The sequence below is a fragment of the Aquirufa beregesia genome (assembly GCF_011090385.1).
GTDB lineage: Bacteria > Bacteroidota > Bacteroidia > Cytophagales > Spirosomataceae > Aquirufa > Aquirufa beregesia.
Genome location: NZ_SEWW01000007.1, coordinates 57,672 through 115,342, shown reverse-complemented (window position 1 = coordinate 115,342; position 57,671 = coordinate 57,672). Strand labels below are relative to the sequence as shown.

Genomic DNA, 57,671 nt, shown 5'->3' with positions numbered 1-57,671 from the left:
TGTTGTGATCATCACAACAAAGCGTGGTGGTGAAGGTGAGCCAAAAATCAACTTTGATATGTACACAGGTACACAAGATGTTGGTAAAACGTTGGACTTATTGAACACAAAAGAATTAGGTCAGTATTACTATCAGTCTGAAATCGGTGCAGGTAAGGCTGCTGGAACTTCTCCTTCGGCTCAATACCGTTTCGGTGCTGATGGTACTCAAACTATCGCTGATTATATATATCCTAACGTATATGGTACATTACCAGCTAACTATACGTATACCAATGATATCAATGATCCAAACTTAGGTAAAACGGCTTGGAACATTACTAAAGCAAATAAAGAAGGTACTGATTGGCAACATGTTATTTTTGGACCAGCTAAAATCTCTAATTACCAAATTGGAGCTACAGGTGGATCAAAAAATGGTAAATATGCGATCTCAGGTTCTTACTTCAGCCAAGATGGTATTTTGAAATATACTAGCTACCAACGTTACTCTGTTCGTGCTAACACCGAGTTCAAAAAAGGAGGCTTGACTTTCGGTGAGAACTTTACTGTATCTTATGATGAAAAAGTAGGTGTGCCTTCAGGTAACAACAACGAATCCAACCCAATTATGTTTGCGATTCGTATCCAACCAATCATCCCAGTATATGATATCACGGGTGGTCCAGTAGGTTTAGGTGGTACTAACTCATCTGACTTAAATGGATTTGCTGGTTCTCGTGGATCTAACTTAGGTAATGCTCCTAACCCATTTGCTCGTCAGTGGAGAGAGAAAGATAACCCTACAAAAGGTAGCCATATTTTTGGTAACGTATTCTTAGAATATGAAATCATCAAAGATTTGAAAGCTCGTACTAGTTTAGGTTTTGAATACAATAACTACAACCAGTCGGCTTATTTCAACCGTGATATCGAAGCTGCTGAGCCAAGATCATCCAACAGTTTAACTGTTTCTAACTCATACGATCGTGCTGTAACTTGGTATAACACCTTGAATTATGCTAAAACGATTGGCGATCATACGTTCAACGTATTAGTAGGTACTGAAGCAGTTTCTACCTATTCATTTGGTTTCAATGCTGCTCGTTCAAACTTTGCTTTCGATGATTTATCTTACCGTTACTTGAACAATGGTTCTGCTGCTGGTTTATCCAATGCTGGATCAGGTGCGACTCAAACAGCTTTGTTCTCTCAATTCGGAAAAGTAAACTACTCATATAAGGATTTCTTATTGGCTGACTTTACTTTACGTCGTGATGGTTCATCTCGTTTCTCTTCTGCTTACCGTTATGGTACGTTCCCTGCATTCTCTGTGGGTGCTCGTTTGACAGAATTGGCTTTCATGAAAGATTTGACTTTCATCAACGACTTGAAAGTACGTGCTGGTTGGGGTAAAACTGGTAACCAGTTGATTCCAAACGTATACAATGCTTATACATTGTTTACTCCAGATCCAAACAACAACGCATATGATATCTCTGGTTCTGGTAACTCCATTGCTGCAGGTTTTGATATTGCTCAGTTTGGTAACTCATTTGGACGTTGGGAAACTAACACATCTACCAACATTGGTTTCGATGGTAGTTTGTTCAACAACAAATTGGATATCGCATTTGACTGGTACACTCGTACTACATCAGACATGTTAACTCAGGTACCTATTCCAAAAACAGCTGGAACGGCATCTATTCCTTACGTAAACATTGGAGAAGTAAACAATACAGGTATTGATATCAACTTAACTTACCGTAACCAAATTGGTGACGTTAGATACTCGATTTCAGGTCAGTATAGCCAATACAAAAACAACGTAGTGAAGTTGAACGATGATCCTAAGGCTACAATCTTTGGATTCTCAACTCGTCTTCCTTCAATTTCAGTTACTAAAGCTGGATTACCAATCGCATCATTCTACGGTTATATCGTGGATGGTGTAATCAAAGATGATGCAGAAGCAGCTTCTGCGACTCAAATCGCTGGTTATACTCGTGCAGGTGTATTCAAATTCAGAGACGTGAATGGTGATGGTAAGATTACGGCAGATGACAAAACGATCATCGGTAACCCTCACCCTGACTTTACTTACGGTTTAAACTTAAACGTAGGTTACAAAAACTTTGACTTAACTGTATTTGCTCAAGGTGTTCAAGGAAATGAAATTTTCAACTACTTGAAATACTGGACAGACTTTAACACATTCCAAGGAAACCGTTCTAAGGATATGTTATACAACTCTTGGAAGAAACAAGGTGACGTAGCTCAATTGCCACGTTTGAACTCAAATGACACATTCAGTCAGCAGATTTCTACTTACTTCGTTGAAGATGGATCATATACTCGTATCAAGAACATCCAATTGACTTACACGGTACCATCTAGCATTACTAAGAAGTTAAAATTAAGCTCTTTACAAGTGTATGTTCAAGGTCAAAACTTGTTCACATTTAGTAAATACAAAGGCCTAGATCCAGATATCAACTTGAGAACTTCAGGTAATGACAATCAAGATATCCACATGGGTATTGATGAAGGTTCATTCCCTGTGGCTAAATCATACAATGTTGGTTTAAGAGTAGGATTTTAATCTAGATATCATTTGAAAATAAATCATAAAAAAATGAAAAAGTTAATCATATTCGCGTTAGTAGCGACCGTCGGACTGAGCACTTCTTGCTCGGATAGTTTCTTCGACATTCAGCCACAAGGAGCGGCTTCATTAACCTCCTTGAGCAACAAGAATGGAGTGAATGCATTATTGATTGGAGCATACTCATTATTAGACGGCGTTGGTGCTGGTAATACGGGTCGTCAATCAACTATTTCCAATTACGTATTTGGTGGTATCACTTCAGGTGATGCTGTTAAAGGAACGGATGCTGGTGACCAACCAGAACAAAGTTTTATCGAGCAATTCAACTGGTTGTCTGACAACACCTATTTCTTAGGAAAATGGCAACACACGTATGATGGTGTAGCTCGTGCCAACGAGGCTATCCTTTTAGCAAAAAGTACTGACGTAAAAGACATGACTGATGCTGAAAGAACTCAAGTAGTAGCTGAAGCTCGTTTCTTACGTGGTCACTATCATTTTGAAGGTAAAAAGATGTGGAACATGATTCCATACATCGATGAAACTATTTACAAGCGTGATGATCCAAACTCAACTAAAATTCCAAATGATAAAGACATTTGGCCAAATATTGAGGCAGATTTCAAATTTGCAATGGAAAACCTTCCAGCTGTTCAAGCTCAAAAAGGTCGTGCTTCAAAATGGGCTGCAATGACCTATTTAGCTAAAGTTTACATTTTCCAAAAGAAATGGGCTGCTGCTAAAACATTGTTAGAAGATGTGTACAAAAACTCTGGTAAGAAGTTAGTAACTAACTACCACGATAACTACAGAAATACGACTAACAATAACGTCGAGTCAATTTTCGAAGTTGAATTCTCAATCAATGATGGTTCAACTGGTAACAACGGTAATGCTGGTGATAACTTGAACTGGCCATATGCTGCCAATGCTCCAGGTCGTGGATGTTGCGGATTCTATTTACCATCTCAAAACTTGGTAAATGCATTCAAAACTTCTTCTGATGGTCTACCATTAATTGGAGATAAAGCGGATGGAACAGCAGATACTTACAACCAAGTTGACCTTCCAAACGATCAAGGTATTCGTTCAGCAACAGTTGAATTCAACTTGAATAAATCTATTCCAGTTGACCCTCGTTTAGACTGGACAGTAGGTCGTCGTGGCGTTCAATTCTTGGATTGGGGTCCAATGCCAGGTTTCCCTTGGATTCGTGACCAAAACTATTCTGGTCCTTATACAGGTAAAAAATGGATGTACTACTTAGCTGATGAAGGTAGCTCAACTCACTCTACTTCTAAACGTGCAGTTAATAACAACTACCGTTTATTAAAATTATCTTCGGTGATCTTATGGTTAGCTGAGTGTGAAGCAGAATTAGGCAACTTAAGTGGTGCTGAAACTTATGTAAACATTATCCGTAATCGTGTTAAGAATGGTTCTGTACAAGATCCAACTGTTACTTATATTGTTAATCCTTATCCTACTGGCACATTCGAAGCTAAAGGAAAAGATTATGCATTGAATGCAGTTCGTATGGAAAGCCGTTTAGAATTTGCTATGGAAGGTCACCGTTTCTTCGACTTAGTTCGTTGGGGAATTGCTGCTCCTTACTTAAACAAATACATGGCTGAAGAAGCTAAAAATGGTACTGATATGGCAGGAAGAACCTACACCAAGAGAGGTTACTTAGCTGGAAAAACATTCACTACTGGTAAAAATGAGTATTTCCCTCTACCAAATGATGAGATATTAAACTCTCAGAAAGACGGAAAACCAACATTGAAACAAAACAACTACTAGTCGTTTATTTCATGTTATTTAAAAAAGTCAGGACAGAAGTCCTGACTTTTTTTTTGTACATTTTCACATCAAATATTACTACTATGAAATATCCATTTATCTTCGCTTTACTATGTATTAGCTGGACTTGTTTTTCACAAGTTCCTTCCGGCAAAAGTGTCATTAGTTCTCTGCACATCTTTGATGTAAAAACAAAAAAAAGTACCGAAATCCTCAAAGAGCATCGCCATTTTGAAGCACCCAATTGGTCCGTCGATGGCTCACATTTGCTCATCAATAGTTTGGGCTTATTAGAAAAAATCAGTCCAAGCGGCACTAAATTAGGTCAAATTCCCACAGGTAGTATTCAGAAATGCAATAATGATCACGGATATAGCTTTGATGGAAAAACACTGTACATTTCTAGTTCTGACCCAAGTTCAGGAATCAGTGGTTCTCTCATTTTTAAAGTAGCTAGTCAAGGTGGACAACCCATTCGACTTACCAACCAAGGCCCCTCCTATTGGCATGGAATATCTCCTGATGGCAAAACCATGGTCTACTGTGCAGAAAGAAACAAAAACTACGATATCTATGCCATGGATACCCAAGGCGGAGCAGAAATTAGACTCACTACAGAAGAAGGACTGGATGATGGCCCAGAATATAGTCCTGATGGAAAATACATCTATTTTAACTCATTCCGCTCTGGGAAAATGCAAATTTGGCGTATGCATCATGATGGAAGTAATCCTGAACAAATGACCTTTGATGCCTACTCAACCTGGTTTGCCCATATTAGACCCAATGGTAAAGAAGCAGTTGTGATCAGTTATACAGAAGATCAAAAACAAGGTCACCCCTTTGGGCATCAAGTAAAACTTCGATTATTGAATTTGAAATCTAAAAAAATTCAAGATTTAACAGAAGAATTTTATGGAGGACAAGGTAGTATCAATGTCCCATCCTGGTCACCAGATGGCTCTAAATTTGCCTATGTTCGCTATGAGCTAGAAGACAAAAACCCCTAATCATCACGTAATTGTGTATATTTATATCGAAATATATGTCGATGAATCTATCACAAGCATTTGACGAAATAGTACTAAAAAGAAGATCAAACAGGCGATTTGATACAGCTATTCAAGTCCCTGATGAAGTCATTCAAAAAAGTCTAGAACGTGCCATTCTTTCCCCCAATAGTAGCAACATGCAACTTTGGGAATTTTATTGGATTAGCAGTCCAGAAGAAAAAGCTCAATATAAAAAACTCTGTTTAGGTCAATCTGCCGCACGAACTGCTGCTCATTTAGTCGTATTCGTTACTAGGCAAGATCATTGGAAAAAACATGCTCAATGGAACATAGACAAGATTAAAGCGTCTATGACAGGTGAACCTAGCAAGTCTGAAAAAAGAGCCTTGGATTATTATGGCATTTTAATGCCCATATTGTATCGAACGGATATCCTGGGATTAAGTACCTTAATTAGAAGGGGTATTACTTTTGTCAAAGGATTTAATAATCCTTTCATGCGATTTGCTGGATTGGCAGATCAGCGAGTTATGGTACATAAATCATGTGCCCTAGCTGCACAAACATTTATGCTTTCTATTGCCGCTGAAGGGTTTGATACCTGCCCTATGGAGGGATTTGATGCCAATTTAGTTAAAAGGGCCTTAGATCTTCCCAATGAAGCCGAAATCAACATGATCGTGGCGGTTGGCAAAGGAACCGAAGAAGGAATTTATGGCAAAAGAAATCGTTTACCGCTAGATGAGGTGGTTTTCAAACGTTGATTATAAACAATCGACATCGATAATGATTTGAACACCCTTACAAGCCGAATGGGAAGATTGAATATCTATTTCCTCTCTCAAGGCTTCTTTAAATTTCGATAATGCCAAACCTTTCTCGATTTTAATCAATATCTCCATGGCAAATTGATTTCTAATTCTTTCAATCAAAGGTTTTTCAGGGCCTAGTACTCGACCATGGCCAAATTTCTCTTTTAATGCTGCTCCCAAATGCCTCGCAGCCAGTTCTACCCGAGCCGCCTCCATATTTCTCAGTGTCAATTTAATCAATCGACTGAAGGGAGGATAATGGTATCCTTCTCTTTCCACGATTTCTTCCGCATACATAGCTTCAAAATTGTTTTGCAAAATATGATCAAAGATGGGATGTGTTGGCTGATTGGTCTGAATATATACGTGTCCTTGTTCTTCTCTTCTTCCTGCCCTACCTGCCACCTGACAAATCAATTGAAATGCTCGCTCATGTGCTCTAAAATCTGGAAAGTTAATCACCTTATCAGCATCAAAAATGGCCACCATGGATAATCCTTCAAAGTCCAATCCTTTGGCCACCATTTGAGTTCCAACCAAAACATCGATATTACCAGAAGTTATTTCTGCTAATAAACTGGTAAATGCCGTTTTCGAACGAGTGGTATCTAAATCCATCCGACCAATACGCGCATCTGGCATATGAAGCTGTAATTCTTCTTCTAATTTTTCAGTACCATAGCCCATAGTCTTCAATTGCGTACTTCCACAGGCAGCGCAGCGCCTTAATAAACCTTCCCGATATCCACAATAATGGCAACGCAACTCTTGATCTCGGGCATGAAAAGTCAAACTGACATCACATTGATTACAAGTAGCAATCCAATCACAATCCTGGCATTGAATATAAGGAGAATAGCCTCGCCTATTTTGAAACAATAAACTTTGCTTTCCACGATTGAAATTTTCCTCCAAAGCAGCAATCAAATCGACCGAAAAGCCCCCTTTCATTTGCTTCATTTTTTGAGCATACTTGGTGTCTAATAGGGTTATTTGAGGCAAAGATGCAGCTCCAAAGCGTTCCTTGAGCGTTACCAAACCATATTTGCCCTCTTTGGCTTGAAAATAGGACTCAATAGAAGGAGTTGCTGAGCCTAAAAGGACTTTGGCTCCCTGCTGTCTGGCCAAGACCATCGCTACATCACGAGCATGATACCGGGGAGCCGGGTCTACTTGTTTAAATGAAGACTCATGTTCCTCATCCACAATCACTAAACCCAAATTGGAAAAAGGCAAAAAGACAGAAGAACGTACACCCACCACGAATGGATATTTTCCTTCTACGATAGATTTCCAAACTTCTACACGCTCATTATCTGAAAACTTAGAATGGTAAATGCCTACCTGCTCTCCAAAAATTCGTTTGAGGCGCAGCACAATTTGGGTGGTTAGGGCTATCTCAGGCAATAAATAAAGCACTTGACTACCATTGGCCAACGCTTCTTGAATCAGTTTAATATAAATTTCTGTTTTTCCACTTCCTGTGATGCCATGCAATAAAACGACATCTTTTTCCCGAAACTGATTCAAGATGGATTGATAAGCTTTGTTCTGAGCTTGATTCAAATCAAATACCGCTGGAATAAAATCTTCAGCATCTTGTCCAAATCTAGAAACAACCACCTCAAAACTTTCAAAAACCTGATTTTTAATCAACGTTTGCAAAGAACTTTCAGACAGCTCCGCTTGAGAAAAACTAGATTTTTCAAGACCCTTTTGATTGATTTCGGCATTTCGTAAAACAGGAATAAACTGAAGGTAATGTAAAATTATGGCCAATTGCTTAGGCTTGGATTCCAATTGCTGAATTAGCTCTACTAATTTTTCCTTTTCTTCGTATGGTACTGCCAAACGAATTTTACGCATCACCTTAGGCGTATACCGATCTTTCAATTCATCAAAGATCAATATGGCTTGCTTGCCTACTAAAGATTTAATCAAGTGATAAGGGCTCTTCAATTCAGCCAATTGAGCTATTTCATCATATGACATGGATCCCTTTTCTTGAATCGCATTAAAAATCAGTTGTTCCTTTTCATTCAAGGTTGTTTCAACTGAATAAGCAGGATTGATCTGTACTTTGGATTGACTGGATATTTTCAGTCCTGCAGGTAAGGCAATCTGAAAAACCTCTCCAGGATAGCACATGTAATAATCCGCTACCCAATGAAATAATTTGATTTGAGAAGCCGTAACTAAAGGACTATCATCTAATATTTCTAAAATATATTTTGCTTGATATTGCTTAGGTGGCTGATGATGAACCTGAACAATGACTGCAGTTAAAACCTTGGAGGATCCAAATGGTACCACAATTCGTATCCCTGCATCCACTAAATCTGACCATACCCGAGGTACTCGATACGTAAAATATCGTGGTATGGGTATAGGGATTAAGGCATCCACAAAAACCGTTGATTCCTCTGAAGACGACAATGCTGTTGACTCGTTCATGCTAGCTACAAAGAAAAGGAAAGATTCGTGGACTGGCAAACCTTGGTTTAACCTAAAAAATTAAGGTTTCCATTGCAAGGTTTGAATGAGATGCATGGCATCCTTTTTTAAAAATTGTATGACTGGAGCCAGTGAGTCATTTTGTGTTGCCGTTTTAACATAAACAGCTCCCCTCAAATAATGATTAAGACTGTCCGTGGTATAAAACTGAAACGAAGTGGCCACTTCTCCATCCAACTCGATGATTCCGGCCTTTCTTCCTGAGCGGGTTGTCATCACATACTCCTGAATTCCACGGGCCTTACCTTGATGTTTAGCGGCCAAAATATAGGCATCGTTGATTAGGTTAGCCAATTTCTTTTGATCCTTGTTCAAAGGCTTGTAGGTCAACTGAATAAAAGCATGCCATTGAGGATAGTAAATATATAACCAATGAGGCTCTGCCCATGAAACAGTATCTGGCATCACTTGGGCATATTGGGATACTTCAAAAGTAAAAGGGTGGCCTTTTTCCACATCTTGATACTTAGCTTTTGGCAAAATAATTCGATTGTATCCTTTAGGACGAGGTAAATCAGCCTTCTGTTCAGCCGTTTTATCTGAACAGGCAAGGAAAAACCAGCTTACAACTACGATGGATATCCAGTGGCGCATAGCCCTATTTATTGAGGTTCATCTAAGGAATAATATTTCAAGATGGGATCTTGAATGATATGGTACAACTTCTCTCGTAACATGGGCACATCATCCATGCTCAATCCCTTCGTTATGATAGGAGGATGAATCTCCGCACGAATTACTCCTGGTCGGATCATCAATGGTTTATCGGAGAATATTTGATAATTATTAAATAAACTGATAGGCACCAAAGGTATTTGCTGCTGAATTGCCATAATCAATGCCCCATCTTTCAACGGTTTAGCCATATACGGATATTTCTTTGACACAATTCCTCCCTCTGGAAATATGGCTATACTTCTGCCAGATTGCAATGCTTTTAAAGCTTTAGCTAATGAACCAGCTCGACTGGCATTATCGGATCGATTAACCAAAATATTCAATCGTGCATACATATATCCGAACAATGGTAATTTGCTTAAAGAACTTTTACCAACAAAAGAGGTATAATGCTCCAATAGGTAAACGATCACGGGTATATCTAAAAAAGAGAAATGATTGGCGCAAAAAACGTAATTCTGTTTTTTATCAGGCACAAAATGGTGTTTTACTTCAAAGCGAATAAAACTAAAAAAGAAGAAGCACTTAGCCCATATACGCACCAATTTAGCCGCATATTTCCGGTAACTAAGCTTTTGAAGTAAAACAAAAATGAAGGGGTAAAAAAGCAGAAAAACGACAATGAACCAAAACATGGACCAAAGAGTAAAAAGACCTACGAAAGGATTAGAAAAAAATGGATTCTTTTTGTTCATGCTTTAAACACCCAAAAATAAACAATTAGGGGCTTTATTCAACCACCCCTAATTGTACTGTATTGGTTTTCTTACCCGAATGTGCAGGAATAGACAAGGTCGTTACAAAGACATCCCCTGCTAATAATAATTGATCTTGTTTTAATTTATCCACCATAGCAGCTACAGTTTTTTCTGCGCTCTCTGCTGATGGATCATAAAAGAATACTTTCACCCCCCAAAGCAAGCCCATGGTGGACATCAACTGTTTGTCAGAAGTAAAGACATATAAGTCTGCTTTAGGTCTGTGTGCAGATAAGCGGAAAGCCGTATGACCTGAATTAGTAATACAAAGAATGGCTTTGGCTTTGGAATCACGTGCTAAACGACAAGCTCCTGCAATCAAACGATCGGTTAGTGCTACTTCTTTTGAACTTTGTGCTAAAGCATGGTTCTTGAAATAAATAGCGACTTCATCTCCTTTAATAACAGAAATGGCATTTTGCTGCTGTTCCACAATCTCATGAATATGCGCCATTGTCTCCACCGCTTTTATTGGATAAGAACCTGAGGCAGATTCACCACTTAACATAGTTGCAGAAGCTCCTTGAAGCACAGCATTGGCCACGTCAGAAGTTTCAGCACGGGTTGGAACAGGGTTTTGAATCATGGATTCTAACATCTGAGTCGCCACAATAACGGGCTTACCTGCTGCTGTACATTTCTCCACCATTACTTTTTGTAAGTAAGGTACTACTGCTCCATCCATTTCCACACCCAAATCACCACGAGCAACCATGATACCATCAGTAGCCTCAATAATTTCATCTAAATGATCTATCGCTTCTGGCTTTTCAATCTTGGCAATCACGCGAGTATTTTTACCGTAAGCTCTAATTTTTTCTTTGATATCAATGATATCTGAAGCCTTACGTACAAATGACAAGGCAACCCAATCAACTCCATGATCTAAACCAAAATATAAATCCGCCTCATCTTTAGGAGTTAAGCAGGGTAAAGAAACCTTCGTTCCTGGTAAATTAATACCTTTTTTAGATTTCAAAATACCCCCATAAACCACTTCCGTAAGGACTTCTTTTTTCTCTTTATCGATGGCAAGAACCTTTACTTCTAAATTACCATCATCCATCAAAATACGCTCCCCTACATTTACATCTAAATACATCGATGTATAGGTAGTACCCACTTTCTCTGATGTTCCTAGCAAGTTTTCATCCATTGCAAAGATGAGTTGTTTGCCTGCTTCTAATAAAACACCATTGTTCTCCACCATCTGAGTCCTAATTTTAGGACCTTGCAAATCTTGAAGAATACATAAATTCAAACCTAGCTCTTCGCTAATCGAACGAACCGTTTTTAAACGTTCCAGATGATCTTCATGAGTTCCGTGTGAGAAATTCAAACGGAATACATTTACTCCAGCTTTTGCTAATTGAATTAAGGATTCTCTTGATTCAGATACTGGACCTACAGTGGCTACTATTTTTGTCTTGCGTTGATACGACATATATACTTAATTGTTCAATTTACCCTGCAAGTTACAGCTTAGTCATCAAAAAATTGAATAATTGTATTAAATCATATCCAAAATTAGTTGTAATCTGACTAATCTAAAGAATAAACCAATTTATCAGACACAAAAAGACGTAATTCAAAATCAAACTTGACGGGCGAACTGTATTTATAGCTCTTAATAACTGAGCAAAAGGTAATGGGTGCTCCCATATCTCGCAAAACTTCCATGTACGTACCTAGTTGACGGGGCGACATATGTAAATGCTCCGCGAAGGAGGCTGCTGAACCTGTGGATTCGTGTTGAATTAATCGATGAATTCGATGTAAGCGTTCTAATTGTTTAAGACATTGCATAGTGAGAAAATTAATGATACAATTTCTCCTTTTCACTAACATCATTGAATAAACATATTGATAATACGCAAGAAATATCAAGGTATTGGACAAAAAAAAGGAGGCCTATGCCTCCTTTCCTATAGCCTATTTCTATTTTAATTTTCCCACATATCATGTTCCATTTCTAATAACTTATATTCCAATTGCTGAGACATCAAAAGCCCTTCACGGTCAGAACTATAAATATCCGTTAAGAATTTATTTTCGGGATTACCCTTCTTGATAATTCTGGCTTGAAACATTCGCAAATCAAAGGCGTCCGCCATATTCTTATGTTGAGTTTCATTTTCTGCATTATACCAAATACAATTGGGGTTACTTCTAAACAGCTTATATACGTCTTTGTAACGGAAAGAAGCAACTGGTTTATCAAATCCAGCTTTGGTTTTAGAAGCAGGAATAATTAAAGTAAATGCCTGAATATCAAAATACAATCTTGACCGTTGACGATCGATGATGGCATCTTCTTTGATTTCTATAATGGAAAGTTCTTTCGGGAAAAAATAAGAATCTAGATTCGTTGAAGGTTTTGTATCAAAATCATCTGTTTTTTTAGCAGCAGTTCCAGGCTTGGTTGTTGTTCCCCATCCATCATCTACAGCGGCCTTTTTATCTCCTCCTTCTGCTCCAAAACCAGCTGCTTTCTCCGCTTCAGAAAGACTTCCTTCTCCTATGGAATCATCCATACGTAGTTTTTCTTTAAACTGAGCAGCTGTTAATTTAGTAACTAATGAATCGTTCACATAAGGCACTAAGATACCTGCTTCAACCCATTCTACTAAAAATTTAGAAATCTCATTATTAACAGAGAAAAATGGCTGATTGATTTTCTCATTTAAATCCATCCTGCGCCATAAACGAGCTTTGTAATGAATGTTAGCTGGATCAATGGGACGCACTGAATTCAACTTAGATTCATCAACTGGTTTCTCCTGAGCCATGGCACTAAATCCACAGATCAGAGAAACTAACAATAAAAATTGATTGACTGATTTCATATACAGGGTTTTCCTAATCACTCAAAGGAATATTTTTGACCATTGATACTGGTATGGTTTCAATGGTTCCTTTGAAATTTTTTCTTTGAACTTCTTTCACTTCAATATAGTAGCGATCTCCAGGCTGTGCTTGAGAAGCTAACTTAGCAATTGAACCTGAACCAGGCAAATTGGCTATTTCGTCAATTTTTCTTTGACCACGCACTAGAGCTACATAAACTTGAGCCACACGATAATTGGCATCATCAGGGTTTGTAGCTTTAAATGATTCGTCTGCTATGGCTCTAGCATCTAAGGTCCTTAAACCAGAAGCGCTAGTTCCTTTTTTCTCATTTAACTCCCCTCCATTTCCAAAGATGCGCACATCTGGTCTAGGAACACGACGTACTTTAAACGTCTCTTTTCCTAATAAAGTACCTCCGTTATTCACATTTAACGTAATGGTTGCAGAAGAAGGGACAACTGTCACCTTACCTCTATTTTGACCAGGAATAACCTCTCCACCTTCTGCAGAGAACTGTGGATTCCATAATGCACCTAAACCTGGACTCACCACACTTAAGCGATTGGCACAACCCAAATAAAGAGCTGGTAAAGTGGCTGTTTCAATATTATAGGTGGGTTTTAAAACAAAATATTCTTTTTGGATGGATTCTGTTTTTGGACCAGCTGGACTCATGTAGGCCACCGTAGCGGTATAAGTCTTTTTAGAAAGTCCATTCGCATCATATCCTCCACCCGAAGTCTTAAATTTAATTTGACCACGTCCGTCCACCACGGGAATAGAAGCTCCATTAAAACTCATCCGAGGCGTAAAACCAGATGATGTGGCTGCAATGAACACCTCCGCTTGGTATTCCATACCTGCTACTACGGTATTGGCATTAGCTGACACTTGAGCAAAAACTTTATCAAACTTAATTTCTTTAGCTCCTACTTTGGAAGCCAATTGACTTAACACTTCTGTTTCATAACGTCTAATCTCTGCTTGCTTCTGACTTAAAGTAGCCAACGCAGCTGGTACTGGTGTTTGTTCAAAATTCAATTCCGCAAAATCTTTATTGGATTGTGCTGCATCACGACTAGCCACAGGATCATCTTTGGCAGCTAAGGCTAGCGATGGAAATTTAGTTCCAGGATCAGCGATAGTCTGCAATTTAGCTACATATTGATCAAACATCGGAATCAATTGATATGCCTCTCCTTTGGAATTAGCTCCAACCATCAATTCGAATACTTTCTCTTCTTCTTTTGGATTTTTAATCGTTCCTGTTTCTGGATCTATCCCACCACCTGTTTCTATCACTTTGGATTTTAATCCATCAATGTGATTCACTAATTCATCTGCCAATTTGCGAACCTCATTGGCTTTCTTAAGAATATCAGCATAGGCAGCAGGATTAGGAAGATCTTTAATTCGCTCTTCAATTCCTGTAACCATACTCTTATTCTTTGAACTTGCTGATTGATTTGCAATTTCCAAACTATTATTTAACAAGGTAAACTTCTGTAAAAGAGCATCACTCACCTGTAAAGCTAACAGGGCGGTGAGTACCAAATACATCATCCCGATCATTTTCTGCCGGGGGGTCTCTTTTAAACTTGCCATATACTTATGAGATCAAAGCTAAAGTGGAAAAAATTAGCCTTTCATAGCTGTTAACATACTACCATACACTTGGTTCAATGATTGAATATTCGCATTCAATTTGGCTAATTCCGTTTTGAACAACTCCGCATCTTTTTGGGTAGCGGCCATTTGTTCCACTGTCAAATTAACATTACCATAGTAACTGTTGATGGCTTTCAAGTGCTTGGTAGCCTCTTGGATCTCTGTTTCATAAATCGTATTCAAAGTAGATAACTGATCACCTGCTTTGGCATATTGTTGTGCATATTTAGCTGCTTCTACTGAAGATACCGAAATTGCTCCTAATGAATTCGCTGCTTCAGAAACAGATTTATTTAATGTTCCTAATGATTCCGAAGAAGATGACAAAGACTTTACAAAATCTTGTGTCGCCACGGTAGCCTTAGAAATATCTTGCAAACTATTCGCTGTTTCTGTCAAACCTTTCAAACTCTTTGTCAAACCTTCTACCACCTCTGGTCCCAAACCTTTTAAGCTGGCTAAGGCATCAACACCTCCGGTAGAAGTTGGTCTAGCTACAGGAGCACCGCCTACTAACTCGGGATAAACCTTTTCCCAATCATACGATTTTTCTGGTTTTGCTTGTAAGTACAATACCCCAAACAAAATAAAAATGGCCGCTTCGGTGAACATACCAACCATCAACATTTCGTTGGCTCCATCCCAGTGGACAATTTTAAATAAGGCTCCTACAATTACGACTGCCGCACCAAAACTAGCGATGACATTGATTGATTTTTCCATGTTAAAAAGAATGTAATATAATTTTAGAAAAAGAGTAAAATTTAGTTTTGTTTAGGGCGACCCAAATAGCGCATCATACATCTAAACCCAATGTATGAACGTTTGTTTTGTTCCAATTCATAAGCTCTAGTACCTGTTTCAAGGTAATAAGCAATATCTTTCCATGAACCACCACGAGTTACTTTTCTTGGTTCATCTGAATCTTTATTGACCGTGTTCAAATCCCAAGTGACTGCTACAGCATTATCCGCATAAGCATCTTCACACCATTCTGCTACGTTACCTGCCATATTATACAATCCAAAATCATTGGGATCATAGGCATTGGCTGGAGCTGTATAGGAATAACCATCGGCATCATAATTACCTCTATGTGGTTTGAAGTTGGCTAACAAACAACCTTTGGCATTGGAAATATAAGGATTACCCCAAGGATATTTAGCTGATGCTCTTCCTCCACGTGCTGCCCACTCCCACTCTGACTCTGAGGGAAGCTCAAAGCGAGGTAAAATAAATTGACCTTGTTTTCTACGATAATCGTTCATCAATTTACTTCTCCACAAACAAAAATACTTGGAAGCCACCCAGCTGACACCTACCACAGGGTATTGATCAAAGGCTGGACTAGAAAAATAATATTCTGTCATCGGGTCGCCGTTATGGTATGTAAAATCACGCTTCCACACGGTAGTGTCAGGATAATATTCCGACATGATTTTATCTTCTCCTAAAACAGAGACCGAATCTTTCAGTAAAGCATAGGTAAATTGACGGTATTCATGATTGGTAATTTCCGTATCATCCATATAAAAGGCCGCTACGGTCACTCGCTTGTTAAAATTAACGCCTGCGTGTGAAACCTCTTCATCTGCTTGACCCATCATATAACTTCCTGATGGAACTAATACCATGCCATAAGGAGTAGGTTGTGACCATCCCTTACGTGTAGTAGCAACGATCTCTCCATTCTGAACACCAGGAACCTCTTTATTAGCTTTGCCAATTCCCAAAATTCCTTTACCCGATGAGCCTTTCTTACTACTTAGCGTCTTAGAACCACCTGAGTTTTTGGATCCACAACTGTTCAAAACGACAGCCATCGCCAAAATCGAAAGTCCTACTATTAATCTCTTTTCAACAAATTGAAAATTCATAGAAGCAAATTAAAATTACTGTTTGTTAACGTAACAGGGTTTAAAAAATTGTTATTACACACATATACCCTACTCACACTCATTCAAATTCCTCAAATTTAAAGCATTTTCTAGGAATATTTCAGCAAAAGTACAAAATTTTATGCCTTATATTGAATTCCTATAAAATCTTAAACCTAGGTGTTCTCACTGGAAGGCCCTTTATTCCACTAGATTGAAATGAAGGTAATTGAAAGCGCACAAATATCTCATGAGTCAATGGTGCTTTTACCGATGCTTGCACCATGGATACATCCAATGAATAACCAATATCTAACCTTTGCTGCAATAAGGAAACTCCAGCCATACCAATAGCGGCATCATTTAATCGATAGGATCCTCCTAACCAAAACAAATCTTTGTACCCGAATCTACTTCCTAACTCAGGTAAAATTTCACTAGAATAATAGCGCACCTGCGCAAATGGCATGGCAGCCAAATTCTCTGACAAGACAATTTCAGCTGAACCGTGTATAGCGGCCACCAGATTAACCGGCAAATTACCTTGCGGCGTATCCATGGTAAATTTAGGAGAAGTTAGGTGGTCTGCTGAAAACCCAATTTGCCAATTATCTTTGGAATAAAGCATGCCTAAACCAAGATCAAATTGGTTTTGACTGATTACTTTTCCTGACAACTGGCTAGCTATAGGATCATTATCATCTCTTATTCGATACACACGGCCATCAAATGATTTTCCTTGTAAACCTCCTCGTAACCCAACTGAAAAAATGGCTTCTCCTATGGTATAATGATATGCCAACTGAATTTTCATGGATTGCTGACCGACTCCAGATGGAGTTTTGTCGGACATAACCAACAAACCAACACCAAGATTCCATTTACTTATAGGCAGGGAAACACTAAGCAATTGAGTTCCTAGATTTCCTGGTCCTTCGATACTAGCTTCATATTGTGTCCATTGATTTCGATAATGCAATTGAGCATATGATGCTCCCCTTAATCCTGAATTGGCAGGATTTTGATTCATCGCATTGAGCTGGAACATGCTTAAACCTGGATCTTGTTGAGCCAACATGCTAGGACTCCAAAACAACAGTCCTATGCCAAAGCACACAAAAATCCAAGAGGTTAAAATGACTGATTGCTTGTTGAAGCGCATGTTCAATTTTTAGCTTGTTAGGCGATTTGATGGCTAAAAATAAGCATTATTTTCAAACGAGAAAACTCCGTGACACATATTAACAAAAAAGCCCCGAATCGGGGCTTTTTTGTTAAGCATTTGCTTGCTTGATATAATGTTCCAGTGCACCCGTCATGGATGGGGCATTGGGCATGGGTGCTTGAATATCTAATAGTAAACCAGCATCGGTTACAGCCTGAGCGGTTGTTGAGCCAAATGCGGCAATACGCGTATTATTCTGCTTGAAATCTGGGAAATTCTCAAATAAAGAGGTAATTCCTGATGGGCTAAAAAATGCCAACACATCATAAAATACTTCTTCTAGATCTGACAAATCAGCTGATACCGTTTCGTACATCACAGCCTCTGTCAATTGGAAATCATTCGTTCCCATATAATCTGGTAAATCCTTTTGGCGCTTGTTAGAGCAAGGGAATAAGAACTTCTCCGATTTATGTTTTTTGATAATTTCCAATAAATCCAATGCCGTCTTTGTCCCAGTAAACACTTTACGCTTACGGATGACAATGTATTTCTGCAGGTAGTTGGCTGTTTGCTCGGTGATACAGAAGTACTTCATATCCGAAGGCACCTCAATTTTTGCTTCCTTACAAATACGGAAGAAATGATCTATGGCATTACGGCTAGTAAAGATGATGGCCGTATGCTCTAAAATATTAATCTTCTGCTTTCGGAAATCTTTAAAGGCAATACCGCGCACCTCAATGAATGGACGAAAATCCACTGTAACACCATACTTCTTCTCGATCTCAAAATAAGGAGACTTGGCATCAGTAGGCGCTGCTTGAGTAACTAATATACTTTTAACTTTTTTTAACCGCTTGATGTCCGGGGTAGCAACGTTAGCTATTTCACTCATAAATCAAATTTGTATTAACTCGACAATCTAGAATAGTCAACTTTATGTGGCAAATATACAAAAAAAAATCTTGATAATCACTCTCTTTAGTCTAGGTGTATTGTGGAAATATCAATTCCCGAATTCCAAACAAAATGACGATGGCCTCTGTAATAATCAAATAGGCATATAGAGATAACCTATTGACTGATAGAACTTTATTAAAAACTTGAGTAAAATAAACAAAACGAATGAGTAAATATGTGTTCAGTACATATGAAACTATTTCCATATCAATGGAATAGGCTGGACCTTGGTATACGGCATACAATCCAATTCCAATGAATACGATGATAAAGAATTGAATATTAGCTTGAATGGATTTGAAGAAATGTAAATTCGCAACTGATTTCAGTTTAAATAAATTGGCAAAAAGTTGAAATATAAAATACTGCAAAATAAAAATGAGGTAGGCCAGCAAAGTTCTGGAGAAAACAAACCACAAAGAGGGCATTAGTGTACTATAGTTTTCTTCATTCACAAAAAAAGCATCTCCTGAACGATAGGTGATTCCATTATAAAATGCCATTAAGGAAATCAGGAGGCTTAATATGAAAAGCACGTATAAATTGGCTAAGGCAAAAGGGCTTTTGACCATGGCATTTTCTTTGCTTTCCCAATTGATCCAATCGCTAAAGCGAAAATACACTTGAAAATATCGGGGGAATCCGGCAAATAGCAAACCCAAAAACGCCAAGAGCACTAAAAAACCTAAGGTAAAAAAATGGGTGTAAACAGCCGGGGCTCGATTCAAGAACAATTGCACTTCTCGATTTTGAGCAATGACCTGGTCAAATTTTTTTTCAATACTTAAATCTCCCGGTAGACCTTCTAAGGTACTGCTATAAAAAGTAGCCATCACTTGCTCCTTATGATGTTCCTTGAGCAAGCTATCCAAAGACATTCTGACCAATTCGCCCTTGTCTAGTTTCCGCTGAAATGCACCATCAATAAACAAATGATAGGTTTCTTTGGGCTTAATAGTCAAATATGCTTGATAATAATCCCGATTACTGAGCTGTATGGATTTAGAATGGTAAGCATAATGTTGACTTGGAATATAGGGCAAGAAACTATTCCAAGATGATTGATAAACCAACCATTCTTTTTCAATGGAATGCATGGGCTTCCAAACAGCGGCATGGGCCGTTGAAGTAAGCAGGAAAGCCCATAAAAAAAATCTGCTCCATCGTAGCACGAATGCGTGAAATGAAGCAGATTTTTCAATAAAAGGAATCATCCTTTGGTATTTTACTTAGCAGACAATGCTTTCAACATGGTTTCTCCAATATCGGCTGGGGAGTACACCACGTGAATGCCGCATTCTTGCATAATCTTCATTTTAGCTTCTGCCGTATCATCAGCACCACCAATAATGGCACCTGCGTGACCCATACGGCGACCTTTAGGAGCTGTTTGACCAGCAATAAAACCAACTACTGGCTTTCTATTTCCATCGGCTTTAATCCAACGTGCTGCTTCAGCTTCCATTCCACCACCAATCTCACCAATCATCACGATACCTTCGGTTTCTGGATCATTCATTAATAGTTCGACCGCTTCTTTGGTTGTTGTTCCAATGATAGGATCTCCTCCAATTCCGATGGCTGTAGTTTGGCCTAAACCAGCTTTTGTCAACTGATCTACCGCTTCATAGGTTAAAGTACCTGATTTAGAAACGATACCCACTTTACCTTTTTGGAAAATAAAGCCTGGCATAATACCCACTTTACATTCTTCAGCTGTCATCACACCTGGACAGTTAGGTCCAATTAAACGACACTCTTTAGTAGAAATATATTCCTTCGCTATGATCATGTCTTTAGTAGGAATACCTTCTGTGATACAAATAATCACTTTAATTCCAGCATCAGCAGCTTCCATAATGGCATCAGCAGCAAATGCAGGCGGAACAAAAATAATGGATGTATCAGCTCCAGCTTTAGCAACAGCTTCGGCTACGGTATTGAAAATAGGACGATCTAAATGTGTCCCGCCTCCTTTACCTGGAGTAACACCGCCTACGACATTGGTTCCATAAGCGATCATTTGCTCGGCATGAAAACTTCCTTCCGTACCGGTAAAACCCTGAACTATAATTTTGGAATTTTTATTTACTAAAACACTCATTTTGTCTGGTTTAATTATTCTAAGGCGAAAAATTTTTCCAAAGGTACAAATTATTGATAAATTAATTTAAAAAGCTTTAAGAGCGAGTAAATAAATATTTCAACAAATAATTTTCCGTAAATTTAAGCTTCTATTTCAGATACATGCTTAGGCACTTAGAGGTTCAAAATTATGCATTGATTGATCAGCTAGATTTACAACTAGCTGAGGGCTTGACTGTAATTACGGGTGAAACGGGTGCAGGAAAATCAATCCTATTAGGTGCCATTTCATTGCTCTTAGGACAAAGAGCCGATAGCAAAAGCTTATATGACAACCAAAAAAAATGTGTGATTGAAGGTACATTTTCCGTAGCTGCTTATCCTCATTTAAAGGAGATATTCCAGCAAGAAGATATTGATTTTGATGACCCTTGCCTGATCCGTCGAGAAATTAACCCTCAGGGAAAGTCCAGAAGTTTTATCAATGACACGCCTGTCACCTTGGAAAGCATGAAACGGATTGGCCAAGAACTGGTAGACATCCATTCTCAGCAGGATAATGGCTGGATGGGGCATCCTGATTTTGCATTAGAGCTGGTGGATGATTTTGCTCAAAATCAAGTATTAAAATTATCTTATGAAAAAGCGTTTAAAGCATTTCAAATAGCCCATCATCATCAAGAACAATTGGCTCAAAAATCCAAACTAGGGAATCAAGCCATCGATTTTTTACAATTTCAATGGGATGAATTAGAAAAGGCTTATTTAGACATTGGAGAATATGAACGGCTCATTGAGCAATTACAGAAACTACAGAATTCAGAACAGATACAGGAAAAGCTTGCTCAACTAGCCAATTACTTGAGTTTATCGGAATCTGCAGCTTTGGAACAAATAGGGCAAGCCCGGCAGTTAAGTCAGAGTTTATCCAAGTGGGGGCAATCGTTTGAACAATGGAATCAACGAATTCAATCCCTTTGGATTGAATTAAAAGACCTTTCAGCTGAAGTAGAAGGAGAAGCTGAATCATTCCAGTCGGATCCCGTAGAGTTGGAAAAATGTCAAAAAAGGCTTGATCTTTTGAATCGCCTTTTGCAAAAATATCAAACGAAAGATATAGTCAGCTTGATCGCCTTGAGAGAGCAATTTTCAGAAGAATTGGCCCAATATGAAAATGTAGACCAAGCCTTAGAGGAAGCGAATAAGGCCCTTCTACAAGCTGAAAATTTGGCACAAGAAAAAGCGCTTGAATTACAAAACAGTCGGATACAATCCTTGGATGCCATTGAGGAGATCCTCATGTCTTCTTTACAACAATTAGGAATGCCCAATGCCCGTTTGGCTTGGGAGGTTCAAACCACAAAATTGACAAAAACAGGGCAAGACAAAATCCAATTACTTTTTTCAGCCAATAAAGGCTTGGCTCCTAAACCCTTTAAGCAAATTGCCTCTGGAGGTGAATTAAGTCGATTGATGCTTTCTATCAAGCATTTATTAGCTCAAAAAAGAGCCTTGCCTACCCTAATATTAGATGAGATCGACACAGGTGTTTCGGGTGAAATTGCCATCAAAATGGGTCAAATGCTAACTCAAATGAGCCAAAAGCATCAATTGATTGCCATCACACATTTGCCACAGATAGCCGTAACAGGCCAAACCCACTGGTTTGTATACAAGAATCACGAAGGTGAAAAAACGGTATCCAGCATTAAAACCTTAGTGGGGGAAGAAAGAATTGATGAAATTGCTAAAATGATTGGTGGACATTCTGGTTACGTCGATTTGAAAGAAAATGTCCGCAAACTTATGAAGATTAATCCATCGTAGAAAAATTCCTATATGAAATCCAAAACTATATTCCACCTATTTGTAGTAATTATAGCTCTAGCATCTTGTAGCCAAACCGAGGATACCGCTGTAAAAGAACTAAATGATTCAGTCATGACTTTGCATGATGAATTAATGCCAAAAACGGAACAAATCATTCAGTTAAAAACGAGTTTGGATAGTTTAAGTAAAGGACCAGATTCGGTACATGTAAAAAAGCTGATTCAATCTTTGGATAAGGCGGATAGTGAAATGATGAATTGGATGCATCAATTTTCCATCGACTCCTTGTCGACCATGGATTTCAAAGCTAAGTTGAGCTACCTCCATGAGCAATTGAATAAATTAAAGACGATAGAAACATTGACAGACTCCACGCTACATGCCGCTAATCAATATAAAAAATAAGTTGGGGAGACTCATTTTCTGCTCCTTTATACTTTTTACTGCATGTCAGGAGAAAAAAACGTTGCCCATAATGGGTCATAAGGATACGGTCGTAAAAAACGGAAAGGTAGATACTGTTTATCACCAGATTCCTTCCTTTCAATTTTTAAATCAGGATTCCACTTGGGTAAGCGACAAAAATTACGAGGGGAAAATCTATGTTGCTGATTTTTTCTTTACCTCCTGCCCTACGATTTGTCCCAAAATGAAAACGCAGATGCTACGTTTGTATGAGCGCTATGCCCATGAAAACCAATTAGCTTTATTATCGTTTAGTATAGACCCTGACTTTGACCGGCCGCATGTGTTGAAGGCATATGCATCTAGGTTACAGGTCCAATCTCCTAAATGGAATATGGTCACAGGAGAAAAGGCTAAAATCTACGAATTAGGGCAAAAAAGTTTTATGGTCACAGCCCAAGAAGACAAAAATGAAGCCGGTGGATTTGTTCACAGTGGGGCTTTTATTTTAGTGGATAAGCAAAGACATGTGCGGGGTATTTATGATGGAACCCAAGAACAAGAGGTTAACCATTTAATGGAAGACATAGAACTATTATTGAAAGAAAAATAAATGAAAATCAATCAAGCCTTTCTTGGCCTATTGGCAGCAAGCACATTACTCCTTATTCAGTCATCTTGCCAAAGCAAGGAGGAAATTTTCAGGCAACAATATGTGGTGGAAGGAATGATGCAATACGAGAAACACTGTGAAAATTGCCATCAGAAAGAGGGTTCAGGATTAAAAGATTTATACCCTCCTTTAGCCAAAACAGACCTTTGGAAAAGATTAAATGCGAGTCAAATTGCCTGCATCATCAAAAATGGCCAAAAAGAAGCCATTCTAGTGAATCAAAAATCATATCAAAATTACATGCCAGGGAACAATAAATTAGAAGCACTGGATGTAGCTGAAATCGTTACCTATCTTCGTGATAAATGGGGAAATGACCCTCGGATTTTTTCTTTAGATAGTGCTCGATTGGCTTTAAAAAACTGTCCTTAGTCGGTCGGGAAACTCTCCACCGTCAAGACAGAATTGGTTACGTGACGTAAGGAATAGTGGGTAAAGTCCTGAGCGGCATCCATACCGACACCGTAAATGATTTCTTTCTTAGTACGTATTTGAACGGGCTTATCCGTAAAGACGCGCTTTTCTTCAGGCAACCAAGTAAATTCTTCCGTCTTTAACGTTTCCTCTTGTTGCACATTAAAAATCTGCACATTCCCCATCAGTTTATAGGAATTCTTTTGCTTAAAAAAATGAGCGGAGTCGCCTCTGATCTGCGAAGTAACATTTCCCATTTTATCGTAAAACCAAAGTTTTACTTCTTTGGGATATACTCGATCTTCAGAATATAAAGTGATTTGGGAGGGTGTCACCATTCGGACTACGGTTCTTGCCGAATCAGAATAGACCATATCGATATCCGTTAATTCGGATTTCGGGCCAACATACATCAGGTTTTTAGCTGTTTTTTCTTCTCGACAAGCTAGAGAAACAATTGACAGTACAAGCAGCAAAAAGAGATTTCTCAAATCGCGCATGGGACGTGTTAGTTGAGTTTTACCTTTTGGAACCAAAGATCACTAAGTGTTAAGCCAATGGTAATTCGTTGGTATTGTTCTTCTAAACCATTATCCGCCAAGACGCCGCGTTTACCAATTTGGTATGCGATATTCAAGTAAGAAAGATTTCGTAAAGGCAAAGCAAGCCCTAGACTGACATACTTATCCACAGCATATTTGCCATTTCCTAAGTAATCATACGGGGTAGTGGAATAACTGAATCCCGCACGGTAAGTCGCTCTTTTAAAATAATTGGATATAGCTTCAAAATCAGGAGTATATTCTCCACCTACTGACCAGCGTGAACTGACAGGTAGTTTGGTAGAACGTCCTAAATTATTTTCCACTTTGGTCCAATCTGTTCTGGAATAATCTATCCCAATCATCCAGTTGGCTAATTTTTCTATGCTGACACCGAAGTGTTGAGTAACGGGAAGGTTTTGAGTAAATGGAGTTGACTTATTTAAGGTATCCGCATTGATGGCCGTAATTCCGGAAAGATCCATGATGGCGAAACGCTTCAATTGCTTCGAGCTAAGGGTAGAACTTAAATCAAAGGAGGTCCCCAGATTGACATAAAGGTCATTTTTCAATTGTTTGCGATAGGCCAAACCACCTCTAAAAAGAAAATCTGAATAATCTATCCTATTTTCTAATTGTATTTTGTAGTACTGTCCATCTGATAAATTCTGGGTAGAAACATTACGATTGACCGTTCCAAATAAATAATCGATACCGACACCCACATAAAAATCTTTGCCAATTCGGACACCGTTATTGAATGTCAACTTAGTCACACCACCACTACCATCGTAGCTATAAATTAAGCTATCTACGCCTAATAAGTTTAAACGACGAAACGATCGGGTTGCATATTCCACAGAAGAATGAGGACGTATTCCGATAGATGCTGTCCAGCGACTAGAAATGGGTAATGTTAAATTTAAGGAATGGTAATTTCCGCCAAAAATTTGCTGGCGCTGACGCGTATCTTGTAATTCTTTTAGTTCTGTTTTGGCACCTACTTCAAAAACGGTGTATCTATTTCTTGCCAATAGAGCCGGGTTGATCATATTGGTATAAATTCCATTGGAATTGGATACTCCTAAACCACCCATCATGGCATTACTTGGGCTTCCTCCCTCATCCAACTCCCCCATCCCAATATAGGAAAGTGGCGAATTCAAAATAGTTTGGGCAGAAGTTTGAAAACTATAAATGGCACTAAATAATAAGCTAAGTGCTAAAAACAAGGCTCGGCTTGCTTTTAATTTAGAATTTTGGATAATCAAAGGACGAAGAATCATAAAATAATTTACCATACAGCTTAGCCTGTAAGTCTGCAAAGGTCGTACTTTTTTTTCACATTCGACTAAGTTATTCTCTATATTTGGGGGCAAAATTGATAATTCAGATGAGAGCAGCATTGGCTAATTGGTATTTATTGGAAAATTCGGCGGAGGATATATTATTTTTTGGTGGGATATTGGTTATTGGCCTAGTACTGAGAAGGTTCTTTTCCAATTCCTTTTCTAAAATCATTTTCCGTTTTTTGCCAAATCAGTTTATCCAGGTTCAAGATTGCATCCAATTGTTGAGAAAACCTGTAGAGCTTTTGCTGTTTTGGATCTTTCTGTATTTCAGTATTCAATATTTGCATGTTCCTAGCGCTTGGCATTTCAATCCAGTTGAAAAATTTGGTTTGTTGTTTTTATTGCAAAAAGCCTTTGAAACAGCCGTCATCATTACATTCACTTGGTTAGTGGTCCGGATGTTAAAGGTGATTATTTTGATTGCCCAACAAAAATGGCAGGGGGTAGAGCAAAAGTCAAAACAACAATTCATTCCATTCCTGAACGACTTAGGTATGGTATTTATTATTGCTGGGTCTGGATTTGTCTTATTGGGTCGAGTGTTTCAAGTAGATGTCATGGCCCTCATTACAGGATTAGGATTAGGAGGATTGGCCTTGGCTTTGGCGGCACGAGAAACCTTAGAAAATCTATTTGCATCATTTACTATTTTTCTTGATTTACCCTTTGTGGTGGGGGATAGCATTCAGGTGGGGGGTATATCAGGAGATGTCGAAAAAATTGGCTTTAGAAGTACCCGCTTAAGAGCTTTGGATGGCAATTTAATCATGATTCCAAATCGTTTATTAACGTCCCAATCCTTAGAAAACATGAGCGATCGGAACTTCCGTCGGGCGAAATATACCTTGTCTTGCTCGCTTCAAAGTAAACCTGAACAAATTCAAACAGTTTTACCTCAAATCGAACAACTTATTTTGGCAGAACCACTATGCAAGAAAAAAGCCCCCAAAATTATATTTGAGGGCTTTGGTACGTATTCTTTAGATATCTCCATTACATTTTTTGTCCAAACGAGTGATTTTGGCAAATTCCAAAGCGTCAAACAAGAGATTAATTTAGGCATTTTAACCTGTTTACATCAAGCGGGAATTAGCTTAGTAAGCAGTGCAGCGGCTCCTAATATGAACTAGCCAACTAGTTCTTTCAAATCTTCATCATGTATCATTTTACGCTCATCTGCCATCAATAGGAAGCGAGTGTATAGTTTATCCAATTCCGATTTTTCCAATTCAAAACCTAGTAACTGCAAACGATGACGTAAGGCAGCTCGGCCAGAACGTGAAGTCAATAAGATAGCAGAAGAAGGAACTCCTACATCTTCAGGATTCATGATCTCATAATTTTGAGCATGTTTCAAGAAGCCATCTTGGTGGATACCAGATGAGTGAGCAAAAGCATTTGCTCCTACAACCGCTTTATTAGCTTGAACAGGCATACCCATCAAATTAGAAACTAAATTAGAAATGGGATATAAATATTTTGGATTGATTCCTGTTGTAAATCCTAGGTCTTTGTGTACATTTAAAATCATGGCTACTTCTTCCAAAGAAGTATTTCCGGCTCTTTCACCGATACCATTAATGGTTACCTCCACTTGACGAGCACCCGCCTGTATTCCTGCGATGGTATTGGCTGTAGCCAAACCTAAATCATTGTGATTATGCATGGAGATGGTAGCCTGATGGATATTATCAACATGCTCAAACAGGTACGAAATACGCTGATGCATTTGGTGGGGCAATAAATAACCCGTGGTATCAGGGAGGTTGACCACCGTGGCTCCAGCCTTGATCACTGCTTGGGTTAGTTGAGCTAAAAAAGGCAAATCCGCACGGCCAGCATCTTCTGCAAAAAACTCCACATCTTCCACATAGGATTTGGCATATTCTACTGCCCAAATAGCCTGCTCTATAATTTTCTCACGAGTTGAATTGAACTTATGCTTGATGTGTACATCTGAAGCACCAATTCCTGTATGTATTCGTGGCTTACGTGCTGACTTTAAAGCCTCTGCAGCTGCGTCAATATCTTCTTTTCTTGCACGTGTTAAACCACAGACTGTAGCCTCTGTAATCACTTCCGCAATGGCCTTTACCGAAGCAAAGTCGCCTGGGGAAGAAATGGGGAAACCCGCCTCAATGATATCGACACCTAATTTTTCGAGTTCTTTTGCTACTTCGATTTTTTCCTCACGGTTTAACTGACAACCGGGTACTTGTTCTCCATCGCGTAAAGTGGTATCAAATATTTGTATACGATTATTCATAGGTTTGTTTCTGTTAATTAGTTGGCAAAACTAGCTTTAATTACATTATTAACCAAAAAACAAAAATGCCACGATGGTAAATTTTTAGATTAAAAATCCGTAAAAATTAAAATAAACAGATTAATTAAGAATAAAAATCTAAATTATATGCAAAATTCAGAATAATCACCTTTTATACGAGTTATGTCTAGAATAAAATTTTATTAAATAAAATCAATTTTATTTTTTACTAATGATCCCTAATTCAAATCCCGAAATTGTTTGATACAACTATATCGGTTAACTAAAAGCTTGATTTATCAATAACTTGATAGAAAATTGGCAATAAAAAAGTTTTGAAAATCGTTTAACGCTCAACGCTGTCAAGGTTTGAAACCTTGACAGCGTTAGGAAAAGGTGAGCGTTTTTTGCTTTTTACCATAAAAAAAAGGGGCAATAAATTGCCCCTTTTCCCTTGTTTAAACATCGCTATATTAGCTACGCTCTGGACGAAGGCTACGTACCGCAGCACCAGCTCTCCACATTTCAGAGTCGTGTAATTCCGCTAACTCAGCTTCTAATTTCACACGGTAATCTGGCTTTGAGTTCAAATCGATTGAACGAGCAGCCTCCGCTTGAGTTTTTACTGAATTATATAATTTCTCAAATACAGGTTTAGTAGCCTCTTTGAAAGGTCTCCACCAATCCAATGCACCACGTTGAGCCGTAGTAGAACAGTTGGCATACATCCAATCCATTCCATTCTCCGCTACTAATGGCATCAATGACTGCGTCAATTCTTCCACCGTCTCATTGAAAGCCTCTGAAGGTGAGTGACCGTTCTCGCGCAATACTTCATATTGTGCAGCAAAAATACCTTGGATAGCACCCATCAATGTTCCACGCTCACCTGTCAAGTCAGAAGTTACTTCTTTGTAGAAATCTGTTTCAAACAAATATCCTGAACCTACACCGATTGCCATGGCGATACATTTCTCACGAGCTTTACCTGTTGCATCTTGATATACAGCAAAGGAAGAGTTCAACCCTTTACCTTCTACGAACAAACGACGAAGTGAAGTACCAGAACCTTTAGGAGCTGCTAAGAATACATCCACATCCGCTGGAGGGATAATACCTGTTTTCTCTTTGTAGGTAATACCGAATCCGTGAGAGAAGTACAATGACTTACCAGCTGTCAAATATTTCTTCACTGTTGGCCACATTTCAATTTGAGCCGCATCTGAAAGTAAATAACAGATAATCGTTCCTTTTTGAAGCGCTTCTTCAATTTCAAATAAGTTTACACCTGGAACCCAGCCGTCAGCAACAGCCTTGTCATAGGTTTTCCCTTTACGTTGACCTACAATCACATTCAGACCATTGTCTTTCATGTTCAATGCTTGACCTGGACCTTGAACTCCATAACCAATAACTGCAATTGTTTCATCAGCCAATACTTGTCTAGCTTTCTCTAATGGAAACTCTTCTCTTGTTACTACATCTTCAACAACCCCACCGAAATTAATCTTTGCCATTTTCGTTTTTGTTTAATTTATATTCTTTTCTAATCTATTATACTTTCTATACTTATACAATTTCCCAGTCACCTTCCGGTAAATACTCCACTAATCCTTTTTCTGTTTTACCTACAGCTACACGGCCTGACTTAATATATTCCAATATTTCCCATTGCTTCAAATAAGCATAGAATTCATTGATTTCTTCTTCAGATCCATTTTTTTCTACCACCACATAATCTAAACCCCAATGAACCACCTTGGCATTCCAATCCAAATTAATGGTTTTTACATCCAAAGCGGGTGAGCCCAAAGGCGTGGCTATTTTAAATAAGGCGATTTCATTGAACACAATTTCATCGTCTAAATAACCAAATACCGCCAATACATCCGTGATCTTGCGTATTTGACGCACCAATTTTTCCACAATTTCCCGGTTCTCATTGCGAATCACAATGGTAAATCGAGACACCCCTTTACGCTCGGTTTCTGAAACGGTCAAACACTCAATATTCAGCCTTCTGCGCGTAAATATAATCGTGATACGATTCAATAAACCAATCGTGTTGGTAGTAAATACCGATATAGTGTAAGTTGTCAACATATAATTTCTACTCAAGCATTACTTTAGTCACACAAGCACCCGCAGGTACCATAGGAAATACATTCTCTTCTTTTTCACAAATAATCTCCAATAAATAAGGCTTATTCGAGTTCAATAAGGTATCTAAAGATTCCCCTAAATTATTTCGGTCACTCACCGTATGCCCATCGATTCCAAAGCCTTTAGCGATGGTTATAAAATCAGGGTTTTGTAATTCCACAAAGGAATAACGATTATCAAAGAACATGGATTGCCACTGACGAACCATGCCTAAGAAATTATTATTTAAGATGATAATCTTCACAGCTAAACCACTTTGTGCGATTGTCCCTAATTCTTGCAAAGTCATCTGGAATCCACCATCACCAATCACTGCAACGACCTCACGATCAGGAACGGCTACTTTCGCTCCAAAGGAAGCAGGCAAGGCAAAGCCCATGGTCCCTGCTCCTCCGCTCGTTACAATGGAATTATGCTTCTTGAATCGGTAATACCGGTTGGTAATCATTTGGTGTTGACCTACATCCGTCACCACTACTGCTTCTCCTTTAGTCTTATCAGACAATAAGGCTATGGCCTCTCCCATTTTGATTTGATTACCTTCATGATATAAATCTTTCTTGGTAATCTTTTCATACTCCTCGTCGTCATACTTCTTGAACTCCACTCTCCACTCACTATGATCGGCCTTTTTCACTAAGGGCAATAAAGCTTTTAAGGCAGCTTTGGCATCTCCAACTACGGGTGCATCAGCTTTCACATTCTTATCGATCTCACTTGGATCCACCTCAATGTGCACCACTTTGGCTTGTTTGGCATAGGTACTTAAATCACCAGTGATACGGTCATCAAAACGCATCCCAATAGCAATCAAAACATCACATGAATTGGTCAACACATTGGCTCCATAGTTTCCATGCATACCTGGCCAACCCACAAAAAGCGGATGATCTGCATCCATGGCTGACATCCCCAATAGGGTTGTAGCCACGGGAATACCTGTTTTCTCTACAAATTCCTTTAATTCATTTTCTGCCTGAGCAATTAATACTCCATGACCTGCCAAAATATAAGGACGCTTAGCTCCATTAATCAACTTAGCGGCAGCCTCCACATGTTCTTCTTTTGGCTCTAATCTTGGTTTGTAGGATATAATCGAATCGCATTTTTTGTATTCAAATGGAATCGACATCATTTCTGCTTGCGCAGAACGTGTTATTTCAATTAAAACAGGTCCTGGCCTACCCGTTTCCGCTATGTAAAATGCTTTCGCAATTATCTCAGGGATTTCGTTAGGGTCCACAATTTGATAATTCCACTTCGTAATCGGCATGGACATGCCAATCACATCACATTCCTGAAAAGCATCGGTACCCAATAAATTGGTTTTCACTTGACCTACGATACAGACCAAGGGAGTAGAATCCAACATGGCATCGGCAATAGGTGTAATTAAATTAGTAGCTCCAGGGCCTGAAGTTACTAAGCAAACCCCCGCCTTATTCAGCATACGGGCATAGCCCTGAGCGGCATGACCAGCACCCTGTTCGTGGCGCACTAAAATATGCTTTAATTGATCACGATAATCAAACAAAGCATCGTAGGTAGGCATAATGGCCCCACCTGGATATCCGAAAATGGTACTCACCCCCTGCTCAACCAACGATTGCATAACCGCTTGAGCCCCAGTTTTAAAATTTGAGGATTGAGTTGATGTGGGTTGAGTAGCTTCTATTTGGGTTTTTCCCATGGTAACAATTGGTCTTTATTTTGTTTCAGTTAAATGGTTCGACTAATTTAAGTCATACGCATCTAGAAAAAAATTGAATTGGTCATTTTTTACAAATCTGTGACACAACCTAAGCTGGCTGATGACACATTTTTGATGTATTTTCTCAAAACTCCAGAAGTGTGCTCAGAAACCAAAGGTTTCCACAATTTACGGCGTTCTGCCAATTCTTCATCCGATACGTGCAAGATAATCCGATTATCTATTGCATCAATCGTAATTTTATCCCCGTCCTTAACCAATCCTATGTTTCCTCCTTCTTGCGCCTCTGGCGTCACGTGACCTACGACAAAACCGTGCGTTCCTCCTGAGAAACGTCCATCCGTAATCATCGCCACACTATTTCCTAAACCCGCTCCCATCAAAGCAGAAGTTGGCTTTAGCATTTCTGGCATTCCAGGACCACCTTTAGGGCCTTCATTTCTGATGACCACCACATGCCCTGGCTTAATTTCTCCTTTGGAGATAAACTCAATCACCTCTTCTTCGCGCTCACACACTTTGGCTGTACCCTCAAAACGCTCTCCTTCTTTACCTGTAATTTTTGCAACAGCACCTTCCGTAGCCAAATTGCCATATAATATTTGCAAGTGACCCGTAGCTTTGATCGGTGTAGCTACAGGATATATAATTTTTTGTGTTTCAAAATTCAAATCGGGAGCCTCAGTTAAATTCTCCGCCATAGTCTTACCTGTCACGGTCAAACATTCTCCATGTAAAAAGCCTTGCTGCCATAAATATTTCAAAATAGCTGGCATTCCACCAATAGCTAACACATCTTCCATGTAATATTTACCGGAAGGTTTCAAATCAGCCAATAATGGAGTACGATCCGAAATATCCTGAATATCTTTCAAGGTAAATTTGATCCCCGCCGAATGTGCAATGGCCAAATAATGTAATACTGCGTTGGTCGAACCTCCTAATGCCATCACCACAGTCATAGCATTTTCAAAGGCATGACGTGTCATGATATCCCGTGGACAAATATTCTTCTCCAACAAAACCTTCATGGCCGCACCTATGGCCAAACATTCTTCTTTTTTACCTTCGTGCGTAGCTGGGTAAGTCGATGAATTAGGCAATACCAAACCCATGGCCTCCATCGAAGATGCCATAGTGTTAGCGGTATACATACCTCCACAAGCACCTGGGCCTGGGATGGAATTACGAATAACTCCTTCGTAATCTTCATCAGAAATGTTTCCCGCAAATTTCTTTCCTAAAGCTTCGAAAGCCGAAACAATATCTAATTTCTCTCCTTTGTATAAACCTGATTTAATGGTTCCTCCGTAAACAAGCATGCCTGGACGATTCAAACGAGCCAAAGCCATCATAGCTCCCGGCATATTCTTATCACACCCTACGACAGCAATAACACCATCATACCACTGGGCTCCTACCACGTTTTCAATGGAATCTGCAATGATATCACGGGATGGCAAAGAATAGCTCATGCCATCATTTCCGTTGGTCATACCATCCGACACCCCAATGGTGTGAAAAATCAAACCCACCATGCCGTTCTCCTGAATTCCTTTTTTCACATGGACCGACAAACCATTTAAGTGCATGTTACATGGGTTACCTTCATAACCTGTACTAGCAATACCAATTTGTGCTTTTTGCATGTCCTCAGAAGTCAATCCGATTCCATACAACATCGCCTTAGCTGCAGGGTTTGTAATCTCTTGAGTAAGCGTTTTGGAGAATTTATTTAATGACATAGTCTTTTGGTATGAAATTTTTTCAAACAACAAATATACGCAATCCTATTTGTCTGAAACAAAAGATTCCCAAATAATGTATGGGTAATCAAGGAATTGCAAAATTTTTTAAAGGTATCTTACAAGCTTTCGCTGGATTTATTTTCTCCTACTTGCTGGCGCCACATAGCATAATATAAACCTTTGCTTTCAATGAGCTGCTCATGCGAACCTTGTTCGACTATGCGTCCCTTTTCCAGCACATAAATTCGAGTCGCGTGCATGATGGTCGATAAACGGTGCGCAATCAAAATAGTCAAATGCTCTGCTTCCTGAGAAATAGCCCGAATCGTTTCCGAGATTTCCTCTTCTGTTAAGGAATCCAGTGCCGAGGTCGCTTCATCAAAAACCAATAAATTAGGATCACGCAATAATGCCCGGGCAATACTCAAACGCTGCTTTTCTCCACCTGACACCTTCACTCCACCCTCACCAATCAAGGTATCCAAACCTTTGTCGGCACGGGCCAATAACGTTTGACAAGCCGCTTTTTCCAATACTTCTAAACAATGGGCATCAGTAGCATTCGGATTGACAAACAATAAATTTTCACGAATAGAGCCTGAAAACAATTGGGTATCCTGGGTCACAAAACCTATTTTCTTTCTCAATTGATCGAAGTCGATGTGTTCCCCTTCCTCGCCATTGTAAAACACTTTTCCTTTTTTTGGACGGTACAAACCTACCAGCAATTTCACTAATGTCGATTTTCCAGCACCTGATGGACCCACAAAAGCAATGGTCTCACCTCCTTTGACATCAAAACTTATATTGTTCAAGGCTTCCGAATTAGCGGATTGATGCTGAAAACTGACTTGATCAAATTGCAAGGTTTGAATCGAAGAGATGGCCTTAGGATTCTCTGGCTTCTTCTCTACGGGAATGTTCAAAATCTGTTCAAAATTCTGCAAAGATACCTCGGCCTCTCGGTAGGTATTCACCACATTACCAATCTCTTGTAATGGATTAAACAAGAAGAAGGAATAGATATTTAAGGAATAAAACTGACCAATAGTGATTTGACCTTGATAAATTAAATAAATCAAGACGACTACCATGAGCATACGCAATAAATTCACGCAAGTTCCCTGAACAAAGGCCATAGAACGCACATAACGTACTTTCTTCAACTCCAACAATAAGATTTTCTCTGTGGTGGCATTCAAATGACGAATTTCCTGATCTGCCAATCCAAGGGATTTTACCAACTCAATATTTCTTAAAGATTCCGTAGTGGAACCTGCCAAGGCGGTGGATTCTTTGACAATTTGTATCTGTATGGTCTTAATTTTCCGACTCAGCACGGATGAAACAAAGGCGATTAGCGGTCCTGTCAATAAAAACAGAGGCAAAATCATCCAGTGTACTGAAAAGGCATAGACTGAGATAAAAATCAAGGCAATGACCGATTGAAATAGAATATTAATACCAACTGTGATTAATTTCTCCACGTCGATACGCACCTTTTGCAATTTCCCTAATGTTTCTCCTGAACGCTGATCTTCAAAGGTTTCATAGGGCAATTCCAAGGAATGACGAATACCATCGGAATACAAATTGGCTCCTACCTTTTGTGTTACGGTATTGATGACGTAATCCTGGAAATTTTTGGCTACTCGAGAAACGAATGCCACTCCGACAGAAGCCAACGCTAAAGGCCAAATAGCCTGAATGAATTGGTCCATGGTATGGGTATTCGAACGATATACGGCCGCCACATCATCAATGATTTTCCTAAAAATATAGGGGTCCATCAATGAAAAAATCTGGTTGGTAGCAGCTAGCGCTAAGGCTCCCACCACACGCCATCGGTAATGACTTAAATAGGTAAATAATAATTTCATCGGGAATTGTCTAATGGTGAAGGTAAAAATCTTGAACGTGTTCAAGCGAATTTGGGTTCCCCAAGCCCATAAAACTGTTAAAATCTAGTTAATGCCATCCCCGCCACTGTCTTACCAATGGATAAGGAAGAAGTAGCTGCCGGACTAGGTGCATTTAATATGTTAATGATTTTGGCATCTTCAACGATGGAAAAATCATCCAATAAACCTCCATTGCGATCGCAAGCTTGGGCGCGTACTCCCGCACCACCTTCCACTAAATCTTGCTCCTGAATTTCGGGAATTAACACTTGCAAGGCTTTTGTAAAAGCTTCTTTGGAGAAGCTACGATACATTTCTCCCATACCTGTTTCCCAATATTTGGCAGCCACTTTTTGAAAGCCTGGCCAAGTTAAGGTATTCCAAAGTTCTTTGAAATCGACCCCTAATTTCTTATAACCTTCTTTTTTAAAGGCCAATACCGCATTAGGTCCCGCCTCCACGCCACCTCGCATCATACGTGTAAAGTGTACCCCTAAAAACGGGAAATTAGGGTCTGGCACGGGATAAATGAGGTTTTTAACTAAATACTCTTTCTCTTTTCTCAATTTAAAATACTCTCCTCTAAAGGGCACAATTCGTACGTCTAGAGGCTCTCTTTGCGACAATTGGGCAACTTCGTCAGAATATAAACCCGCACAATTGATAATCAATTTGGTTTCATAAACCCCTTTGACCGTTTCTACTATGGAATAACTGATGCCTTTGGTAATACCAATTACTTGTTCATTCAAATGAATGCTACAACCCGCTTCTTGGATTTTTTCGGCTAATTTAGCAGCTACCACTCGGTAATCCACGATTCCCGTTTGTGGCACCCACATCCCCTCAACCCCCGTCACATAAGGTTCATGTTCTTGCATTTCAGCCAAAGAAAGTTTCTTTAAACCTTCCAAACCATTTTGTTGGCCTCGTTGATATAAATTCTCCAATTGACTTCTCTGCTCGTGATTACTGGCCACCACGATCTTCCCTGTCAACTCATAAGGAATAGATTCCCTATCGCAGAATTCAATTAATTGATGATAACCTTCGATGCAATTTTGGGCTTTTAAGGAGCCCGGTTTGTAATACAATCCTGAGTGAATAACGCCGGAATTGTTCCCTGTTTGATGCAGAGAAACCATATTTTCCTTTTCGAATAGGGCGATTTGCAAATCGGGTTTTGCTTCCAATAATCGATGGGCTGTTGCCAGACCTACGATACCACCACCCACAATAATTACATCTAAAGCCATGAATGTCAAATTGTTTAAAAATGATACAAATATACAGAATCGGGTGGTGGAATTATCAATTAATTATCACTAGCTTGATAATTTATGTCAAGGGGAAAGCCTCTTTTTTTGTAGCTTTGCTAGTGCTAAGCATGGGGTTAAGATAACTGGTTTAGTTGTTCTTAGGTTTATTATTTGTGTTTAGTCATTAAGTTAAGTTAATGGCACTAAGATTTGACAACTTTTGAAAAGTTGTCAAATCTCGTTGTCAAATGGAAGGTTCAAGTTGTCAAATCTACCAACCTATGATGATATTCATTAGAATTACTTGTACACCTATTTTAAACCATCAATAAAAATTGAATCCACAAATCGCCCAATTATACCAGATTGCTCAAAAGCCTAGTCGACTGATTCTAGGCTTGATGTCGGGTACCTCCTTGGATGGATTAGACCTAGCGCTTTGTCGGTTTAGTGGATTTGGCCTAAACACCCAGGTGGAATTAGTCAAACACCAGACCATTGCCTATCCTGAGGAATTCAAGCAAGCCATTCGCGAGGTTTTTGCCAAGGAGCAGATTCATTTTCCTAGTTTATCGACTTTGAATGCGCAAATAGCTCGCTTACATGCGCAATATATTTTGGACAGTTTACAAAGCTGGGGGATTACCCCACAAGAAGTAGACGCCATTGCCTCTCACGGACAAACCGTGATGCATCGCCCGATGCGTTCAGGGAATTTGCCCGACTCTACCTTGCAGATTGGCGATGGGGACCATATCGCGCATTTGACAGGTATCATTACTTTATCCGACTTCCGACAAAAACACATCGCAGGTGGTGGCGAAGGTGCACCTTTGGCTGTTTATGGCGACTATTTTTTATTCTCTAAAAAAGGAGAACATCGAATCTTGTTGAACATTGGCGGCATTGGAAATTTTACGTATTTGTCGGCCAGTCAAGACCCCAAAGACATTTTAGTGACAGATACAGGACCTGGTAATACTTTGTTGGACGCTTATGTGCGCCAACATTTCCCAGGTTTTCATTATGATAAAGATGCGCGACTAGCCCGACAAGGGATTTTGCATATTCCTTTATTGGACTCTTTGTTGAATTTACCTTTTTTCCAAGAAGCTTTCCCCAAAAGCACTGGGCCTGAATATTTCAATTTGGCATTATTAAATCAGGTCATTCAAGAAAATGGATATTCTTTGACCCCTGTAGATACGCTAAGAACCTTGACTGAATTGACGGCCCAAAGCATCTCCAAGGCCATGCAACGTTATATTCCAGCGATTCAAACGATGGATTGTCGATTGATTGTCAGTGGTGGAGGAAGTAAAAATCCATTGTTGATGGAGCGCCTTGCCAAGATTAATCCTCATATGCAAGTAAGCGAAAGCGATCAATTGGGGATAGCCTCTGAAGCTAAGGAAGCTGTGCTTTTTGCCTTGTTGGCCAACGAGACATTGATGGATGATCAAGTAGCAGCGAATAGACGATTAGGGGATTCCCCTTGGTTAAGTTTAGGAAAAATTAGCCTACCGAACTAAATTTGTCTATGAAATGGAAAATAGAGGACGCTATCCTTTTCGAAAACAGCGATTTTTTTGTCATCAATAAACCTTCTGGAATCTCCACCTTGGATGAGCGCAAAGATGTGTTTGCTCCCAACATTTTACGGTTGGCCAAGGCCTATTCGGATGATGCGCAGGTGGGACACCGCTTAGACAAAGAGACCTCGGGCGCTTTGGTGATTGCGAAGAACCCAGAGGCATACCGACATATTTCCATGCAATTTGAGCATCGAGAAACGGCCAAGCGCTACCATGCCGTGGTGGAAGGCATGCATGATTGGGATGGCATGTTGGTCAATTTACCCATTCTCCCTTTGAAAGATGGGATTGTAGTCATAGACCGAGCGAAAGGAAAACATGCCGAGACCTGGTTTCAAACCTTGAAAGTGTACAAAAATTATACCTTGGTGGAGTGTATGCCCATCACGGGACGTATGCACCAGATACGTATTCACTTAGCTTGCCTAAAGGCCCCCATTGTGGCGGATGCTATGTATGGCGGTAAGGATATTTATTTATCGGAATTAAAAAAGAAGTTTCATCTCAAACAAGATACGGAAGAGTTGCCCTTAATTCGTCGGGTAGCCTTGCATGCGCATAGTTTGAGTTTCAATTTATTGGATGGTAGCCCTATCACGGTAGAGGCACCTTACCCGAAAGATTTCGGAGTGCTTGTTAAACAGTTGGAGAAGTTTTCGTAATTTTGGCCCTTTGGCTCCGTAGTTCAATGGATAGAATGTAGGTTTCCGGTACCTAATATGAAGGTTCGATTCCTTCCGGGGTCACAAAATAATGAATCAGTTATACGAGAGGACATTTCAACAAGGGATGTCCTTTTTTATGTAAGATGATTTCTGAATTTATCAAAAAGAATATTAAATCATAAAATTGATAAGATTTAATCTACTCATTTAAAAAGTATAAATTTAAAACATCATCCTTTGAATTCTTACGGCATTCAAAATTGCCAAAAGAGCTACACCCATATCTGCAAATACGGCCTCCCACATGGTCGCTAATCCATCAGCTCCCAAGATTAAAACAATTGCTTTTACTGAAAAGGCCAATATGATATTTTGATATACAATACTTCTTGTGGCTTTGCTAATTTTGATGGCAGTTATAATTTTCGATGGCTGGTCTGTTTGAATAACTACATTGGCCGTTTCTATAGCTGCATCACTTCCCATCGCCCCCATAGCAATGCCTACGTCGCTTAAAGCCAATACAGGAGCATCATTTATTCCATCGCCCACAAATGCTATTGTTTTTGTTTTATCCCGTTTTAACTCTTCTACTTTTTGTACTTTATCCTCGGGTGATAAGTCGCCAAACGCAGTGTCTATTCCTAAGAATTTTGTCACTTTTTGGACGATAGCATTTTTGTCCCCACTTAGCATTATTGTTTGAGAAATCCCATTTTTATGCATTTGTCTTATAGCGTCTAGCGCATCTTCCTTCACTTCGTCCGCAACAATCACATATCCTGAATATTGATTATTGATTGCTACTACCACAATGCTTTCAACAATATTATCAATATCCTCATTGTATTCTATATTAAATTTTTTTAACAGCTTAGTGTTACCGGCTAATACGTCTATCTTATTCACTTTACCTTTAAGTCCATGACCTGAAATCTCATGTACTTCATCTACCACGTATGTGTATGATTCATTCTTTACATACTCGACAATCGCTTTTGCAATGGGGTGTGTAGATTTGCTTTCAATTGCAGAAAGCGTCTTCATGAACTCTATCTTGTCCATACCTTTTGTTACAATTTCTTGTACCTTAAAAACACCTGCCGTAAGTGTTCCCGTCTTGTCCATTACTACAGTATTTACTTTTGCCATTAATTCCAAATAGTTAGAACCTTTAAACAAAATACCGTTTCTTGAAGCAGCGCCAATTCCACCAAAATAGCCTAATGGTATAGATATAACCAATGCACACGGACAACTGATTACTAAGAAAATCAATGCCCTATAAAGCCATTCATTAAATACATAAGTATCCAAAACAAAGTAAGGAATCCCGACCAATGCGACTGCTAAAAAGAAAACAACTGGGGTATAGACTCTGGCAAACTTTCTAATGAATAATTCGGTTTGTGCTTTACGTGCGGTTGCATTTTGTACCAAATCTAAAATTCTTGAAATTGAGCTATCCGCAAACTTCTTTGTTACTCTCAGTTGAATTACCTTTTCAAGGTTCAGCATACCGGCTAAAACTTGCCCTCCTTGATATATAGATTTTGGTTTACTTTCACCCGTAAGAGCTGACGTATTAAAGCTGCTACCAAGACTTAACATTTCACCATCTAGCGGCACTTTTTCACCAACCTTTATTTGTATGATTTCTTTTATTTGAACCGAATTAGGATTTACTTCCTCATATTTATTGGCTCTAAGAACGCTTGCTGAAGTGGGTCTTACATCAAGTAAAGCCTTAATGTTATTTTTAGCTTTATTGACTGCAGCACCTTGAAACAATTCGCCAATTGCATAGAACAACATTACTGACACACTTTCAGCATATTGACCTATGGCAAAAGCACCGACTGTAGCCAATACCATTAATGTAAATTCAGTGAAAAAATCTTTATTAACAATGGCCTTCCAACCTGCCTTGATTACCGGCAGTCCAACAGGAAGATAAGCAATTGCATACCATGCAAGTCGAACATAGTTTGTAAAGAAAGAAAATTTGAAGTAGTTATCCGATATAAGACCAATGCTGAGCATCGCAAAACTTATGATGGAAGTCTGGTATTCTTTCCAATTGATACCCACATTTTTTACTTTTGGTAACCGGTCAACGCTTCTAATATTCTGCTCTTTATTTAACAATTGTTTTCCTCGTTCATTCGTATAAATTTCTTCTTCCGAACAACAATTCATTTTATCAGTTACGTTTGAGTTATGCTTGTCGTTGGAGTCTGTATTTATCATCTAATATAAATTTAAAATAGGAATCATTTTTCTTTTCAAATATGTTAATTGAACCCTATTTGAAGGTTAATGAGTAAAAGTCTATAATCTTAAAATTACAGATTTTCCTCAAGTCGAAATCACTTATATCAAACTCTTTTGAAAGCGTTGATATTGGTTTTGACCAAACAAGATCGTAAAGTTCTTTGCGGGATAAATTGTTAATTTTCAACATTGGAAGAGTTCTTTTTACTTCCTCCAATTTACACGAAGTTTTAGATATTTGAATTTGTGCAGCAAACCTCCAAAAACACACCAATTGCTGCACACAAAATCCTCAAAATACGTCAATAAACACAAAAAATGGGTTCAGGCAATAATGAACTGCACCCAATTGTTTGGACAAAATTAAACAATTGATTTTAGATAATGAGCTCGGTAGTTTACCGGGCTCATTCCTTTTAAATTCATTTTGATTCGTTCATGATTATAGTATTTAATATAGCTTTGATTTCTTTTTTTAATTGCTGTATTGATTAAGATTTATTGTTGTAATAAAGTTCTGATTTTAGTATGCCAAAGAAGTTTTCAATGACTGCATTATCCAAGCAGTTCCACTTTCTAGACATACTTTGTGTCACTTGTTGACTAGCTAATTTCTTTTAATAATGCTTCATCTGGAATGCCACCCTTAATCTGAATGAAGGATTAGATTGGAGGTTTGCTTGTGTTGCTTGAATGTTTTGTCGAGTAATTTAACTACGTGGTTATAGTTGGGACTTTCAAGTAACTTATTTGCTTTTATGGTCAGGTAATTTAAGTTTTGTTTATGTCGAATCACAAAGAACACCTGATGGCTATCCCAAGTATTTAATAGGTTGAAATCATTGTAATAGCGATCAGCTACGATAACGCTTCCTTTTTGCATAGGAACATCAACAGATCCTTTGTTGTCAGCAGTCTTATCATCGGTGATATTCACGTAACATAATCAAGCAGCGTGTGCATTTTTATGGCTCCTTTGGCAGTCTTGTATTTAGCCCAGTCAAATAAAGAAAGACAAAGGCTTATGGTAGTCGAATCCAAAAGAAAGATCTTAGACTTAATTCTAAACTTAACTTGTTTAAACTGTCTAAGCTGTCCTATACTTTCCAACAGGCTGAAATAATATTCCTTAAATAAAGTATGATCCCGATTTTTATTTTGATAGCTAACAGAGGACTTGGATGGGGCTTTTTGAATACCCAAATTTAGATTTCCTGTTGCAGAACGTAGTCCATTACTAATATCTCGAACCGAGGTGCTCTTGGCGAACTAACAAAAAAGCCTGGAAACTAAATGCGTCCAAAATCAAAGCCTTTATTGTGCTTGTCAGTATGTTTTTTAAATACTAATTGAGAAAATTTACCTCCGTCAAGCTTGGAGATAATTTGAGAAAATAAACTTATGTTTACCATGGAAAGAGGCTCTGTTTTTGGGTTTTCCTCAAAGTTAATGGAGTTGAAAAAAACCTCTTCCTTTTTTTAAACGTTTAGGACGCTATTGATTCAATAATATGAATAAGATTATCCTTCTTTTTCTTTTTGTCTCGAGTAATTTGTTAGCACAAAATGTCCTCCTAAATAAATTGGAAGCCCAAGTAGATTTCTCTTTAAATGAATTATCTAGACTGAGTAAAACAGCTGGAAATAAAGTAAGCCCAAGAACCGTTCGCAACGATTCTTTGATTTTAGTTGCACCCAAAGACTGGTGTTCCGGATTTTTCGCCGGAAATCTATGGTACTTGTATGAATTAACGGGCAAAAAAAAATGGGCAGCCCAAGCTGAAAATTTTACCAATCCGCTCGAAAAAGAAAAAATGAATGCGGGTACCCACGACATGGGATTTAAAATGTTCACAAGTTTTGGAAATGGCTATCGAATCGACCAAAATCCTGCCTACAAAGAAATCCTCATTCAATCTGCTCGAACTAACATCAAGCGGTTCAATCCTAATACAGGAGTCATCCGCTCTTGGGACCATAGTCGAGATAAATGGGTAAACCCTACCATCATCGACAACATGATGAACCTCGAACTCCTTTTTTGGGCCTTCAAAGAAACCCGTGATTCAGCCTTTTACAAGGTGGCCGTTTCTCATGCGAATACCACCATGAAAAACCATTTTCGACCTGATTTTAGCTCTTATCACGTCATCGATTACGATCCCAATACCGGCCAAGTCCTCAAAAAAAATACCCATCAAGGCTTCGCCCATGAATCCTCTTGGGCCCGCGGCCAAGCCTGGGCACTCTACGGTTACACCGTTTGCTACCGTGAAACTGGCAAAAAAGAATACCTCCAATTGGCTGAAAACATCGCACAATTCCTCCTCAAGCATCCTCGCATGCCACAGGACTTAGTCCCTTTTTGGGACTTTGACGACCCCAAAATTCCCAATGTACCCCGTGATGCCTCTGCAGCGGCAATCATGGCTTCCGCATTTTACGATTTAGCAACACTACAACCTGATAAAAAAGCCTACTACCAAGGCTATGCCGACCAAATCCTTAGCTCCTTAAGCTCTCCTGCGTATTTAGCCCCAGTAGGCTCTGCCCACGGCATGTTGCTCCTACACAGCACTGGAGGATTGCCCAACGGATTTGAGGTGGATGCACCTATTATCTACGCCGACTACTATTTCCTCGAAGCACTTGTTCGTCAAAAAAATAAAAAATGAAACATCTCTTTCTATTCCTTTTTTTAATCAGCACACCCCTTTTCGCCCAGAAAAAACCGAATATCATTGTGGTTTTGGCAGACGACATGGGTTACAGCGACATCGGCCTATTTGGTTCCGAAATCAAAACCCCAAACCTTGACGCATTAGGCCAAAAAGGTGCTGCCTTCACCCAATTTTACAATGCAGGCCGCTGCTGCCCAAGCCGCACCTCCCTCCTCACCGGGATGTATCCGCATCAAGCCGGCATGGGCCTCATGGTGACCACGGGAAAGTATGACCATACGAAACCCTATCAACCCTACCAAGGATTTCTCAGCCTTGAAACGCCAACTATTGCGGAAGAATTACGGAAAAATGGATATCAAACGTTCATGTCGGGCAAATGGCACGTCGGTGAACAACAAGAAGACTGGCCGAACCAACGGGGCTTTGACCATTATTTTGGCCTCATTTCTGGTGCGAATAGCTATTACGAAGTGCTGTCTAGACGCCAACTCGTCGAGGATAATAAAAAATACGTGCCCAACGAACATTTCTACATGACCGAGGCCATCAGCGACAAAGCCATTTCCTACGTGAAATCCGCTCAAGCTCAAAAACCCTTTTTTCTGTATGTTGCCTACACAGCACCGCATTGGCCCTTGCATGCGCCAGTAAAACTCATCGACCAGTACCGAGAAACCTACCGAAAAGGCTGGGAAAAACTACGAGCAGATCGATTTGCACGCCAACAAAAATCAGGCCTTTTAACAAACATTCACGAATTACCACCCATCGATCCGGCTATTGCCCGATTTGACACCATAAAAAACCCTTCAGTCTACATCGACAAAATGGCCACCTATGCCGCTATGATGCAAATCATGGACGAAGGAATCGGCCGAATTATGCAAGAGGTCAAAGCCAAAGGCGAATGGGAAAATACGATGTTTGTTTTCTTATCAGACAATGGCGCCTGCCACGAAATCTTAGACGACCGCTCTGTGCGTGACCTAGGTGAAGCAGGGTACCAACAATCCTTAATTACTCCAGTTGGTGCCAAAGGTAGCTACACCACTTATGGAAAAGAGTGGGCCTCCGCCGGAAACACCCCCTTCCGTATGTATAAACATTGGATGCACGAAGGTGGCATCTCCACTCCTTTAATCGTCCATTTTCCAAAACTGATTAAAAAAGGTTTTCGAACAAACCAAGTGGGCCACATCATGGATCTTTTCCCAACCTTCTTAGACGTCAGTCACAGCACCCCATCGAAACCAGTGCAAGGCAAAAGCCTTTTGCCTATTTTAAATCAAAAAACCAGAGCCGCACATCCGTTCATTGCCTGGGAACACCAAGGAAATCGGGCCATCCGAGAGGGTGATTGGAAATTGGTTTGGGATGACGAAATCAAACAATGGGAATTATACAACCTAAAAAAAGACCGCATCGAAGCACATGATTTAGCAAAACAAATGCCCGAAAAACGTAACGATCTCTTGAACAAATATACTCAATGGGCCCAAAGCCTCGGCGTCAAATGAAAATGATACTCGTTTTGCTCTGCCTTTCGTTCTCTAGCTTTGCTTTAGACATTTACCCCAAGGAATTAATCGTAAAGACGATTGAAAAAGCAAATAAACAAATAGGCCTAAAACCCATCACAGTCACCGCAACCGTTTGTCCACGTTCCGCCGGCGATATCCACGATTTCTACTCTGAGGGAGATTATTGGTGGCCCGATCCAGCCAATCCAGACGGACCTTATATTCAGCGCGACGGTGAAACAAATCCGGAAAATTTTGTGGCGCACCGACTTGCCATGATTCGCTTCAGCGACATTGTTGGGTCCCTAGCATCCGCATATAAATTAACTCAGCAAAAACGCTTCGCTCTCGCCGCTCTACCTCATTTTCGGGCATGGTTCATCGACCCCGAAACGCGTATGAATCCTTCACTGCTTTATGCACAGGCTATTAAAGGTCGAATGACCGGTCGGGGTATCGGCATCATCGATACAATACATTTCTTAGAAGTCATCAAAGCCCTCGAAGCTCTAAAATTCCACATACCTGCTGAGGATTACACGCGCATCGTCAGCTGGTTTAAAGAATATACCCAATGGCTGACAACCCATCCCTATGGCCTCGCAGAACGCGACGCACTAAATAACCATGGTACCTGCTGGGCGCTTCAAGTAGCCGTTTTTGCCTCTTTTACGGGTAATGCAGGCTTGGTCGATTTTTGTCGAAAACGCTACATGCAGGTTTTTATCCCAAACCAAATGGGCACTGATGGTTCTTTCCCCCTTGAACTTAAAAGAACCAAACCCTACGGATATTCACTCTTTAATTTAGACATCATGGCCACATTGGCCCATGTACTTCAGATGTGGGACTGGAAAATGCCCGATGGTCGAGGTATACAAAAAGGCATTCAATTTTTATTACCCTACATCCAAGACAAATCGCAGTGGAAATATCCTGCGGATGTTATGTATTTTGATCAATGGCCAATTGCCCAATCCTGCCTATTTTTCGCAGGCATTCACGGCAACCAAGTCGCCATGAATATCTGGAGAAAATTAGACCATTTCCCAACCAACCAGGAAGTCATTCGAAACTCTCCCATTCGAAATCCAATTTTATGGTATTCCTATTCCAATCAATGAAAAATGTATTATCCCTATGAGGAAGGTTTAAAATTGAAGAAAAAACCAGTAATAAATTGAAATCAATTAGATCAAAAAAGACATTGTTGATATGCCCACTTCTTTAGTTTTGTCATAAAAAAAGTGGCCTTACAAATTTAAATTAAACGATAAAACCCTTTGTAAAATACAAAGGGTTTTATTTATTATTTTTTTTCTTTATGAAAATTGTAAATGGTTATAATGGGAGAAACTTCATCAATAACCTTTATTTTGTTTTAACTTTTTGTTATTTCTAATTTCAGCTGTTGGAATTGGAAAAAGTAGTTCCTTTTCAGATAAAGTTGGGCCATATGAAAATTTATGCCCAACATATGGTTCAAACTTTTTTGTAAAAACATTAAAAGCCTTACGTAAACGAACCATATCATACCAAGTTTTATTTTCAAAACTTAGTTCATACCATCTTTCCTTCCAAATAGCCTCTCTAAGTTCATCTTTTGAAAGACCCTCTAGGGCAGGCAATTCTGCTCTTTTTCTAATTAAATTTACTGCATTCAAGACAAGTGAACTTGGACCACCAGCTTCATTCGCTGCTTCAGCATATGTTAATAGGACTTCTGGATATCTAAAAAGTGTCCAATTTAATCCACTACTAGTCGTGGATGTTTGAGCAATAATATCAAAATGTTTATAGAGATAATATCCACCCAAATTTTTGGTTTGATTTCTATTACTTCTTAATGAGTAGCTAGAATAATAAAATTGTTTTTCAGCTGCTCTTTTATCACCTTTTTCATAAGATTCTACAAATTCTTTATTGGCGAAAATAGCACCCGTTTCATCCGTATAGTTTGAAATACCTTGGTTATAAGGAATAATGGATGTCTGCCAATTTGAAGGTAGAATGTTTTCTAAATATTGAACTTGAAAAATATTTTCTCCATTATTTTTCCTCGATGCAATATGAAGATCATCATAAGATGTAAATAATGAGAATTGATTTGAGTTAATCACATCTAATGATTTTTCAGCAGCTTTAGCAAAATATTCCGACTTATTTAATGGAAATCCTGCCATTGTTAAATATACACTAGCTAATAATGATTTAACTGCTCCCATCGATACTCTGCCTGATGGATCTCTAAAAGGCAAACCCGATTTTTCAGCTTCCAACAAATCAGTTTCTATTTGTTTATAGACATTTTCAATAGAAGATTGTTCAGGATAAAGATCTTTTGATTGCAAATCAATAGAAGATGTTATCAAAGGGATATTTCCAAATATTCTAACTAAATCAAAATAATACATAGCTCTAAGGAACCTTGCTTCACCTAAAAACTTTTTCTTTGCAACTTCATCCATTTTAATCCCTGGGATTTTTTCAATAGCTAAATTTGCATTAGCAATACCCTTGTAATGGCTTGTCCAATAAGTTTGGCCATAAGCATTATCTGAATTATTGACCAAGTTTCTAACAAATATGCTATTTTGAGCTTGCCCCAATTCTGTATTGGCTAAGCCAGTAGAAAATTCAAGCATCATCCATGGTCCTCCATTAAATCCTCCACCCAGCACGTTTCTCATATTTTCATAAATTGAATTTATGATACTCTCTGCATGTTCAGGTTTTGTAAAATAATTTTCTTTGGTAAAATTGGATTTATCAGGCTCCTCCAAAAAATTGGAACAACTGCTTACAATCATTATGCAACTGAGAGCTAATATCAAATATTTATTAATTACGTATTTCATTTTTGTGTATGTTTTAGTCAAACAATTTTCTATAAACCAATATTTAAACCCACCATGAATGTTCTAGCTTTTGGATAGGCATATAAATCTAAACCTTGATCAAACGCGGAACCTGAGGTAGAAACTTCTGGGTCATACCCTGGGAATTTCGTAGACAAAAAGAAATTTTGTACGGATACGAAAGCTCTTAAGCGACTTAGTTTTAGTTTTTTAGTCACTTCACTAGGGAATTTATAAGATATAACAGCATTTCTACCTCTTATAAATGATCCGTCTTGAATCTTGTCTGTATCATTATTGGTATTATAGCCAGCAGAAACTGGTCGCAATTCAGCAAGTGTAGCACTTTGATTTTCTGGGGTCCAACCATTTAGAACAGTTTTGAAACTATTGGCAATTCCTGTTCTATCTTCTGCAGAGTGCTTACTTCTAAATAGTACATTATTACCATACATATACTGCATATCGATCATTAATTCTACATTTTTATACTTAAATGTGTTTATAAATGAACCAAAACCATCAGGAATACCTTTACCGATTATAACTCGATCGTTATCGTTAATCTTTCCATCATTGTTTGTGTCTTGATATTTAATATCACCTGGTTTTTTTAAATATTTTGCTGCGATAGACTCTTCAGCGGTGCTCCAAGTTCCTTGGTGAACAAATCCAAAAAATGATCCCACTGGAGCTCCTTCTCTGATGACTGTTTGACCAACAAAAATATCTGCACCTCCTGTTAAAGCAAGTACCTTATTTTGATTTAAAGAAATATTAAAAGTCGTATTCCATGTAAAATTATTATTTGAAATATTTACTGTGTTTATGGCAAATTCAATTCCCCTATTTTCCATACTTCCCACATTTTGACTAACTGTTGTAAATCCACTACTAGAAGGAACAGGTGCACTTAAAAGCATATCAGTAGTAAGCTTTCTGTAGATATCTACTTCAAAATTTATTTTATTATTCAATAATCCAACTTCTAAGCCAGCATCAATTTGTTCCGTTTTTTCCCAGCGTAAATCTGGATTAGCTAATCGATTGATACCAATACCAACTTGTCTTGAATTATTGAAGATTACTGCATAATTACCTAATCCAGCAAGTGATTGATATGCCGTGATTTCTGAATTACCCGTAAATCCGTAACTCGTTCTAAGTTTCAGATTTGAAATGAAAGGAACGTCTTTCATAAAATCTTCTTCCATGATTTTCCAAGCTACTGCTGCAGATGGGAATACCGCGTAGCGATTAGCAGCTCCAAATTTAGATGAGCCGTCAACACGACCTGTAAAAGTGACTAAATATTTATCTTTAACATTATAATTTAAACGACCAAAGTAGGAATCTAATCCATAAGCTGTTAAACTTGATGAAGATGCAGGAGTAACTGCACCAGTTCCTAAATTATTAAATTGAAAATAATCGTCCTGAAACCTTTGAGCTCTTGCTGTAAAATTAAAACGATCAACGTGCTGAATTGCTTGGCCTATCATTGCAACGATGGAATGATCGGATGAAATCTTCTTATTGTACGTTAAATAATTTTCAATTTGCCAAGAATTATGTCTATCTGACGTTAAATAAGCATCTCCACCTTGATTTCTTGAAATGTAATTCAATGAGCGACCTCCATAATAATCCGTTTCTTGATTAATTATATTTACACCCACAGTTGATCTTAATTCAAGCCCTGGAGCCAAATTAATATTTGAATAGACATTACCAAGTAAAGATTGAGTTTTTAAATAGTAAAGACGTTCTTCAGAAACTTGAATCGGACTACCTCCTCCTTCCATTCCAGGATAATCTTCGTTACTCCCCCATCTACCATCTGGATACTTAACAGGTATAATAGGTAGAGCTTCCAATACTTGTCTCATCGCTATAATTCCGCCACCACCAAGGGGATCAACCTGACTTTCAGACTGATAATTATAGCTCAAAGTTCCTCCAAGTTTTAACCATGGCTTTAATTGGCTATCCATGACAAATCTACTGGAATATCTATTTAACCAAGACGCATTCATTATTCCATCCTCATTTCGATATCCTAGATATAAACCATAGTTTTCTTTCGAATTTCCTCCAGTAAATGCTAACTGATGATTTTGCGTCATCGCTTTTCTTAATGATTCATCCTGCCAATCGGTATTGTACAAGGGTTTCCCACTTGAATCAAATAATAAAGGGTTCGTTCTTTTGGTTGCAGGATTCACATATTTACCACCTGCGAAGCCAACTGGATCATATTTTTTAGCATTTACATAGGCTTGGTCTTCCACCATTAAAAATTCAGTAGAATTCAATAATGGAATTTTTTTAGGTAAAACACTAACACTAAAATCGGTATCGTAACTGATTTTTCCACCCTCTTGGCTTCCTCGTTTCGTTGAAACTAAAATGACTCCGTTGGCACCTCTTGCACCGTAAATAGCTGTGGCAGAGGCATCTTTTAATATTTCAATGGATGAGATATCATTCGCATTTAAATAATCAATAGGTGTACTACCATTTGCCAATTCAGACGCATTTAAAATAACTCCATCAATTACATAAAGTGGATTATTGGCGACACTTACCGAAGTGTTTCCTCTAATTCTTATATTTGAACGTCCACCAGGTCGGCCTGAGTTTACTGAAACATTTACACCAGTTACCCTACCCGCTATAGCTTGATTCAAGGATGCAGATCGACGCTCTTGAATCGCATCCGTTTTAATAGTACCTACAGCACCCGTTAAATCACTTTTCTTTTGAGTACCGTATCCAACAACAATTACTTCATCAAGTGATTTATTATCTGATACTAATGAAATTTCAATAATAGACTTATTCCCTACTTCAATTTTCTGACTGACATAACCCACAAATGAAATAAGTAATATGTCCTTTTCATTCAGAGATGAAAAAGCAAAATTTCCATTAACATCAGTTTGCGTTCCTTGTCGAGTACCCTGAATTTGAATAGTAACCCCAGGTAAAGCTTCTCCATTTTCATCTTTAATGGTACCTTTAACTGGTTTATCAATTGCATTAATACTATGCTCTGTCGAAATGTTTACATTTTGATTACTATTTCTTAGCAAAATCCGTTTATCCCTTATAGAATATTCAACAGAAATGGTTTTGAATAAATCATTTAAAACAGATTCTAATTTTTTGTTAGTCACATTGAGACTAACCTTCTGATTTACATTAATGGTACTTGAGCTATAAATAAAACGATAATCTACCTGACGTTCAATCAGTGAGAGTACTTTTTTAATTTGAGTATTTTCTGCTTGCAATGTTACAGGTTCATTTAATTCAACCTGACTTAATGCATTGTTTGCATAAGCAAAGGTGCAGCACATGATACTCAGAAATATTTGTTGAAAAGAAATCTTCATGAGTTTTAAAAGCAATTTAGGGGATGCATATTTTTTGTTCATAATTTTACATAGTTAAAGGTATTATAGTTTTAATTTTGAAATATTGATTTTCTTGTGCTTAAGTAATCATCTGTAAACCACTGCACATACTGGGTTTCTCTTTTTTGTTTTTTATCATAAAATTTTAATCTATAAGGTTTTAAATCACTTACAACCTTCCCCATTTATAAAAATAGATGAGCCTCGTATTTCATAGGAGGAATTAATCGATGAACAAATAAATTCAATTTGCTGAAACATACTTAATCCGCTTAAATCTCCAGTAAAGACACATTTATTTAAATTATAATTGACTAAAATGATTTCAATTCCGTAAATGGCTTGCATTTTTTTCATTATATTTTCAACTCCCATATCTTCAAACACGAAATCACTTTTAGGTGTATTGGCAACAAGTATGGCAGGAGTATCTACGATACTCTCGTTTATTGTATTATTTTGAATATTAAATACCGCCTTTTGATTTGGGGTTAAAATGACGCCGTTGGATTTTTTACTGGATTTATCGTTTTGGGAATAAACAGATACTTTCCCTGATTTAACAGAAACTTCAATCTGCTTGTCAGAAGTAGGTTTACTTATTTTAAAAGAAGTGCCTAATACTTCCGTTATTAACTTACCTACATGAACTAAAAATGGGATTTTTTCATTGCGCTTTACTTTAAAAAAAGCTTCGCCTGTCAAGTAAACCGTTCTTGTTTTAATCCCAAAGTTTTCAGAAACAACAATTCGTGCATTTTCTCCTAATATTACTTGACTACCATCAGGCAAAGTGATTTTTTGCATTGACTTCGCATTATTTTTGGTTTCAACACCTCTATTTAATTGGGTCGCATTAACTTTTTCCTCATCAATATTCATGAATAAAACCAAACTTGCTACTAGTAGAATAGTAGCAGCTATACTTGTTGCTATCAAATAATATTTTTTTGTAGAAATTTTATTTTCATTGTCAATTTGTTCACTTAATTGTTCCCAAATTAATTTTTCTGATTCATCAGTTGATTTCAAAAATGTTTGGTCATCAAACCGTAAATTAGAGTTAGCTATTTTCTTAAGAATTAGCATTTCCTCCTCTGAACATTTGCCTTCATTGAATTTTTCCAGAATAGATTTAAATTCTTTATTTGTCATTTTCTTTTAGTTTTCTGAATAAAAATCTTTAAACCTTTCTCTCAAAATCTTTTGTGATTTCGTAATGTGATATTCAACTGCCTTCTCTGATATTTTTAATTGGTCAGAAATTTTCTTTACGGAAATTTCTTCGATTTTACTCATTCTAAATACTTGGGCCGTTTTTCCAGACATTGAATCTAGAATTAAATTCAACCTTGTATTGAAATCATTGGAATTTGAAATTTCCTCGGATTCATTACTTATTAATACTTTATGAAATAATTCAAATTCTCTGTATTTGGAGAAATTCAACTTCATCCTTAAATTTTTGTTGATAAGATTTCTCGTAGATACGTAGAGATATACTTTTAAATCACCTATTAAGTTCTTTTTTCGATTTTGCCAGAGGCTCAAAAACAAATCATGTATTATTTCTTCTGAGTCTTCCTTAACCCCTAAAGAGTAATTGACATATCTGTATAAATATTTAAAATAACGTTTATAAATTATTTCAAAAGCCTTTGAATCATCTTCATGTAATAATTGGCACAATTCATTATCTGGTTTTTGAGAATAATCCATATATAATAGATTTATAATTTTTCTACACTTTAAATACATAGGTTCTACTGTCAGAACAAACCCCTAAATATTTATAAAAAATATTTTAATATTTAAATTTTTTCTAGCTGACCTTTTTTATCCTTTATTTGATTTTTTAACCTGTTTTTTAATTGGTTAAAAAATCTTGGCCATATCAAAGCCTCCATTTTTTAAGAATATTTCAAGCAATGATCAACTGAACGGTATGGTATATACTTTCAAAACAGAAGGTATATGCTTTATTATCTAATTTTTAGATTTCACCATTCCCCGGTAAGGTATATTGATATCTAATTTGCCTAGCCATTTCTCGGGAACTTTTAATCCTAATTCCCAATGAATCGCATTGACAATTAAGCGTTGGAAGCCTTCCACTGAAAAATCCTCTGGATGTCCCATAGTAGTAAAAAACACTTTTGCGTGGTATTCATTTTCCCAAGTCCACGCAATGGGTTGGTCCACTGCAGGCCTTTCAGGATTAACTGCCTTACCCATCATCAACCATTCAGTTCCTTTTTTAGGATAATCTGGCAATACTCGATATAGCCAAGAACGGACATGAAAAGTAGGATCCACTCCTGTCAAAATGGGATGATTCGCTTTTTCTGAAATAATTCGTGCATCGGTACTAGCATTGTGTCCATAATGCGAATGCTTAGCTACACCACCCCAGCCTGGAGGAGCTCCAAAGGCTCTTTCTGCAAAGCCATTATAAGATTCTAGAGGATCTCCTTGGGGATAATTAAATGAATGAGTACTTGTTCTAAAGCCCATAATAGGTTTACCCGAATTCAAATATGCTTGTATGTGAGCAACTTGATCTGCTGGCAATACTCTCCAACGTAAAAAGAAAACTGCCAAATCAGCCTCTTTCAATATTTCTAAGCCTGGAATATCTTTTTCGGCATTTTGATCAGGAAAAGACGTTAGAATTTTCGTTCTAAATCCATATTGAGACTCCAACGTTTTTGCCAAGAGTGGCAATGTTTCTTCTCCACTATATTCATGATCTCCGCATACAAAAACAATCAATGGTTTTTTAGAGGATTTTTTCTGCGAAAAACCCATTTGAACATGAATAAAAACCAGACAAAAACTCAACAGTATTCGACTAAAATATTTCATTTACTTTCAAGAGGGTGTAGTTCTACTAATTCCGATACATTATAAAAATCTTTCTTAGTAGCAATAGTAGTTCTAACGGCTTTTACTTTTTCTGGACGAATGACCGATGCTTTATTGCCAAAGGCATTACGTACATACGTCAATACTGCTGCAATTTCTTTGTCATTCATCAAACCTCCATAAGGTGTCATAGGAACTTGTCCTGGATACTTAACTCCTGCCACTTCTATCGGTCCCATTAATCCTTTCAACACCAATTTTATCAAACGATCTTCATTTCCCGTCACCCAAATAGAACCTGACAATGGAGGAAAACCTGAAGAAACCAATCCTTTTCCATTAGTCTGATGACATGTATTACAATATCCATCTTTGGCAAATAACTTTTGTCCTTCTTTGAACATCACTAAATCATTTCCTAATAAATCCGATTCTACCTTGGCTTCTTTTTTCTTGGCAGCGTTTTGACCAGAAGCATGGGCTACTGCAATCTCATATGGATCTTTCATCCAATCATCCAAAGGGTGTTTTTTGGCAAGGGCTAAGATGGGTAATGCCTTTTCTTTGGTCAACCAAGATGCCGCAACAAAGGCTTCCATACGTACTCTTCCATGATTATCTTCCACAGCTTTGGCAAGCAAATCTGCTTGATTTTCAACTTGATGCCCAGTATATCTTAATACCCGAACAGCTGCTGTTCTTACATGATAATCTTTCGAATTCAATAACTGATTCAATAGTGTTTGATCCACTATATTAAGTCCCCAACTTACCCACAATGCTTCCAAGACATGGTGTTCATAATTCGGATCCGACTTATCTAAATTGGCTACCCAAGTAGTGATTTTGGGCAAAACCTCTGAAGCTTTCCTACCTCTCAATTCTCTTCGAACACGATATCTGGTACGGTATTCAGGTAATTTCAAATTTTCTAACAATTCATCAATTGAAGCACCAAATACGTTGGCTGGTTTTACCAATGGACGGGAAGGATAAGTAATACGGTAAACCCTTCCATGTGAATGATCTCTCAGCGGATCTCTAGCATTATGCTGCATGTGCCCAATTAAGATATTATGCCAATCAATTACATATAATGAACCATCTGGTGCAAATTCCATGTCCACAGGTCGGAAATTTCGATCTTCGCCAACGATTAAATCTTGGCGGTGTTTTGATTTATATCCTGTTCCCTCATCGGTTAAAATATGTTGCTTCATTCCCAAGAATCCGATGGTATTATTGATTAAAAAATCTCCTTGTACCTCCTCTGGAAAATGTCTGCTATACACAAATTCCAATCCAGAAGTGGGACGAACCAAATGTTTTTCTTCGATCAATGTAAAGGATTTATGCCCTGTTTGGCCATATCTATTTTTTGTAGTCCCTGGCATCATCCAACGCACATCGGGACCTGACGTTTCCGCGAAGAAATTTTGACCCCATTTATCAAAAGCTATTCCCCATGGATTGGGAATAGATAATTGAGCTACTCGCTCCAAGTGCTTCCTAGCTGGATTATAGCGCATGAATCCACCGTTTGTGGCACGAACTGTCCCATAAGGTGTTTCCACATTGCTATGTAAAAAAACTCCTTCACCCATATAAATAGCACCTGATTCATCCGTGACAAAAGCAGAAATCTCATGGTGTGTATCATGGTCATCAAAACCGCTTAAAATCACTTCTTTGGTATCAGCATGGTCATCACCATTCGTATCTCTCAAGAAAACTAAATTCGTTCCTTGGGAAATATAAACCCCATCATGAGCAATTTCCATACCAACGGGGACATGTAGCCCATCTGCAAAAACCGTTTCTTTATCTGCTTTTCCATCATTATTGGTATCTTCCAAAATAATAATCTTATCATTCGGCTTGGGATCTCCTGGTTTATAATGAGGGTAAGATGGCATACAAACCACCCATAAACGGCCTTTGTTATCAAATGTCATTTGAACTGGTTTAGCCAAATTGGGAAATTCCGCTTCAGAAGCAAATTGTTCAATCTTATAACCAGGTGCAACCTTAATTGCATTCAAAGCTTCTTGTCCATATAAATAAGTCAAACTTCCATTTTTATCTGGATTAAAATTCGTCTTTACAGGGTCTAATTTCCTAGTTTGTGAATCTGCAAAAGCTAAGTCAAAAGTATTTCCATGCAAAACCGCTTGTATTGCTTTCTCTCTGTTTTCAGTCATTTGGCGAATTTTTTCAATTTCAGCAGGATAGTTATCAGAGCCAAAGGGATTGTATCTCCGACCATATACATGTACGCCATTGGGTATTTTATAATCAGTATGCCACATCCAATTTTTTTCCGCAACAGCCTCATAGATTGCCTTACGTTTTGATTCAATTTTTGTGCTTTTTTGACCAAACACCTGATTGCTAAGGAACAAAGCAAATTTTTGATACCCTAATTCATTTAATTGAAAGCCATCAATAGTTAATGGTTCTTTACTTTGTGCATACCATTTTTGAGAGGCCGAAAAGGCATCAATGAACAATACTCCCTGTTTCTCACACACCTCTTTCATAGCTTGTGTATATAGAAGAAGATTCGCATTTTGCTCCTTACCATTAGGAAGATCATATAATGTAGTTAAATCTTCATAAGCAATTGGTGAGACTATGGCCAGTTTGGGAGCGGAAATCCCATTGTATTTTTGAGCCAAAGTATGTTGAATAAAAGCAGTCAATTCCGCCTTATAGTTTGCTACTTTTGCTTTCCCTTCATAGGATTCACTGT

The 57,671-nt window shown here is 38.4% G+C and carries 44 protein-coding genes, 1 tRNA gene and 1 pseudogene (2 of these 46 cut by a window edge); 15 read left to right on the top strand and 31 right to left on the bottom strand.

Annotated elements, in window-relative coordinates:
• The 4 genes from EWU23_RS11060 to EWU23_RS11045 form a co-directional block, all read left to right on the top strand.
• Positions 1-2,584, top strand: partial view of a SusC/RagA family TonB-linked outer membrane protein gene (locus EWU23_RS11060; RefSeq protein WP_166232129.1) — the 3' portion only. Its footprint begins 671 nt before the window's first position; the window shows 2,584 of its 3,255 coding nt (coding positions 672-3,255); its start codon lies off the left edge, out of view; the stop codon is at positions 2,582-2,584.
• A gap of 33 nt (positions 2,585-2,617) precedes the next feature.
• Positions 2,618-4,393, top strand: coding sequence for a RagB/SusD family nutrient uptake outer membrane protein (locus EWU23_RS11055; protein ID WP_166232127.1), 1,776 nt, complete (start codon positions 2,618-2,620; stop codon positions 4,391-4,393).
• An 83-nt stretch (positions 4,394-4,476) separates the two neighbouring features.
• Positions 4,477-5,403 carry a DUF5050 domain-containing protein gene (locus EWU23_RS11050; protein WP_166232125.1) on the top strand — a complete coding sequence of 309 codons (927 nt, stop codon included), beginning with the start codon at positions 4,477-4,479 and terminating at the stop codon, positions 5,401-5,403.
• 35 nt (positions 5,404-5,438) lie between these two features.
• Positions 5,439-6,170, top strand: coding sequence for a nitroreductase family protein (locus tag EWU23_RS11045; protein ID WP_205753168.1), 732 nt, complete (start codon positions 5,439-5,441; stop codon positions 6,168-6,170).
• Here the strand turns inward: EWU23_RS11045 and priA are convergent, their stop codons facing one another.
• The 13 genes from priA to sucD form a co-directional block, all read right to left on the bottom strand.
• On the bottom strand, positions 6,171-8,672 hold the full coding sequence (gene priA / locus EWU23_RS11040; protein ID WP_166232121.1) for a replication restart helicase PriA: 2,502 nt from the start codon (positions 8,670-8,672) through the stop codon (positions 6,171-6,173).
• Positions 8,673-8,732: 60 nt separating this feature from the next.
• Positions 8,733-9,326, bottom strand: coding sequence for a gliding motility lipoprotein GldD (gene gldD / locus EWU23_RS11035; protein WP_166232119.1), 594 nt, complete (start codon positions 9,324-9,326; stop codon positions 8,733-8,735).
• An 8-nt stretch (positions 9,327-9,334) separates the two neighbouring features.
• Positions 9,335-10,105 (bottom strand): lysophospholipid acyltransferase family protein, encoded by a 771-nt coding sequence (locus EWU23_RS11030; RefSeq protein ID WP_166232117.1) that lies wholly within the window; start codon positions 10,103-10,105, stop codon positions 9,335-9,337.
• 34 nt (positions 10,106-10,139) lie between these two features.
• Positions 10,140-11,612, bottom strand: a complete 1,473-nt coding sequence (gene pyk, locus EWU23_RS11025; RefSeq protein ID WP_166232115.1) for a pyruvate kinase — start codon at positions 11,610-11,612, stop codon at positions 10,140-10,142.
• 98 nt (positions 11,613-11,710) lie between these two features.
• Positions 11,711-11,974, bottom strand: a complete 264-nt coding sequence (locus EWU23_RS11020) for a hypothetical protein (protein ID WP_166232113.1) — start codon at positions 11,972-11,974, stop codon at positions 11,711-11,713.
• Positions 11,975-12,111: 137 nt separating this feature from the next.
• On the bottom strand, positions 12,112-13,014 hold the full coding sequence (gene porN, locus EWU23_RS11015; protein WP_166232111.1) for a type IX secretion system ring subunit PorN/GldN: 903 nt from the start codon (positions 13,012-13,014) through the stop codon (positions 12,112-12,114).
• Between the two features lie 13 nt (positions 13,015-13,027).
• Complete coding sequence (gene porM, locus EWU23_RS11010) at positions 13,028-14,623, bottom strand: type IX secretion system motor protein PorM/GldM (protein ID WP_166232109.1); 1,596 nt, start codon at positions 14,621-14,623, stop codon at positions 13,028-13,030.
• Positions 14,624-14,656: 33 nt separating this feature from the next.
• On the bottom strand, positions 14,657-15,409 hold the full coding sequence (porL, locus tag EWU23_RS11005; protein WP_166232107.1) for a type IX secretion system motor protein PorL/GldL: 753 nt from the start codon (positions 15,407-15,409) through the stop codon (positions 14,657-14,659).
• 41 nt (positions 15,410-15,450) lie between these two features.
• Complete coding sequence (gene porK / locus EWU23_RS11000) at positions 15,451-16,563, bottom strand: T9SS ring complex lipoprotein PorK/GldK (RefSeq protein ID WP_109323656.1); 1,113 nt, start codon at positions 16,561-16,563, stop codon at positions 15,451-15,453.
• 160 nt (positions 16,564-16,723) lie between these two features.
• Positions 16,724-17,725, bottom strand: a complete 1,002-nt coding sequence (locus EWU23_RS10995) for a PorP/SprF family type IX secretion system membrane protein (protein ID WP_166232105.1) — start codon at positions 17,723-17,725, stop codon at positions 16,724-16,726.
• Positions 17,726-17,837: 112 nt separating this feature from the next.
• Positions 17,838-18,626 (bottom strand): uroporphyrinogen-III synthase, encoded by a 789-nt coding sequence (locus EWU23_RS10990; protein ID WP_166232103.1) that lies wholly within the window; start codon positions 18,624-18,626, stop codon positions 17,838-17,840.
• A 91-nt stretch (positions 18,627-18,717) separates the two neighbouring features.
• On the bottom strand, positions 18,718-19,905 hold the full coding sequence (locus EWU23_RS10985) for a hypothetical protein (RefSeq protein ID WP_166232101.1): 1,188 nt from the start codon (positions 19,903-19,905) through the stop codon (positions 18,718-18,720).
• Between the two features lie 11 nt (positions 19,906-19,916).
• Complete coding sequence (gene sucD / locus EWU23_RS10980) at positions 19,917-20,795, bottom strand: succinate--CoA ligase subunit alpha (protein ID WP_166232099.1); 879 nt, start codon at positions 20,793-20,795, stop codon at positions 19,917-19,919.
• 143 nt (positions 20,796-20,938) lie between these two features.
• Here sucD and recN point away from each other — a divergent pair, with 143 nt between their 5' ends.
• From recN to EWU23_RS10960, 4 genes are all read left to right on the top strand, one after another.
• Complete coding sequence (gene recN, locus EWU23_RS10975; RefSeq protein WP_166232097.1) at positions 20,939-22,603, top strand: DNA repair protein RecN; 1,665 nt, start codon at positions 20,939-20,941, stop codon at positions 22,601-22,603.
• 12 nt (positions 22,604-22,615) lie between these two features.
• Complete coding sequence (locus tag EWU23_RS10970) at positions 22,616-23,011, top strand: hypothetical protein (RefSeq protein WP_166232094.1); 396 nt, start codon at positions 22,616-22,618, stop codon at positions 23,009-23,011.
• Between the two features lie 70 nt (positions 23,012-23,081).
• A complete protein-coding gene (locus EWU23_RS10965) occupies positions 23,082-23,624 on the top strand; it encodes an SCO family protein (RefSeq protein WP_235942206.1) in 543 nt (180 codons plus the stop codon).
• Positions 23,625-24,056: a c-type cytochrome gene (locus tag EWU23_RS10960; RefSeq protein WP_166232090.1), complete on the top strand. Its 432-nt coding sequence runs from the start codon at positions 23,625-23,627 to the stop codon at positions 24,054-24,056.
• On the opposite strand, the gene lptC is transcribed toward EWU23_RS10960, so the two are convergent.
• Positions 24,053-24,598, bottom strand: a complete 546-nt coding sequence (gene lptC, locus EWU23_RS10955; RefSeq protein ID WP_166232088.1) for an LPS export ABC transporter periplasmic protein LptC — start codon at positions 24,596-24,598, stop codon at positions 24,053-24,055. The two genes, EWU23_RS10960 and lptC, sit on opposite strands and share 4 nt — an antisense overlap.
• Positions 24,599-24,606: 8 nt before the next feature.
• The gene (locus EWU23_RS10950) at positions 24,607-25,941 is read right to left on the bottom strand and encodes a hypothetical protein (RefSeq protein ID WP_166232086.1); all 1,335 of its coding nucleotides are present in this window, start codon (positions 25,939-25,941) and stop codon (positions 24,607-24,609) included.
• A gap of 92 nt (positions 25,942-26,033) precedes the next feature.
• On the opposite strand from EWU23_RS10950, the gene EWU23_RS10945 reads away from it, so the two are divergent.
• A complete protein-coding gene (locus EWU23_RS10945; protein ID WP_166232084.1) occupies positions 26,034-27,122 on the top strand; it encodes a mechanosensitive ion channel family protein in 1,089 nt (362 codons plus the stop codon).
• Here EWU23_RS10945 and EWU23_RS10940 read toward each other — a convergent pair.
• The 7 genes from EWU23_RS10940 to lhgO all read right to left on the bottom strand — a co-directional run bounded on the left by EWU23_RS10940 (position 27,119) and on the right by lhgO (position 37,037).
• Positions 27,119-28,258, bottom strand: a complete 1,140-nt coding sequence (locus tag EWU23_RS10940; RefSeq protein ID WP_166232082.1) for a 2-isopropylmalate synthase — start codon at positions 28,256-28,258, stop codon at positions 27,119-27,121. The two genes, EWU23_RS10945 and EWU23_RS10940, sit on opposite strands and share 4 nt — an antisense overlap.
• A 473-nt stretch (positions 28,259-28,731) precedes the next feature.
• Positions 28,732-29,775 (bottom strand): ketol-acid reductoisomerase, encoded by a 1,044-nt coding sequence (ilvC, locus tag EWU23_RS10935; protein ID WP_166232080.1) that lies wholly within the window; start codon positions 29,773-29,775, stop codon positions 28,732-28,734.
• Positions 29,776-29,827: 52 nt separating this feature from the next.
• Positions 29,828-30,358, bottom strand: coding sequence for an acetolactate synthase small subunit (gene ilvN, locus EWU23_RS10930; protein ID WP_166232250.1), 531 nt, complete (start codon positions 30,356-30,358; stop codon positions 29,828-29,830).
• 10 nt (positions 30,359-30,368) lie between these two features.
• Entirely contained in the window at positions 30,369-32,111 is a 1,743-nt protein-coding gene (ilvB, locus tag EWU23_RS10925) for a biosynthetic-type acetolactate synthase large subunit (protein ID WP_166232078.1), read from the bottom strand.
• Positions 32,112-32,200: 89 nt separating this feature from the next.
• Positions 32,201-33,877, bottom strand: coding sequence for a dihydroxy-acid dehydratase (ilvD, locus tag EWU23_RS10920; RefSeq protein WP_166232076.1), 1,677 nt, complete (start codon positions 33,875-33,877; stop codon positions 32,201-32,203).
• Positions 33,878-33,996: 119 nt separating this feature from the next.
• Positions 33,997-35,760: an ABC transporter ATP-binding protein gene (locus EWU23_RS10915; protein WP_166232074.1), complete on the bottom strand. Its 1,764-nt coding sequence runs from the start codon at positions 35,758-35,760 to the stop codon at positions 33,997-33,999.
• Between the two features lie 77 nt (positions 35,761-35,837).
• Positions 35,838-37,037 (bottom strand): L-2-hydroxyglutarate oxidase, encoded by a 1,200-nt coding sequence (gene lhgO / locus EWU23_RS10910; protein ID WP_166232072.1) that lies wholly within the window; start codon positions 37,035-37,037, stop codon positions 35,838-35,840.
• Between the two features lie 338 nt (positions 37,038-37,375).
• On the opposite strand from lhgO, the gene EWU23_RS10905 reads away from it, so the two are divergent.
• The 3 genes from EWU23_RS10905 to EWU23_RS10895 all read left to right on the top strand — a co-directional run bounded on the left by EWU23_RS10905 (position 37,376) and on the right by EWU23_RS10895 (position 39,381).
• Positions 37,376-38,572 (top strand): anhydro-N-acetylmuramic acid kinase, encoded by a 1,197-nt coding sequence (locus EWU23_RS10905; protein WP_166232070.1) that lies wholly within the window; start codon positions 37,376-37,378, stop codon positions 38,570-38,572.
• An 8-nt stretch (positions 38,573-38,580) separates the two neighbouring features.
• Entirely contained in the window at positions 38,581-39,297 is a 717-nt protein-coding gene (locus EWU23_RS10900) for an RluA family pseudouridine synthase (protein WP_166232068.1), read from the top strand.
• A gap of 12 nt (positions 39,298-39,309) precedes the next feature.
• Positions 39,310-39,381 (top strand) — tRNA-Arg (locus EWU23_RS10895).
• 141 nt (positions 39,382-39,522) lie between these two features.
• Here EWU23_RS10895 and EWU23_RS10890 read toward each other — a convergent pair.
• From EWU23_RS10890 to EWU23_RS14360, 3 genes and pseudogenes are all read right to left on the bottom strand, one after another.
• The gene (locus tag EWU23_RS10890) at positions 39,523-41,550 is read right to left on the bottom strand and encodes a heavy metal translocating P-type ATPase (RefSeq protein WP_205753167.1); all 2,028 of its coding nucleotides are present in this window, start codon (positions 41,548-41,550) and stop codon (positions 39,523-39,525) included.
• Between the two features lie 387 nt (positions 41,551-41,937).
• Positions 41,938-42,167, bottom strand: a pseudogene (locus tag EWU23_RS14090) (IS3 family transposase); the annotation flags it as partial.
• 53 nt (positions 42,168-42,220) lie between these two features.
• On the bottom strand, positions 42,221-42,511 hold the full coding sequence (locus EWU23_RS14360) for a transposase (protein ID WP_205753166.1): 291 nt from the start codon (positions 42,509-42,511) through the stop codon (positions 42,221-42,223).
• 573 nt (positions 42,512-43,084) lie between these two features.
• On the opposite strand from EWU23_RS14360, the gene EWU23_RS10875 reads away from it, so the two are divergent.
• From EWU23_RS10875 to EWU23_RS10865, 3 genes are read left to right on the top strand one after another with little or no spacing between them, the layout of a single operon-like run.
• Positions 43,085-44,248: a glycoside hydrolase family 88 protein gene (locus EWU23_RS10875; RefSeq protein WP_166232066.1), complete on the top strand. Its 1,164-nt coding sequence runs from the start codon at positions 43,085-43,087 to the stop codon at positions 44,246-44,248.
• A complete protein-coding gene (locus EWU23_RS10870; protein WP_166232064.1) occupies positions 44,245-45,774 on the top strand; it encodes an arylsulfatase in 1,530 nt (509 codons plus the stop codon). Before EWU23_RS10875 ends, EWU23_RS10870 begins: the two co-directional genes overlap by 4 nt.
• Positions 45,771-46,901, top strand: coding sequence for an alginate lyase family protein (locus EWU23_RS10865; protein WP_205753165.1), 1,131 nt, complete (start codon positions 45,771-45,773; stop codon positions 46,899-46,901). The genes EWU23_RS10870 and EWU23_RS10865 overlap by 4 nt, the downstream gene beginning before the upstream one ends.
• A gap of 237 nt (positions 46,902-47,138) precedes the next feature.
• Here EWU23_RS10865 and EWU23_RS10860 read toward each other — a convergent pair whose 3' ends face one another.
• The 6 genes from EWU23_RS10860 to EWU23_RS10835 all read right to left on the bottom strand — a co-directional run.
• Positions 47,139-48,635 carry a RagB/SusD family nutrient uptake outer membrane protein gene (locus EWU23_RS10860; RefSeq protein WP_166232060.1) on the bottom strand — a complete coding sequence of 499 codons (1,497 nt, stop codon included), beginning with the start codon at positions 48,633-48,635 and terminating at the stop codon, positions 47,139-47,141.
• A 29-nt stretch (positions 48,636-48,664) separates the two neighbouring features.
• The gene (locus EWU23_RS10855) at positions 48,665-52,075 is read right to left on the bottom strand and encodes a TonB-dependent receptor (RefSeq protein ID WP_166232058.1); all 3,411 of its coding nucleotides are present in this window, start codon (positions 52,073-52,075) and stop codon (positions 48,665-48,667) included.
• A 144-nt stretch (positions 52,076-52,219) separates the two neighbouring features.
• Complete coding sequence (locus tag EWU23_RS10850; RefSeq protein WP_166232056.1) at positions 52,220-53,209, bottom strand: FecR family protein; 990 nt, start codon at positions 53,207-53,209, stop codon at positions 52,220-52,222.
• 6 nt (positions 53,210-53,215) lie between these two features.
• Positions 53,216-53,773 (bottom strand): RNA polymerase sigma factor, encoded by a 558-nt coding sequence (locus EWU23_RS10845; protein ID WP_166232054.1) that lies wholly within the window; start codon positions 53,771-53,773, stop codon positions 53,216-53,218.
• Between the two features lie 267 nt (positions 53,774-54,040).
• Positions 54,041-54,919 (bottom strand): ThuA domain-containing protein, encoded by an 879-nt coding sequence (locus EWU23_RS10840; protein ID WP_166232052.1) that lies wholly within the window; start codon positions 54,917-54,919, stop codon positions 54,041-54,043.
• Positions 54,916-57,671, bottom strand: the 3' portion of a protein-coding gene (locus EWU23_RS10835) for a PVC-type heme-binding CxxCH protein (protein ID WP_166232050.1). Its footprint extends 403 nt past the window's final position; only the last 2,756 of its 3,159 coding nucleotides appear in the window; the start codon falls outside the window, past its right edge; its stop codon occupies positions 54,916-54,918. The genes EWU23_RS10840 and EWU23_RS10835 overlap by 4 nt, the downstream gene beginning before the upstream one ends.

Excerpts from the sequence above, each read along its gene's own strand:
- EWU23_RS10840 (WP_166232052.1), bottom strand. The coding sequence starts at position 54,919 with ATGAAATATTTTAGTCGAATACTGTTGAGTTTTTGTCTGGTTTTTATT.
- porN (WP_166232111.1), bottom strand. The coding sequence starts at position 13,014 with ATGAAATCAGTCAATCAATTTTTATTGTTAGTTTCTCTGATCTGTGGA.
- porM (WP_166232109.1), bottom strand. The coding sequence starts at position 14,623 with ATGGCAAGTTTAAAAGAGACCCCCCGGCAGAAAATGATCGGGATGATG.
- priA (WP_166232121.1), bottom strand. The coding sequence starts at position 8,672 with ATGAACGAGTCAACAGCATTGTCGTCTTCAGAGGAATCAACGGTTTTT.
- lptC (WP_166232088.1), bottom strand. The coding sequence starts at position 24,598 with ATGCGCGATTTGAGAAATCTCTTTTTGCTGCTTGTACTGTCAATTGTT.
- ilvB (WP_166232078.1), bottom strand. The coding sequence starts at position 32,111 with ATGGGAAAAACCCAAATAGAAGCTACTCAACCCACATCAACTCAATCC.
- EWU23_RS10990 (WP_166232103.1), bottom strand. The coding sequence starts at position 18,626 with ATGAGTGAAATAGCTAACGTTGCTACCCCGGACATCAAGCGGTTAAAA.
- EWU23_RS10940 (WP_166232082.1), bottom strand. The coding sequence starts at position 28,258 with ATGAATAATCGTATACAAATATTTGATACCACTTTACGCGATGGAGAA.
- EWU23_RS10960 (WP_166232090.1), top strand. The coding sequence starts at position 23,625 with ATGAAAATCAATCAAGCCTTTCTTGGCCTATTGGCAGCAAGCACATTA.
- EWU23_RS11030 (WP_166232117.1), bottom strand. The coding sequence starts at position 10,105 with ATGAACAAAAAGAATCCATTTTTTTCTAATCCTTTCGTAGGTCTTTTT.
- EWU23_RS11045 (WP_205753168.1), top strand. The coding sequence starts at position 5,439 with ATGTCGATGAATCTATCACAAGCATTTGACGAAATAGTACTAAAAAGA.
- EWU23_RS10970 (WP_166232094.1), top strand. The coding sequence starts at position 22,616 with ATGAAATCCAAAACTATATTCCACCTATTTGTAGTAATTATAGCTCTA.
- EWU23_RS10845 (WP_166232054.1), bottom strand. The coding sequence starts at position 53,773 with ATGGATTATTCTCAAAAACCAGATAATGAATTGTGCCAATTATTACAT.
- EWU23_RS10875 (WP_166232066.1), top strand. The coding sequence starts at position 43,085 with ATGAATAAGATTATCCTTCTTTTTCTTTTTGTCTCGAGTAATTTGTTA.
- EWU23_RS10855 (WP_166232058.1), bottom strand. The coding sequence starts at position 52,075 with ATGAACAAAAAATATGCATCCCCTAAATTGCTTTTAAAACTCATGAAG.
- EWU23_RS11020 (WP_166232113.1), bottom strand. The coding sequence starts at position 11,974 with ATGCAATGTCTTAAACAATTAGAACGCTTACATCGAATTCATCGATTA.
- recN (WP_166232097.1), top strand. The coding sequence starts at position 20,939 with ATGCTTAGGCACTTAGAGGTTCAAAATTATGCATTGATTGATCAGCTA.
- EWU23_RS11055 (WP_166232127.1), top strand. The coding sequence starts at position 2,618 with ATGAAAAAGTTAATCATATTCGCGTTAGTAGCGACCGTCGGACTGAGC.
- EWU23_RS10890 (WP_205753167.1), bottom strand. The coding sequence starts at position 41,550 with ATGATAAATACAGACTCCAACGACAAGCATAACTCAAACGTAACTGAT.
- EWU23_RS10965 (WP_235942206.1), top strand. The coding sequence starts at position 23,082 with ATGGGTCATAAGGATACGGTCGTAAAAAACGGAAAGGTAGATACTGTT.
- EWU23_RS10900 (WP_166232068.1), top strand. The coding sequence starts at position 38,581 with ATGAAATGGAAAATAGAGGACGCTATCCTTTTCGAAAACAGCGATTTT.
- lhgO (WP_166232072.1), bottom strand. The coding sequence starts at position 37,037 with ATGGCTTTAGATGTAATTATTGTGGGTGGTGGTATCGTAGGTCTGGCA.
- sucD (WP_166232099.1), bottom strand. The coding sequence starts at position 20,795 with ATGAGTGTTTTAGTAAATAAAAATTCCAAAATTATAGTTCAGGGTTTT.
- ilvD (WP_166232076.1), bottom strand. The coding sequence starts at position 33,877 with ATGTCATTAAATAAATTCTCCAAAACGCTTACTCAAGAGATTACAAAC.
- pyk (WP_166232115.1), bottom strand. The coding sequence starts at position 11,612 with ATGTCGTATCAACGCAAGACAAAAATAGTAGCCACTGTAGGTCCAGTA.
- EWU23_RS10995 (WP_166232105.1), bottom strand. The coding sequence starts at position 17,725 with ATGCGCTTCAACAAGCAATCAGTCATTTTAACCTCTTGGATTTTTGTG.
- EWU23_RS10870 (WP_166232064.1), top strand. The coding sequence starts at position 44,245 with ATGAAACATCTCTTTCTATTCCTTTTTTTAATCAGCACACCCCTTTTC.
- EWU23_RS11050 (WP_166232125.1), top strand. The coding sequence starts at position 4,477 with ATGAAATATCCATTTATCTTCGCTTTACTATGTATTAGCTGGACTTGT.
- EWU23_RS10945 (WP_166232084.1), top strand. The coding sequence starts at position 26,034 with ATGAGAGCAGCATTGGCTAATTGGTATTTATTGGAAAATTCGGCGGAG.
- EWU23_RS10950 (WP_166232086.1), bottom strand. The coding sequence starts at position 25,941 with ATGGTAAATTATTTTATGATTCTTCGTCCTTTGATTATCCAAAATTCT.
- ilvC (WP_166232080.1), bottom strand. The coding sequence starts at position 29,775 with ATGGCAAAGATTAATTTCGGTGGGGTTGTTGAAGATGTAGTAACAAGA.
- porL (WP_166232107.1), bottom strand. The coding sequence starts at position 15,409 with ATGGAAAAATCAATCAATGTCATCGCTAGTTTTGGTGCGGCAGTCGTA.
- EWU23_RS10850 (WP_166232056.1), bottom strand. The coding sequence starts at position 53,209 with ATGACAAATAAAGAATTTAAATCTATTCTGGAAAAATTCAATGAAGGC.
- gldD (WP_166232119.1), bottom strand. The coding sequence starts at position 9,326 with ATGCGCCACTGGATATCCATCGTAGTTGTAAGCTGGTTTTTCCTTGCC.
- EWU23_RS10865 (WP_205753165.1), top strand. The coding sequence starts at position 45,771 with ATGAAAATGATACTCGTTTTGCTCTGCCTTTCGTTCTCTAGCTTTGCT.
- EWU23_RS10915 (WP_166232074.1), bottom strand. The coding sequence starts at position 35,760 with ATGAAATTATTATTTACCTATTTAAGTCATTACCGATGGCGTGTGGTG.
- porK (WP_109323656.1), bottom strand. The coding sequence starts at position 16,563 with ATGAATTTTCAATTTGTTGAAAAGAGATTAATAGTAGGACTTTCGATT.
- EWU23_RS10985 (WP_166232101.1), bottom strand. The coding sequence starts at position 19,905 with ATGATTCCTTTTATTGAAAAATCTGCTTCATTTCACGCATTCGTGCTA.
- EWU23_RS10860 (WP_166232060.1), bottom strand. The coding sequence starts at position 48,635 with ATGAAATACGTAATTAATAAATATTTGATATTAGCTCTCAGTTGCATA.